Raw genomic sequence first — 54,218 nt, 5'->3', positions numbered from 1 at the left:
TTTTCCTGCAGGGTCAGCTTCTCTTTTACCGTCTTATTCTTCTTCCGCTCAAGGGCAAGGATCGCTTGTCGGTGGCGGATTCGGACACTCTGGAGCTGCTCAAGAATTTCGCGGAGGACGTGAAACTTGTCCGCCACCTGATACGCATTGGGAAAGGTCGTCCTCGCCAGCCAGTCGTAATTCGGAGCCATGTCCCGAGTCACACTCCGGACCTTCATCTTGGTCTTTACCGGAAACTTTGATAGGACCTGCCGAAGCTCTGAGGTTCTGAGCGTGTCGGCCATCAATGCGATCTTGCTCGTCTCCCGGTTGCTGATGATCGTGTCGCAGACGCCGTCGATCGTCTTCTCGTCGATCGCCATATAGGAGCCTACGTTTGACTCTTTGAGGATCGGCACCCTGATCTTTTTTTGACCTCCCTCTCGCCGGACCTCTATGTCGTCTTGGCAAAGCCTGCCATCCCGCTCTGCCTCACGAAAACCACTCAGGTAATCCTTGTACCACTGGTCAAGACGCTTCGCATCCGTCCCGAGGACATAGGTGATATTACCAATGCTGATCGGCTTCCCCTCGACCAATTTCTTTTAAAAAAGCACCGAACTTCGGTGTGCATTTGATCCCTTCGATCGTGTATTTATAGGTATTGAAAAAGGACTCTCGATCACCCTTCTCCTTCTACCGCCGCCGGCGTATGTAGATGAATGCCTCGCAACCGGCTATGGGAAAAGTCTGGATCTCGCAGGGATTCATGTAGCCACATCGGACCACCTCCTTGGCTTCCGTCAGCCCTGGGGGATAATGGTTCTTGTCGTCCTTCTCGTCCATATAGAGTCGGTACACCCCGCACTCCTTCTTTACCTCCTTCAGCTCGAAGTCCTGAAGGATCTCCTCCGGGACAAATGCCGAAATCAACTCCGTTATCTCTGCCGTTTCCATATGCTATAACTACTTCCTCATCTACTATCTATTGTCTCCTCAACAAAGGTAATCTCTTTTTACTCCCCGTCCCAGCACATCAAAATGCGAATTAGCCGCTCATACGGACCGCTAACAACCCCCTGCTCCTCAGGGGTCATTCTAATACCGGTAATAGTGTTGTCTAAACCCGGTATTAGTGCGCACTAATACCGGGTTTAGTTTTGAGCCCTATTTGATCGGGTACGATTCGACCCTTTTCCGGGACTTCCGGGGAGGTGCTTCACAAGATTTGGCTATCTTTGAGGTGGTATTAGGACTATACAGACAACATATATACTGATGAAACCAACACTATTTGTACTTGCCGCCGGCATGGGATCCCGCTATGGCGGCCTTAAGCAGATCGACGGTCTCGGCCCTCACGGCGAGACCATTATGGACTACTCCATCTACGATGCCATCCGGGCAGGATTTGGCAAGGTGGTCTTCGTGATCCGAAGGGACTTCGAGGAGGCCTTCAGAGAGAAGATCGTCTCCAAGTACGACCGACTGATCCCGGTGGAGCTGGTCTTCCAGAGCGTGGATAAGATCCCCTACTCCTACAAGGTCCCCGAGGAGCGGACGAAGCCCTGGGGTACCAATCACGCCGTCATGATGGGCGAGGAGGTGATCAGAGAGCCCTTTGCGGTGATCAATGCGGACGACTTCTACGGGCGCGAGAGCTTCGAGGCACTTGCCGACTTCCTCCGCAGCGTCGAGGGGAAGGAGGGCGAGTATGCCATGGTGGGCTACCGCTGTGGCAATACCCTCAGCGAGAGCGGTACCGTCTCCCGCGGTGTCTGCGTCACCGACGACCGCGGCTACCTCACCGAGGTAGTGGAGCGGACCAGCATCGGACGCGATGAGGAGGGGAAGATCTCCTTTACTGATGAGAATGGTGAGAAGGTGGTGCTGGAGGAGAATACGCCGGTGTCGATGAATATGTGGGGCTTCACGCCCGACTACTTCGCTCACAGTCGGGAGGCTTTCCGAAAGTTTCTGGATGAGAATCTGGAGAAACCGAAGGCAGAGTTTTACATCCCCACGGTGGTGAACGACCTGGTACACCGGGGCAAGGCGACCTGCAAGGTACTGGATACACCGGCGCGCTGGTTTGGCGTCACCTATGCTGAGGATCGTCCCGAGGTGGTGAGGAAATTTGCCCGCCTCCACGAGGAGGGGATCTATCCCGACAGCCTGCTCTCCTCGCTCCGCAAGTAAGCCCTCTGAGTGCCTCAGCTGCTGACGATCATCGGGCCGACCGCATCTGGGAAGACCCCCGTGGCGGCGCACCTTGCCCACCGGATGGGCGGGGTGGTGCTGAGCGGTGACTCGCGGCAGGTCTACCGGGGGATGGACCTCGGGACGGGGAAGGATCTGGAGGACTATGTAGTGGATGGGGATCCGGTTCCCTACTACCTGATAGACATTGCCGAGGCGGGTGACCACTACAGTCTCTTCCAGTACCTAGAGGACTTTGACCAAGTATGGCAGTCGCTGCCTGTGAAGACACCGAGGATCCTCTGCGGTGGCTCGGGGCTCTACGTCGAGGCGGCGGTCCGGGGGTACCACCTGCCGGATGTCCCTCGGGACGAGCAGCTGAGAGAGGAGCTGGGACAGCTTAGTCTCGATGCGCTTCGCGAGAGAGCGGAGCAGCTGGGTGCGCTGGAGGAGGTGAGGGATCCGGAGAATAGGCGACGGATGGAGCGGGCGATAGAGGTGGCACTCTACTTCCGCGACCATGGCGAGCGGTATCTGGATCGTCCCCCACTGGAGGGACCGATCTACTGCCTCGACATCTCCCGGGAGACCCGGCGCAGACGGATCAGCGAGCGACTTGACCGAAGACTCCTCGGAGGGATGGTGGAGGAGGTGGAGGGGCTGCTGCAGCACCTTCGCCCTGAGCAACTCACCTACTATGGGCTGGAGTACCGCTACGTGACGGACTACGTCACCGGCAAGCTCACCTATGAGGAGATGCGGGAGCGCCTGGAGGTGGCGATACATCAGTTTGCCAAGCGTCAGATGACCTGGATCCGCGGCATGGAGCGGCGAGGTCTAACCATTATCCCTATACCGCCCGCCGACACCCCCGCCGAGACCGCCGACCTAATCCTGAGAGAGTATAGTAAGAGATGAGTATGGAGCACCGGACGAGACGTCAGCCTACCGGGAGTGGTCCCGGAGGGCGAGGTGGTGGATCATCTGGTGTCGCACATTGACCTCCTTCGCTCCATGGCTTCGCTCCTCGGAGTCACCCTCTCTCCTGTCGCTGCACCCGACAGCCGGGATCAGCTCTCCACGTGGCTCAATCGCGGAGGCACCGGGCGGGAACTGATGGTGGAGCAGGGACTGGGGACGACGATCGCCATACGGTACGGCAAGTACAAGTTTATCCCCCCGGTCAAGCGCCCCACGAGGCGCGCCTGGCAGACCGGCATAGAGACCGGGCAGGACTCCATCCCCCAGCTCTACGACCTCTCCACCGACCCCGGCGAGACCCACAACCTCCTCGCCCGCTAACCCAGCTGTAACACAAGGGCTCTGTCGGGAAATATTGTACCTTTGACGGAGATGCCAAGGTGACATTTCCTCGCACATTGAGACCCGAGAGTGACCATACCTTTGAGACCTTCTATATCACCCATGCTCGAGAGATGTACTGGGTGGGGGTAGCGGTGTGCGGAGACTCGTTTCTCGCAGAGGAGGTGGTGCAGGAGGTCTTTATGCAGCTCTGGGAGCAGCGAGTAGACCCATCATCCATCCGCAATCCCCACTCTTACCTAGCTACACTGGTCAAAAATCGTATCTACGATGTGATCCGTCATCGCTCAGTAGTCAGAGCTCACGAGGAGAGAGTGCGGTACGAGATGGAGGTGGCAGACCTCGAGGACCTGACCGAAGAGGAGAGAGAGGCGATGATCAGTCAGGCGTGGCGTCTCGTACAGAGCTTACCTGAAGCGGCGCGTGAAATATTTCTCCTCGCCACCATGGAGGGGCTGAAGTACTCCGAGATCGCAGAGCGGAAGGGGATCTCAATCAATACTGTCAAGACCCAACTTCGCATAGCGAGGAAGAAACTTCGCAGCGACCCCCTCGCTATGATCGGGCTCTGGATCATCCTCACGCATCTTTCTTAGATCTTCCCCCTCTTCACCCTTTTTCACTTCTCGATCGTCTTACAATCAGAGAGGCACCTATCGGCGCACCTCTCGCAACACCTTTTGTCATCCATTATGAAGGATCAGTCTGAGTACATACACCATATAGAGTCTGTCCTATCCGGCAAGGAGAGGGCAGAGACAGAGGATCTGCCGATGATCCAGCGGCTCTCGGATCTATCAGCGACACCGGACTTCGATGTCCGTGTAGGATACGAACGACTACAAGCCGAAGTGGATCGTCGGGAGAGGCAGAGGAGACAACGAAGACGTCTCATCGCAGTCTCTCTTGGGGCAGCAGCTGCCTTTATCGGCGTGCTGATGATCCTACTCCTACCACAGAGAGGTAGTGAGCTATTGCCGGAGGAGAGTCAAGTCGCAATGGACCTGTTACGGCAGTCCTACATTCTTCCTGACTCCCTTGCAGGAGATAGGGATCTGGTACTCTTGCGAGCAGACGGATCAAGAATGCACCTCCGTCTAGGGGACCAGGACACACTTAAGATGGCGGAGATGGCCCCTCTCCTCAGTCCCGATGAGGCAGTGACTCTCGTTGTGCCGGAGACAAGGCGTGGAAACGTCCTCCTGGAGGATGGTACAATGGTATTGCTCAACTCCGTCTCTCAACTAAGGATGCCCACTTCGTTCTCGGGTGGACGTCGCATAGCTCTGGAGTCAGGTGAGGCGCTGATGGATGTGGCGCATGACGAGAAACACCCCTTCCGTGTCACACTGCCGGAAATGGACCTGGAGGTGCTCGGGACTACATTTAATATCTGTCTCTACCCGGAGCAGGAGCCTACGGCAACTCTAGTGGAGGGGAGACTGAGAGTCACCGATAAGGAGGGTCGATCTCTTATGCTCCATCCCGGAGAGGAGGCTGTCCGTAGCAGAGACGGCAGTCTGGAGAGCAGACCGGCAGATCTGAGGACAAAGACCGCATGGGTGGAGGGGACGTTTGTCTTCAGTCACCTATCTCTATCCTCTATCATGACTTATCTTGGACGGTGGTACGGATTTGACACCACCTTTACCTCCGACTCCCTCAAGGAGAATACATATACCGGTGCACTGAAGAGAGAGTACAGCAGAGACTTCGTCTTCAGCCTACTGGAGACAACCACCAAGCTTAGCATAACCAACCAACAACACGAGGAGCACCACGTGGTCGTAAGCCATCGGTGATGCCCCTCAACATAACATTATTTCAAACCCCTATTATGAGTGTGAAATCATCTCTCCGCCGCCACGCTAGCGGTTCGGTGCGGGTGGCACTGTCTATGATGGTCCTCCTCGCAGCACCGGCCTTCGGTGCCATGCCACAGCCGGCAGCAGCGCAGTCGGATGCCTCTATCACCGTAATGCAGCCGAGCGGCACCATTGGCTCGGTGATAAAAGCGGTGGAGCAGCAGACAGGACTGCACTTCTTCTACAACGACCGGGACGTGAACCTCTCGGAGCCTCTCCATCTGGAGCTAACTGATGCCTCCTTGGACAAGATCCTGGAAGCTTTCCGTGACAAAGGACTATCGTGCGAGGTTCGTGATGGTCTGATTGTACTAACACAAGCAAGCAAGAACAGCCAGTCCAAGACTATCACCGTCAAGGGTAAGGTGCTTGACAAAGAGGGACAGCCGATAATGTCAGCCACCATTGCCGTAGTAGGCGTACAGGGTAAGGGGGCATTTACAGACATTGACGGCAACTTTGAGCTCAAGGACGTACCGGCAGATGCCACCCTGCGTATCACCTTCGTAGGAATGACCCCACAGGAAGTGGCTCTCAATGGGCGCACTGACATCACCATCACCCTGCACGAAGACTCTGAGCTCCTAGAGGAGGTAGTCGTCGTCGGCTACGGCACCCAGAAGAAGGTGAATGTGGTCGGATCGATCGCTCAAGTTAAAGGAGATGACCTAACGAAAAAGTCCTCTGCAAACTTAGTAAACGCACTCACCGGTATGATGTCAGGAGTCACGGTGACTCAGCGATCAGGCGCCCCGGGAAAGGAAAGCAACAGTATACGTGTCAGAGGTATCGGATCTTTCGGAGGCTCTCCTAATCCACTCGTATTAGTGGATGGCATACCTGGATCCATATCAGATGTGAACTCTAGAGATGTGGAGAGTGTGTCAGTCCTCAAAGATGCATCAACGGCTGCCATCTATGGATCAAGAGCAGCTAATGGTGTAATCCTAATCACCACCAAAAAAGGGAAAGGAGACAAGATCAACCTATCATACAGTGGATACGTAGGCTGGAACTCCCCCACTGCCCTACCAGAGTTTGTACCAACCTGGGAGTACGCAAAGCTCCTCAACGAGGCCACAGGCACTCCTACATACTCCGAAGAAGAGATAGCAAGCTTCCGTAACGGAAGTAACAAAGACGTGTATGCCCAGGAGGACTACTTGCGCAGCCTATTTAAGAGCAATGCTCCTCAAACAAACCACCACGTAACAATTAATGGACGCACTGAAAGGATGTCCTACTACGCATCCTTAGGGGCTCTATATCAGGATGGGCTAGTAAGTAAGAACTACTTCACGAGGTACGACGGGAGAACAAACTTTACCATCAACCTGAGTGATAATCTTTCCATCTCTGTCAATCTGCATGCACTGGTTTCAGAGCGAAACGAGCCTATCACTCCTGGTGGAGAGGATGTTGAGTCAATGGAACACATCATCCTTAAAGCACTACGATTCCCAGGTATTAAGCCCACGAAACTGTCTACGGGTGAATATGGCCTGGGACCAGAAATGCATGGTACGCCTCTTGCCTGGATCGAAAGCAAGTCCTTCGCTAATAACAGAAGGTTTTCCGCCCGCACGAACGTCTCTCTATCTTACAAGCCGATCAAGGAATTGGAGATGAAAGTAATTGCCGGAATGAATCATAACAACAGCGAGTCCAAGCAATTCCGCTCCTCTATTACCTTACAAAACGGACTCACCCCAGGGGCCTCCTCACTGAACGATCAGATGGTAAGGAACTTTTACAAAACCCTTCAGTCGACTGTAAACTACACAGGTCAGGTGGGAGAGCATGGTCTATCTGCTCTACTCGGCTACTCCTACGAGGATTACTCCAGTAGGTATGTGGGGGCAGAGCGTGACAAGCTGGCCTCTAATGACCTCCCATACATCAATGTGGGATCTCCTGACAACCAAAAGGGAAATGGCGGAGGAACAGAGTGGGCTATGCAATCAGTATTTGGACGCTTAGACTACAACTACGCCTCGAAGTACCTATTGGAGATAACGGGGCGCTATGATGGCTCTTCAAGATTTTCATCGCATAAGCGGTATGCGTTTTTCCCATCAGCTGCCCTAGGATGGCGAGTAAGCGAAGAGGATTTCTTCAAGAATTGCAACTCACTCGAGTGGATCAGTAATCTTAAGCTCAAGGTATCACTTGGAGTACTTGGAAATCAAGAGATCGGAGTCTACCCCTACCAGACTGTATATGACCTGGGCCTCTTTTATCCATTCGGCAATACACTTCACCAGGGAGCTGCCGTGACTAAGTCCACGGACGAAAATCTCTCGTGGGAAAGCACCAGGACTTGGGATGCAGGTTTTGAGTCTTCTATCCTCAATGGCGCACTGACCCTCAATGTCAACTACTTTTCTCGTACCACCTATGATATACTCTTTGCGCCGGGAGGTAGTGTATCAAAGGTGTCCGGTCTTAAAGTATCTCCCATCAACACAGGTACACTAACCAACAAGGGTATCGAGGTAGAAATAGGACACCAATATGTAAAAGGAGACTTCAGCTACAACCTGACCGGAAACTTTACCTATATAGACAACCGAATCAAGTCTCTCGGTGTGGGAGATGTCAAGCAGCTTAATGGACTAGTCGGCAGTGGAAACCTCTTTATAGGCCATCCAATAGATATCTACTATGGCTACAAGACCGATGGTGTCTTTACCGACCAAGAGGACATCAAAGCTTGGGCAAATCAGAAAAAGATCAATCCCAAAAGCGTCCCCGGAGACATTAGGTATAAGGACCTATTAGGGCCTGATGGGAAACCTGACGGAGTCGTAGACCCCAACTATGATAGGACTGTACTGGGATCATCGATTCCGAAATACACCTTTAGTATATCCGGAGGAATGGGCTATAAGGGGATAGACTTTACAATACAGTTGCAAGGAGTTGCCGGCGTAAAGGGATATCTAAACAACTTTGCGGGATATGCTTTTTTCCAGGAGGGAAATATCCAGAGATGGCAGGCGGACAACCGGTTTAGGCCGGATCAGCCCGATCGCTACGCCAAGTACCCACGTCTTGAGGCAATCCCCGGCACAGGAACTGCAAACACAGAGGTCTCCGACTTCTGGCTCAGAGACGCATCCTACCTTAGGATCAAGAACGTACAGATAGGGTATACCCTTCACAAGCAATGGTTGCCTCAAATCTCATCTCTAAGGCTATACCTTTCTGGAGACAACCTTTATACATTTAACAAGTACCCAAAAGGATGGGATCCTGAGATCAATACCGGAGGAGCTTTCTATCCGATACTTAGGACAATAACCTTTGGGCTAAATTTCAGCTTATAAACTTATGAGAACTAAATATATAATCCTTGCAATATGCTTGTCCCTGCTCGGTCTTTCATCCTGTGACCTCAATCGAGATCCTCTTGACAGGCTATCAAGGAAGACAGTATGGCAAAGCGAAGACAACATAGATGTAGTCCTTACAGGTATTTACAGAGGGAATGCTTCATTCTCAGGTCCGGAGTACGTCCCATCTGACTGGTGGTCATATGGAGGGCTTATCTTCCTAGAGTTTGCCAGTGACAATATGTACGACCGAAGAAACACGAACTCTAATTTCTTCAAAATTTCTTCTGGTCAACTAGTCTCTACCAATGCCTTCATCTCAAAGTACTGGACTAACAGCTACTCTAAAATAGGGAGGTGCAATGAGTTACTTCAGAACATCACGAGTCTCCCAGAGACAAAGATGACAAAGAGATATATTGCTGAGGCAAGATTCATTAGGGCAACTCAATATTTCTATCTTAGTCAGTACTTCCGTGACGTACCGTTAATCACAACGGTAATTACTCCTGAAGAGGGTAATCATGCGGAGGTGACTAAGCATAAAGAACTGGTCAACTTCCTTGTGAAAGAATTTTCCGAGTCGTCGGCAGACCTACCTCAATATAAGGAGCTCAAAGCTGATGAGAAAGGAAGAGCTTGTAAGCAAGCTGCACTAGCATTTCTTGGCAGGGTTTTCCTTGCTGAGGAGCGATGGGAGGAGGCAGCTAAAGCATTTAAGCAGATTATCGACTTTGGCGATAACACGCTGTACAATAACTACACCGATTTATTCACGGAGAAGGGGGAAAGCAGCTCGGAAATCATCTTCTCCTTTCAGTACCTTCCTGGGCTTGCTGGAAATGCCATTCATCAGCATGCACTGCCGGCTAAGGATGGCGGATGGTGCTTGGCAAATGTGTTAGGATCTCTTTTTGAAGCCTACGAATTCACCGATGGATCTCAATTTTCATTTGATAGTCCGCTCTACAATCCAAGTGACTTAGGAGAAAATCGTGATCCCCGTCTTAGGTATACCATACTATATAATGGTGCAGACTTCAAGGGTGAGAAATATATTAGTGACCCTGACAGCAAGAGTCCGGACAAAGTCATGGGTGGTCAGACCACCCAGACAGGATTTCTGCTTAGGAAATTTCTTGATGAGGGGTACAGTGGCTCTCTGACACTCTATGGTGGAGATGTGCCTGTCATCAGATATGCGGAAGTTTTGCTAAGCTATCTTGAGGCCAGTATGGAGATGAATAACGGAGTCGTCACACAAGATCTCCTTAATCAGACCGTAAACCTGATCAGGAAGCGACCCTCTGTCAATATGCCACCCATTACACTCGAGAACACTCAAGACCTTCGTAAGCGAATTCGCAATGAGCGACGTGTAGAGCTTGCTTGCGAGGGAATCCGCTACTGGGATATAATCCGCTGGCACATCGGGGAAGAGGTCCTCAGTGGAGACATATATGGCTCACCTTTCCCTGGTGCTAAGCGTATGAATAAAAAAGGCGACATCAAGGACCCTTACGATCGCTGGTATGTCAATCAAAGAAGCTTCCGGTCGGACATTGACTACAGATGGCCCTATCCCCAGTCTGAGCAGGATATAAATCCAAACTTAAGAAAGCAGTCTTAATAGATCAGTTATGAATAAAAGCAAACTATCCGTTTCCATCGGACTGGCCTCTCTCGCAACCCTTCCTGTAACAGCTCAAGAGCAGAGAGACAAGGAGCTGCCGGAGAGACCCAATGTGATCGTCCTGCTGGCTGATGACATCGGATGGGGCGACCTGTCGCCCTATGGCACATCCGGGGTGGAGACGCCGGCTGTCGAGGAGCTGGCACAGAGGGGGACCCGATTCACTGACGCTCACTGCGTCGCCGCCACTTCTACCCCCTCACGTTACTCCCTCCTGACCGGTCACTACGCCTGGAAGCGGGAGGACACCGGCGTCGCCAGCGGAGACGCTCCGATGATCATACATCCGGAGCAGTACACGGTCGCCGATCTCTTCCGTGAGGCAGGATACACTACCGGGGCGATCGGCAAGTGGCACCTCGGTCTCGGGGATAATCCCTCAGGGCAGGACTGGAATCAGAAGCTCTCCCCAAATCCCCAGGATCTCGGCTTTGATTACTCTTATATCATGGCCGCCACCGCTGACAGAGTTCCCTGCGTCTGGATAGAGAATGGACAGGTGGTCGACTACGATCCCTCCAGTCCCATCCTTGTCAGCTATAAGCACAACTTCCCGGGCGAACCGACCGGACGAGATCATCCCGAGTTGCTCTATAACCTCAAGCCCTCCCACGGACACGACCAGAGCATCATCAATGGTATCTCCCGCATCGGCTATATGAAGGGAGGCGGTCGAGCTCTGTGGAAGGACGAGCTGATCGCCGACTCCATCGAGCACCATGCGGTGGACTTTATCCGGCAGAATAAGGATCGACCCTTCTTCCTCTACCTCTGCACCAACGACATCCACGTGCCGAGATTTCCTAAGGAGGAGTACAGGACCAGTAAACTCGGTCTGAGGGGCGATGCGCTGTTGCAATTTGACGGCACCGTCCGGACGATCCTGAACGAACTGGAGCGACTGGGGCTGCGAGAAAATACTCTGATCATCCTCACATCTGACAATGGTGGAGTCCTCGACGATGGCTACGACGACAAGGCGACGGAGCTGGCCGGGGGGCGCCACCGGGTCTGCGGCCCATTCAGGGGTGGCAAGTACTCGCTCTTCGAGGGCGGGACGAGGGTCCCATTCATCGTCAGCCTGCCGGGAGTGGTCCCGGAGGGCGAGGTGGTGGATCATCTGGTGTCGCACATTGACCTCCTTCGCTCCATGGCGTCGCTCCTTGGAGTCACCCTCTCTCCTGTCGCTGCACCCGACAGCCGGGATCAGCTCTCCACGTGGCTCAATCGCGGAGGCACCGGGCGGGAGCTGATGGTGGAGCAGGGACTGGGGACGACGATCGCCATACGGTACGGCAAGTACAAGTTTATCCCCCCGGTCAAGCGCCCCTCGAAGCGCGCCTGGCAGACCGGCATAGAGACAGGGCAGGACACCATCCCCCAGCTCTACGACCTCTCCACCGACCCCGGCGAGACCCACAACCTCCTCGCTAAGTAACCCTTCCCACAAAAAAAAGGAGGCTCTGATAGGTAACTACAGAGTCTCCTTTTTCTCTCTAAATCCTTAGATTTGCGCTTATCAGTAGCAGAAGTAATAAGATATGAAGAAGAATAGCGCCTATCGGGCGGCGGCAGGGTTCAGTGCCGTGGCTGGCATCGTACTACCTACCGCCTGCGCCCCCAAGGCTAAGGACGAGGCCCCGACTCGGTACAATATCCTGATCATCGAGAGCGATGACCATACCTCCCAGATGATCTCCGCCTATGGCGGCGAGATCGAGACCCCCAATATCGACCGGCTCGCCGAGGAGGACGGGGTGAGATTTGACAACGCCTTTGTCGTCAATTCCATCTCCGGACCCTCACGCGCCTGCCTCCTGACTGGAAAGCACTCGCATAAGAACGGCTTCACCAATAACGAGCACAGCGTATTCGACGGCGACCAGCAGACCTTCCCCAAGCTGCTCCAGTCGGCAGGATACCAGACCGCCATCATCGGCAAGTGGCACCTCCACTCTCTCCCGCAGGGCTTCGACCACTGGGAGATCCTGCCGGGTCAGGGCGACTACTACAACCCCGCCTTCATCACCGCTCCCAATGATACGGTAAAGGAGAAGGGGTACGCCCCCGACCTGATTACGGCCAAGAGCATCGACCTGCTCCGAGGTCGAGACAAGAGTCGTCCCTTTATGCTCATGGTGCAGCACAAGGCGCCGCACCGCAACTGGATGCCCCGCATCCAGGATCTGGATCTGTACGAGGATGTGACCTTTAAGCTTCCGGAAAACTTCTACGATGACTACGCCGGTCGTCCGGCGGCCGCTCGGGCAGAGATGAATATCGGGGAGCACATGGACCCCGCCTACGACTGCAAGCTTCTCCGTGAGGATCATCCGACCCACTACTCGCGGATGTACGAGTGGATCCTATCCGGCATGGACGAGGAGGACAGGGAGAAGTTCCTCGCCTACTACCGCCCCATGGCGGACTACTACTGGGATAGCAAGATGACTGACCGGGAGCGGATGGAGTACAAGTACCAGCGATACATGCGCGACTACGCCAAGGTGATCCACCCGATCGACGAGGGCGTCGGACGTATCATCGACTACCTCAAGGAGGAGGGACTCTGGGACACGACCATCGTCCTCTACCTCGGCGACCAGGGCTTCTACATGGGCGAGCACGGCTGGTTTGACAAGCGCTTTATGTACGAGGAGTCGATGCACTACCCGCTCCTAATGCACCTCCCCAAGGGGCTCGATGCCCGCGGGGCGATCAAGGAGCTGACGCAGAATATCGACCTTGCGCCCACCTTCCTCGAGCTGGCTGGTGTGGCAATCCCGGAGGACATCCAGGGCGAGTCCCTTGTCCCGCTGCTTAAGGGGGCAAAGGAGCTCCCCGGGCGGGACAAGATCTACTACCACTTCTACGAGTACCCTGCAGAGCACAGCGTGATGCGTCACTACGGAGTGCGCGATGAGCGGTACAAGCTGATCCACTTCTACCTCGACCAAGACTTCTGGGAGCTCTACGACCTACAGGAGGATCCGCACGAGATGAAGAATGTCTACGACGACCCCGCCTACAGCGAGATCGTCGACCGGATGCGTCGCGAGCTGATCGAGGCACAGACCCAGTACGAGGACACCCTCGCCCTCCGGCTCAACGGCTTCTGATCCGACCACTTAGCTGCCCGGAGTGAGTTAGGCAGCACTGATAACAAAAAGGGCTGACTTCAAGACATCTTGGAGTCAGCCCTTTTTGTTTTTGATAAAGGAAGGGATCGACTGCAACGATATTAGTGGAGGGAGGGGGATAGAGCGGTCGGCAATTATTTCGTACCTTTGCCGTAGTCCTGAGGGGGTGATGTAACACTGCCTGCGGGGCTATATGCAAGAGACTGACTGCCGGATCGAGGTGGCGACCTCGTACTGCAGACGGAGTGACGATTCCGGGCGGAGTATCGCCTGGGATTGTTTCCTTTTTGTCTGACAGGTACAGTCTTTCAGAGATTTTAGAAAACCATTTTCATAGCACTATATACACTATGGACTTTATCTATATGACCGAGGAGGGCTACAAGAAGCTCTCCGAGGAGATCAGTAAGCTGGAGAGCGTAGACCGCCCCGAGGTGATCCAGGAGATCGCCGAGGCGCGCGAGAAGGGCGACCTCTCCGAGAATGCCGAGTACTCCGCAGCGAAGGAGAAGCAGGCGGTGCTGGAGGACAAGATCGCCCAGCTCCGTATGCAGCTCGCTAACGCCCGCATCCTCGACACCGCCAATATCGACACCTCCAAGGTGGGCATCCTGAGCAAGGTGACGCTGACGAATATGAAGAATAAGCAGCAGCGCGTCTTCACCATCGTCTCCGATACGGAGTCGAATAATAAGGAGGGCAAGATCGGCATCTCCACCCCGATCGCCAAGGGTCTCCTCGGGAAGAAGCCGGGGGACATCTGCGAGATTGAGGTCCCGGCGGGCGTGCTCACCTTCCGCATCGATGAGATCAATATCTAAGTCTACCCTACGCCATGACCATCTTTAGCAAAATCATCCGGGGAGAGATCCCCAGCCACAAGATCGCCGAGGATGAGCGCAACTATGCTTTCCTCGACATCAACCCCCTTCGTCCCGGCCACACGCTCGTGGTGCCGAAGCGGGAGGTGGACTACTTCTTTGACCTAAGCGATGAGGAGCTGGCGAGCCTGATGAGCTTTGCGAAGAAGATCTCCGCAGCCATCCGAGAGATGAGTGGCTGTCGCAAGGTGGCTGCCGTCGTCCTCGGTCTGGAGGTCAATCATGCGCACCTGCACCTGATTCCGATCAATAGTGAGAGTGATGCCGACTTCCACGGCGAGCATGTCTCCATGACGGACGAGGAGCTGGAGGAGGTGGCACAGCAGATCCGCGAGAGACTCTGAGGGATGTTTGTCGCTAAGCAGAAGAGGCACGAGAACATTGCAGAGTACCTGCTCTACATGTGGCAGGTGGAGGATATCCTTCGGGCACTGCACTTTGACCCCGCAGAGATCCATCGCTACATAGAGCGCGGCTACGACTGCTCTGAGGAGCAGCGTCAGGAGGTGGAGGAGTGGTACCTCTCCCTCGCCCGGCAGATGCGGGAGGAGGGGATCCTGGAGCAGGGGCACCTGAGTTCGCTCACTGAGCTGACCGACCGACTCGAGGCGCTCTCCTCGGAGCTGCTGAGGGATAAGTCTGAGACCCTCTTCGCCACGCTCTACTACGCCGCACTACCCGCCATCGTCCAGCTCCGCGACAAGGGCGCCGGAGGGAGTCACGGCGAGGTGGAGACCGCCCTGATCGGACTCTACGGCTACGTGCACCTGCGTGAGCAAGGGCGCGAGGTATCGGAGGAGACCATCCGAGGGATGAGGCAGCTGAGCACCTTCCTCGCCCTGCTGGCAGACCGATTCCGCGAGAGAGAGGAGGAGCATGAGTGAGCCTATGGGGAGCGAGCGCCCGCTCTTATGGATCACAGGCGCCTCAGGGCAGCTGGGTACGGCGCTCAGTCACCTACTCCCCGAGTCGGCTCACTACGATCGGGTGCTGACGACGAGGGCGGAGCTGGACCTGACCTCATTTGGTCAGCTATCCCGCTTCCTCCGGGAGAGGGAGCCGGATGTGGTGATCAATTGCGCCGCATACACCGCTGTGGACGGGGCGGAGACACTCTCCGAGGACGAGCTCTTCGAGACCAATACCCTCTGCCTGATGCAGCTCCACGAGCTGCGACCACACCTCCCGATCGTGCAGATCAGCACGGACTACGTCTTTGGGGGCAACGCAGAGACCACCATGCCCTATATAGAGGAGGATGTGGCCGACCCGATCAATAGGTATGGGAAGTCGAAGGCTGACGCCGACCACTTCCTCATCGCCAACCACCCCGAGAGCTACATCCTCCGCACCGCCTGGCTCTATGGCCCGGCGTCGTGGGGGCGGAGCTTCTACCGTTCCATCAGGGGAAAAGTGGAGGCGGGGGAGCCGATCCGCTGCGTCACCGATGAGGTAGGATCCCCCACCTCGACGCTGACTCTCGCCCGCGTGATCGGACGACTGCTGGACGGGCTCACCGACCCCGAGGCTCCCGATCCCCTGCCTTACGGACTCTACCACGTGGCAGATCTGGGCGAGACCTCGCGGTATCACTTCGCAGCAACCATCGCCCGACTCCTCACCGGTCGGGAGGACTACCCGATCAGCCCCATCACCCAGGCCGACCTGGCCCTACCTGCCTCGAGACCGCACTACAGCGCGCTCTCCACCGAGAAGATCCAGAAGTATTACCCTGACCTGCTCCGCCCCTGGGAAGAGGCGCTCGAGGAGGTCATCGACCGCGATACACAGCGATAAATGAAAGACTTTACAGAAGAGATAGCCCGCCGACGCACCTTTGCCGTCATCGCTCACCCCGATGCCGGTAAGACCACCCTCACCGAGAAGCTCCTCCTCTTCGGAGGGGCGATCCATGTCGCCGGGGCGGTCAAGAGCAATAAGATCCGCCGCTCTGCCACCTCCGACTGGATGGAGATAGAGAAGCAGCGCGGCATCTCCGTTGCCACGTCCGTGATGGGCTTTGAGTACGAGGACTATAAGATCAATATCCTCGACACGCCGGGACACCAGGACTTCGCCGAGGACACCTTCCGCACTCTCACCGCCGTCGACTCGGTCATCATCGTGATCGACGGAGCGCGAGGCGTGGAGGCGCAGACGAAGAAGCTGATGCAGGTCTGCCGCCTGAGACAGACCCCGGTGATCGTCTTCGTCAATAAGATGGACCGCGAGGCGCAAAACCCCTTTGACCTCCTCGATGAGCTGGAGCAGGAGCTGCAGATCGCCGTCACGCCGCTCTCCTGGCCGATCGACTGCGGCGACCGCTTTCGTGGCGTCTACAACATTGCCAAGGATGACCTCGAGGTCTTCAATCCTCAGGACAAGAGCCACGTCTCCAGCCGTGTCGAGGTGGACATCCACTCCCCCGAGCTGCTTAAGTATGCCACCGAGGAGCAGGCGGAGCAGCTGCTGACCGACCTCGAGCTGATCGATGGTGTGTACCCACCGATGGATGAGGAGAAGTACCTCGCTGCGCAGCTGGCACCGGTATTCTTCGGCTCGGCGCTCAATAACTTCGGCATCAAGGAGATGCTCGACACCTTTGTCCGCATCGCCCCCTCGCCCCGACCCACCAAGGCGGAGGAGCGGATCGTGAGACCTGAGGAGACCGACTTCACCGGCTTTGTCTTCAAGATCCACGCCAATATGGATCCCAACCACCGCTCCAGCATCGCTTTTGTCAAGATCTGCTCCGGAGTCTTCCAGCGGAATACCAATTACCACCACGTCCGACTGGGCCGTGACTTCCGCTTCAGCAGCCCCACTGCCTTCATGGCGCAGCGGAAGGAGATCGTCGAGGACGCCTACGCCGGAGACATCATCGGACTGCCCGACACCGGCAACTTCCGCATCGGGGACTCCCTGACGTGCGGCGAGGAGCTCCACTTCCGCGGGCTCCCCAGCTTCTCCCCCGAGCTCTTCAAGTACATCGAGAATGCCGACCCGATGAAGACGAAGCAGCTCCACAAGGGCATCGACCAGCTGATGGGCGAGGGCGTGGCGCAGCTCTTCACCAGTACCTACAACGGTCGCACGATCATCGGCACGGTGGGGCAGCTACAGTTTGAGGTGATCGAGTACCGCCTCCTCCACGAGTATCAGGCGAAGTGTCGCTGGGAGCCGATCAGCCTCTACAAGGCGTGCTGGATCGAGTGCGATGATCCGACGGTGCTGGAGGACTTCAAGCGGCGCAAGGCACCCTATATGGCGACCGACACCCAGGGGCGGGATGTCTACCTCGCCGACTCCGCCTACATGCTCAGCATGTCGCAGCAGGAGTTCCCCAAGGTCACCTTCCACTTCTCCTCCGAGTACTAAGTAGGGCTGCAAAGATACCATCACAGCAAGGGGGCATTGTCTCGTTTAGCCTCATATGGTCTCCTCTTTGCACAAATCAATAGCTCTGAGCTTCGTCAGCGACTGATCACTCGGATTTCATCCGCAAAACGGTAGTAGTAAGACAACAAACGACCCTGTCGGATTATACCCGATAGGGTCGTTTTCTGCTGATTTCGGAGCAAATGGAGGTCTTTTATACCCGATAGGTGTTATTTCAGGAAGAAAGCGTATATTTACTGCGTAATCATCCTTATCGGGTATAATCTTAGCAGATATGACCATTGCAGAGTTTGTGAGGGAGAAACGCAAGGAGTACGGACTGACTCAGCTGGATCTCAGTATGAAGACCGGGGTAGGCATCCGCTTTGTCCGTGAATTGGAGGCGGGTAAGCCGACTATTCGCCTCGACAAAGCGAACCAAGTCCTTGCTCTCTTTGAGGCTGAGGTAGGTGTGCAGGCAAAGAATGGAAGTGAGCCATGAAGCAGGCAGAAGTATATCTATACGACCGATTAGCCGGCATCCTGACTGAGAGCGACGAGGGTTATCGATTTTGTTATGACACAGCCTATCTTGCTTCTGAAGATGCCGAAGCAATAAGCCTCACGCTACCATTGACGAGCGAATGCTTTACGGACAAGGTGCTCTTTCCATTCTTTGATGGCCTGATCCCGGAGGGGTGGCTACTGAATATTGCTGAGCGAAATTGGAAGATCGACAGCAGGGACAGGATGTCCTTATTACTCGCTTGCTGTAAGGACTGCATTGGAGCAGTAAGTATTGTGCCTAAGGAAGTATTATGAGTCGGTGCTTGATTTGCTATAACGAGCTCCCCGAGGGCGAGGTGGACTATCACCCCTCCTGCTCTCGGAGGCTATTTGGGACGACTACGCCACCAACGCTTGATTTTGACAGAAGGAGTATCTCAAGGCTGGCCACAGAGGTCATCAAGAGTCAGACCACACTGACCGGCATCCAGCCAAAGCTTTCCCTTGACGTAGATAAAGGAGAAAAGGGGGTGCCGGATCGGCTTACTGTGGTGGGTCTATGGGGGCGTTATATCCTCAAGCCGCAGACGGACAGATATAGACACCTCCCTGAGCTGGAGGATGTGACGATGCACCTCGCTGAGATGGCGAGGATAGATGTGGTCCCCCATGGACTGATCCGGATGAAAGATGGCGAGCTCAGCTACATCACTCGGAGAATTGACCGAACTGATAAAGGTGAGAAACTCCCGATGGAAGACTTCTGTCAGCTCAGCAACAAGCTCACGGAGCACAAGTACAGAGGCTCTTACGAGCAAGTAGCCAAGCTCCTGCGACAGTACTCCTCCAGACCCACCTTTGACCTACTCAGCTATTGGGAAGTCGTGCTCTTCTCCTGGCTGGTCGGCAACTCCGACATGCACCTGAAGAACTTTTCACTCTATCGACCCCAAGGGGCTGCCGGCTATCAACTGACGCCGGCGTACGACTTACTCTCCAGCAAGCTTGTGCTGCCGGAAGACACTGAGGAGCTGGCGCTCACGCTATGCGGGAAGAAGAGCAAGCTGAGGAAGGAGCACTTCACAAGGGCGATGAAGGACTCCGGTATCCCCGACAAGGTCATCGAGAACTCATTCTCAAAGTTTACTCAGGTCGCAGACCAGTGGTACCACTTTATCCAAGAGTCTACGCTTCCGGATGATATGAAAGAGTCATTTATCACACTTATAGCTAAGAATATCAGCGCGATATAGTAGTCTCCGACCTGCTATCCCAGTGATAAATGAGGCTATGCGGCACCACTTCCGCAGGCTCGTAAGCCACTCCTCCGGGTACTAAGTACGGCTGCAAAGATGCCATCACAGCGAGAGGGCAAAGTCTCGTATGGTCTCCTCTTTGCACAAACCAAGAGTACTGACCTTCTTCGGCGACTGATCACTCGGATTTCATCCCGTCAGATCGTAGCACAACGACAGCAAAGCGAGTCCTTATATCAGGGGTGACGCATTTGAAGGGTACTGAAGACATTCAACTCATTGTGAAGGGTTGGGAACGAAGCACCCCTTGCGGGTGCTCGCTCCATAGCCACAGGTCGAGGGGCGCAGCCCCGATGACCCGTGGATCAGGCATCACAAGCGATTGCGACCCCGCCAGGGTGTCGCACTGGTTGCCTGACTCCCTGATAAGTGCGACACCCTAGCGGGGTCGTATATCTTTTTTGGCATCCTCTCCCGCGGTCATCGGCACTTCGTGCCTCGACACGCGGGCTAAAAAACGATGATCCCTACGGGGCTCTGCCCCTGCGGGATCGGCAGTCGGGATTTCTCAGCGTCAGGGATTTTCGCGTCTTTGCAGCAGAGCTCAAATGCGTCACCCCCTGGTCCTTTTATACCCGATAGGTGTTATTTCAGGCAGAAAGCGTATATTTACCATGTAATCATCCTTATCGGGTATAATCTTAGCAGATATGACCATTGCAGAATTTGTGAGGGAGAAACGCAAGGAGTACGGGCTGACTCAGCTGGATCTCAGTATGAAGACCGGGGTAGGCATCCGCTTTGTCCGTGAATTGGAGGCAGGTAAGCCGACCATTCGCCTCGACAAAGCGAACCAAGTCCTTGCTCTCTTTGAGGCTGAGGTAGGTGTGCAGGCAAAGAATGGAAGTGAGCCATGAAGCAGGTACCCCCAGATTCTCTCCCGAATATTATAGAGAGCGCCCCGCAGTCAGTGAGACTGCGGGGCGCTCTTATGTATCTGATCAAAGGGAGCGAGACTTCCTATACGAGGAGTGCAAAGAGTCCGAGCAAGAGCATTAGGCTTGTCCAGACTATCTTATGCAGCCGATCAGCCTTCTCGTGGAGGAGGCAATAGCCGGCACAGAACACGAAAAATAGTGCGTCAAGAGGCTTGCTCATATACCAGTCTCTGAAGACAAACGTGGCAAGGATCCAATAGACCCCATAGACTAGAGCCAGCCCGAGGAAGAGAAACCTGAAGTAGCTAAGCAATCGATCACTCTGTATCATATCAATTCAAAGGATTACATAACATAACAAATCTCAGAGCTGTTCCAGGGCCTATGCCCATAAAGCTCCCTCACACCCACTACATCACTCCACACCATTGAGATGCCTCAGCATCGGGCCATAGAGGTTGATCACCTTGTCCTGTATGCTATGTGCTCTATCATCGTCTCCCAGGACAGCTCGGGCCTCAAACTCCAGGAGCAGCTGACGCTTCTCGAGCTCCTGCCTCTTGTTTTCGTCGGTTGTCTCATAGTATTCATTGATCGTACGCCCTCTAAGCTGACTAATGGCACTTGACATCACCTCTTTATCAGTGAAAGTACGAGCAAACTCTAATTCTTCCGGCGTCATAGGAGCAAATCTTTTTTATATCAAAAGTCAATGCCGAATGTAGCGTGTGTCAGAGGGAGGCGAGGAGCTCATTGGTGGGGATGACGGCGAAGTCGTCCCTCTCCACCAGTCCCCGCTCATAGACTGCGGCGGCGAGGGTCACGCCCAGCGTATCCTCTGGTGTAGCGATCTCGCCCTTGTCATCTCCGTGATAGACGATGACAAGCGGTTCATCAGGCATCCCCTCCTCCAGCTCCTCCTTAGTGGGGAGGAAGAGCGAGGTCAGAGCGTAGCGCGTCGGCTCCTCGTCACGTGTCTCGAAGAGGATCGCCCGATAAGGCTTGACACTCTTGGTCCTGGGGACGAGGATCGTCTCCATAAAGTCGCTCGTGGGCGCCAGGATGGCAAGGTAGCACTTGTCCTTCAGGATCTCACCGAAGTGGCTGCGCTTCACCTCGAGGCGAAGCACCTCATCCGGAGCGAGGTTGTGCTGACGAAGCATCTCCGCTGCCTCCTCCGGGAGGGGTGACGCTTTCCGATCGATCAGCTTCTCAAATTGCGGTCCCTCCTCGCGGATCTGCCTCCAGTGCTCCTCCTTCTGATCCCTCCTTGGATCCTCGTCCAGCAGCACCTCTCCGAGCAGAATGGCGAAGAATGGATCCTGATCCTCCAGCCCCTCATTGTACGCCTCCTGGGCAATCTCGTCGCCGACGAAGTCGGCCATCTCCGAGGTCTCCCCCTCATCTATGCCGTAGTAGTCGATGATCACCGGGCTCTCGCTCCTGTCATACCGCTGTCGCTCTTCGTCATTAAAGTGGATCTGAGGAAGGCGCACAAGGGTCGATCGTGTCCCCTCAGGCGACGTACTCTGGTAGAGTACCACCTTGTAGGGCTTGGAGAGCCTCGTCGAGGGGAGACTCTCATCGAAGCTCGGGAAGAGCAATTGCTCGTAATACTCGGTTAGCTCGCGGAAGTCCACCCGCTTGCGACCGGCCACGATCCTGTCGAGTACCTCGTCCGAGATCTCGAGACAGAGGAGATCAGTCTCCTCGAGCTGATGCCTGTGGAGGGCATCCTTGATTGCTTTACTTAGGTTCATCATAGTCCTGTCCTTGCCATTCCATTATCTGCTAACAAATCTACACAAAATCCCCCCAGACTAAAGAATTGTATAGTGGTCGAAGAAAGACACATCCCCCGGATGGATCGTCCGGGAGAGGGCGAGAAAGCAAGCAGCGGTGCGCCCTACGGGGTGCGCCGCGTCCCTTCCGGCTCACCCCCTGGTCTTTCGCCTTTTGCTCCGTCCGACTCGTCCGACTCGTCGGACAAGATAGCACGCCTCAGCCCTCCCTATCAGAGGGAAATCTATTACCGGTAATAGAAAACAGTAATACCGGTATTAGTTGCGACTAATACCGGTATTAGAAATGGCTACCTCCAAACCTGTGTCGGAGAGGGACTTAGGAACCTATCCGGGATACCGCTGTCAGTCGTCCCAGAAGCCGAGGTCGTCGAGCATCTCCTGCTCGTCGCGCTCCAGCTGCTCAAGGTCGTCCGTCTCGGCGTCCGCAGTATCCTCCCGCAGCTCGGGATCGTCGTCATCGAGCCAGTCGGGGATATACTGCGACGGGTCCATGAATTGCTCCAGATCGCGCCGCTCCTTCTTCGTCGGGCGACCTGTGCCGCGGGCACGCCCCTGACGGTACGCCGCCTGCATCGTCTCGAGGATCTCGTACTCGCTCCGCGGGGTGACGTTCTTGAGATACTCGGGTACCAGCTTGGCTCCCACGCGCGCCTTGGGGAGACCCACCACCTCGAAGGTGAAGGTCATCGGGGGCTTTTTCACCTCGATGCGATCCCCCACCCTCACCTTGGAGGCGGGCTTGAGGGAGACGCCGTCGCGGGTGACACGATTGATCTTACACGCCTTGGCGGCTATGGAGCGGGTCTTGAAGACTCGGACGCCCCAGAGCCAGCGGTCTATACGTAGGTCTTCCATGGGTCAGTTTTTCTCTCTCTTAGTGATGATGACTCTTCTTGTGCGCCTCGTCCTTGGTACGGGCGTTGTAGGTATTCATCGTCCGCTCGATGCCCTGTAGGGCAAAGCTGCGGATCACCTCAGCGGCGAGGATGGCAAGGTTGGGCCACTGAGCCTCCTCCTCTTCGTCAAAGGAGCCGAGGACATAGTCGATCTGCCCTCCCTTGGCGTAGTGGGAGCCTATGCCAAAGCGAAGGCGGGCGTACTTCGCACTCCCCAGCGTCGCCTCGATGTGCTTCAGGCCGTTGTGTCCGCCGGGGCTGCCCTGGGCGCGAATGCGAAATTCGCCAAAGGGGATATTCAGGTCATCGACGACGACGAAGAGGTTCTCCTGCGGGATATTCTCCTTCTTCATCCAGTACCGGACGGCGTCGCCGCTGAGATTGACGTAGGTGGAGGGCTTGAGGAGGATGAGGATCTTATTCTTCACCCTCATCTGGGCGACCATGCCGTAGCGCTTGTCCTCAAAGGCGACACCCCCCTCCTCCGCCAGTGCGCTCAGGACGCGGAAGCCTGCGTTGTGTCGGGTATCACGGTACTCGGGGCCGGGATTGCCGATCCCCACGATCAGGTATTTGCTTGACTCACTCATGACTTGATAGATAATGATCTGCCACCTCCTCCAGCTGGCTGTACCACTCAGCTCCGTAGACGCGCACGAGCGCTGACCGGACGAAGCGGTAGATCCGGACCCCCTCCCGTCGACCCCGCGCCACTGCCGCATCGCAGAGGGGAGACCAGACGTCATAGTAGAGGATCGTCCGCCCGGCATCAGTCCGCCGGGTGCGCACCGGGTATAGGTGGCAGGAGATCGGCTTGTAGAAGAGCGACTGCCGACCCTCTGTGAAGCACTTCTCGAAGGCACAGCGACAGCACTCGCCTTCCTCATTGCAGGTGAAGACGCACCGCCCCCCGTCGACGATCATAGTCGCCCAAGCTCCCGGAGCCGGGCTGTAGAGCACGCCGTGCGCCGTCATGTAGTCGACGTTGGCAGGCGGGATGGTGTCGATCACTTGGGGAAGCGTCTCCAGCAGGGGAGCTTTCTCCTCCTCTGCCACCGGAGCGCCCTCCACGCCCTCCACGCAGCAGGCGCCCCGACAGACCTCGAGGTCACACGCGAAGTACTCGGTGATGATCTCCGGGCTGACGAGGATCTCTCCCACCTCGAGGTATTTACTCTTCTTTGCCATAAAAAATAAAGGAGAGCCACCCCACCATACCGGCACGGGTGTCTCTCCTTGGATCATGCTACCCGTCGGCTCCTGCAAGTCAAGTGCGGGAGTGAGGGGGTAGGTAGCTTACTCTGCGGACTCCTCAGCAGCCTCCTCAGCCGGAGCCTCGGGAGCAGCGGGTGCTGCAGCCTCCTCCTCAGCCTCCATCTGGGCAGCCATAGCGGCCATCTCACGGGAGGACTTGATGGTGGCGACGACGGCGTTGCCGGCGTTGAGCAGCTCGAGGTTGTCGAAGCTCAGATTGCGTACCTGGATCGGCTGGTCGACACCCATATTGGTGATGTCGATGTGGAGACGATCGGGGATATTGGTATAGAGACCCTTGACCTTGAGGTAGCGCATACGAGTGATCAGCGTACCACCGGCACGGACACCCTTAGCGAATCCATCGAGGACGATGGGCATATTGACTACGATAGGCTTATCCTCAGAGATCTGGAGGAGGTCAATGTGCAGCACCTCGTCGGTGACGGGGTGGAACTGCAGGTCCTGCACGATGCACATCACCTTGTCGCCACCCTCTACAGAGAGCTCGACCGTGTGCACGTCGGGGGAGTAGATCAGGTTGCGCACCTCCTTCTTGGACACGAGGAGGCTCTGATTCTTCTCACCACCATAGATCTCTACGGGGATCAGACCCTGGCGACGCTGGTCGCGGGTCGCCTTCTTGCCCACCTCCTTGCGGACGGTGGCACTGAGACTGTACGTCTTCATACTTGCTTATTAGTTGTGTTACTCAAAATTAGCTCTTCCTAATTTCCCATCACACCTTGATAGGCCTTTTCCATAAGAAAAGCATGCAAAGATACTGATTTCCTCCCATATAGCGATACACTTGCCGAGTCTATTGCTCCTGCGGAGGCCGGGAGTGCGGTAGTCACTTGCACTTCGAGGGGCATTTTTGGTACCTTTACCTGCCGATATTATAGGCATAAGATCGTGACGGCTTTGTACAAGAAGATATTACCCATCCTACACCTGACGGCAGTGCTGGCGCTCTGCTCTCCCCTCGCGGCACAGACCCCGAGGGACGACAGTCCGGAGCTGCTCTACAGCGACTTCTACCGTCGGGCGCTCTGCCTGGAGCCCCTCGATGCGGAGAGCGAGCTCTCACCCTACCTCTCCCATCTCTGGCTCGCCAACCTGGCCGACTCGACTCAGGCGTCCGCGCTCTCAGACATCGGCTTCGTCCTCAGCCAGCTGGGTCAGCCGGAGCAGGCTCAGGCCTATCTCATGCGTGCCTATCGCGCTTCGCACGGAGATCATCTGATCGGCGAGCCTCTCGCCCGGATGGCGCTTGCCAATCAGGACTTTGCCACCGCCGAGGAGGTGATCACGGAGCTGCTGGCGAGGGTGCCGGATGACCACTTCCTCCTCATCCTCCTGCAGCAGGCCTACCGATCGGAGGAGAAGTGGGATAAGGCAATCGAGGTGGGGAAGAAGATCGTCGAACTGAGCCGCGATGACCCGCGGCAGGTATCGGGACTCGCGGGGCTCTATATGCAGGCGGGACAGCAGGATAAGGCGATGGAGCTACTGGAGGAGTACGGCAAGACCCACTCGGGCGAACCGACGACGCAGACGGTACTCTTCTACCTCTATCTCTCGGCAGGCGACTACGACCGTGCCGGTAAGGCTCTGGAGCAGCTGCGAAAGCAAGGCGACGACAGCGACGCACTGCGGGTGGCCGAGGTGACCTACCTCGCTCGGCGGGAGCGGTATCGCGAGGGGGCGAAGTACATCCTCCGTCAGTCTCGGAGTGAGGGGATCGACCCGGAGCAGGTGGAGTCGCTGATCCAGACCTTATATAAGGAGTCACCGAGTGCCACTGAGGCGCGGCGAGAGGTGGTGAAGGTGCGGGCTGAGATCGCCAAGCTCTTCCCCCAGACCCCGCAGCTTCGGCTCGGACTCTCGCAGGACTATCTGCTGCTGGGCGATACGGTCGCAGCGGAGGGGATACTGGACAGGCTGGTGAATGATCGCGTGGAGCTGGTGTCGCCGTACGTCTACTTCACCGACCGCTATGCGGCTGCCGAGGACACGACCAATCTTCGCCACTATGCCGAGGCGGGTCACGAGGCACTGCCGGAGGAGGGAGTCTTCCGCCTTTACCTTGCCCTCCTGGCGGTGAATGCGGGTGACACGACCGGCTATCGCAGACAGCTGGACGATGCCCTCACGGTGGTCTCGATGGAGGATCGGTTTTACCCTCAGCTGGCACTCCTGCGGGCAGATGACCTGAGTGGCGGGGGAAACTTCGATGCAGCGAGACCCTACTACGAGGCAGCGGTGAGCCAGCCACTGCCCCCGGCGTACAATAACTACGCCTACTTCCTCACGGAGAAGTCCGGCACTCCGGCCGACCTCGACAAGGCGGAGAAGCTTGCCCGACAGGCAATAAAGCTGGAGCCGGACAACGGGACCTACCTCGATACCTACGCCTGGGTGCTCTACCGCAAGGGCTCGTCGATGCTCGCCCTGATCTATATAAAGAAGGCAATCGAGGCAACGGAGATACCCGACCCGACGCTCTACGAGCACCTCGCCGAGATCCTGACTGCAGAGGATCGGTATGACGAGGCGATCGAGGCGTGGCGTCACTGTCTGGAGAGCGGGGGCGACACGAAGAGGGTGGCACAAAAGGTGGAGGCCATCACAGAGATGAAGAAGAAAAAAGCTGAGCCTGCGACAGACTGACTCGGCGTAGATTAGTCACTTAGATCAAGGAAAAGCACCATGAGACAGACCATAAACCGAACTGCGCCCCTCACTCTACTTCCCCTGCTGGGACTGCTTCTACTCGTTGCCACCTCTTGCGGCTCGCGGAGAAGCACCGTCAGTCGCTCGGGGGCCATTGGGACTCTCTCCAAGAGCGAAGTGATCCGAGGCTATGCCGCACTTCCCTCCTACCCGCTCGCCGATGTGCGCGGTATGCTCTCCGTCTCAGCGGGAGACAAGGGCGATCTCTCCAGTGGCTATCGTATGTCGATCTACCCCGGGGAGGCGATGGTGATCGCTGCGAGACCAATGGGACTCTTCGAGGCAGGTCGGGTAACGCTGCTTCCGGATCGGGTAATCTTGCTGGACAAGATGGACCGCTACGGTGTGGACGAGGCGCTGGATATCACGCCACCACTACCGATCAGCATCCTTGACCTCTTCGGATCCGTCAGCACCTCGCGCTTAGAGGAGTTGCAGATGAGCCGGGAGCCGGGAGGATACCGCTTCACCGACCGGGATAGCGGGAGCGAACTCTTTATGGACCTGGATCTCAATCTCACCGGTATGTCGATCGACCTGCCACGGAGAGCGGGCGGCGTGACCGTCTCCTTCTCCCACTTTGCCACCATAAGCGGATACCGTCCTCTCCCTCAGCGGATGAAGGTGGAGCTGCGTATGCCCTCCATGGGCGACCCTGCCACGCTGGCGCTTACGGTAACTGACTACGACACCAAGCCGTCGATGAAGCCGGACAAGGCGCTCCCCGACGACTATACCCGACTCAGTCTCATCCGACTGCTCTCTGTAATCCTCGGCAAATGAAGCACCTCAAGTTCCCCCTCTCAATCCTGCTACTCCTCACGCTCTCCCTGGCCCCGCTTACGGAGAGCGCTGCACAGACGACGAAGAAGTCGGATGTGGTACGACAGCTGGAGAATCAGCGGAAGAAGATCCAGGAGGAGATCAAGCGGATCTCCGCACTCCTGACCGAGACCACCTCTTCGTCCAAGAACACCCTGCAGCGGATCTCTCTCCTCGACCAGCAGATCCGAGCACGTAAGGAGGCGATAGCGACGATGCAGAGCGAGGTGACTGCGCTCAATGGTCAGATCGACGAGCTGGAGGTGAAGCTGGACTCGCTACAGGTGCAATTTGACCGCAAGCAGGTGAGCTACATCAAGTCGATCCGCGCCCTCCAGACCCACCACTCGACGGAGGATATGCTGATGTTTGTCCTCAGCGCAAAGGACTTCGCCGAAGGGATGCGCCGGGCGGAGTACTTAGGGCAGTATGCCAAGTGGCAGCGCAATCAGGCGGAGAAGCTCAAGGCTCTCCGTGCAGAGATAGAGACTCAGCGAGCAGAACTGGAGCGTGCGCGCGACAAGCAGCAGCAACTCCTCAATGACAAGACCGCCGAGCAAGCGAAACTGCAGGCGGATCAGGACGCTGCCCGCCAGGAGGCGAGCCGACTGAAGGGGAAGGAGAAGGAGCTGCGGCAGCAGATCAAAAAGCAACAGAAGCAGGCTGCCGCCCTCGACCGGAAGATCCAGGAGCAGATCCGCAAGGAGGTGGAGGAAGCTCGACGAAAAGCTGAACTGGAGGCACAGAAAGCCAAGAAGGGCAGCAAGACCACTCGCCGTCGCGCTGCCACTAAGGGCGGCTATGCGATGACGGAGAAGGAGATCAAGCTGTCGAAAAACTTTGCCGACAACCGAGGGAAGCTCCCCAGCCCGATCTCCGGGCCGAGTCGAGTAGTCTCCCGCTTCGGTCGGCAGAAGATCGCAGGCATGCAGTATGTCGAGCTGAATAATAACGGTATCGACCTGCAGGGTGTGGCGGGAGCACGGGCACTCTCCGTCTTCGACGGCGTAGTGACCCGTATCTTCACCCTCGAGGGCTTCAATAACAGCATCATCATCCGCCACGGTAACTACCTCACCGTCTACAGCAACCTGACGGAGGTCTTCGTCAAGACGGGCGACAAGGTCACTACAGGTCAGGCGCTCGGCAAGGTATACTCCGATCCCGACGTGGGTGGCGCAACGAAGCTCCACTTCCAGCTCTGGAAGGAGACCACTAAGCTTGACCCCTCGCAATGGATCAGACGCTGACCCCTACCTTCCGGTCGCTCCGTGAGCTGAGCGATGTCCTGGAGGGAAGAACCTTCGTTGCCACGGTTGGATCCTTTGACGGGGTCCACCTGGGACACCGCGCGGTGATCAAGCGAACCGTCCGCGAGGCTGCAGAGGAGGGACTAGCCTCCGTGGTGATCACCTTCGACGGACATCCCTCCGAGGTACTCCGCAGGAGCGCTCCACCGCTGATCACCGGCACGACGGAGAAGATCCGCTACCTCGCTCCCCTCGGGGCGGATGCGATCCTGCTCCTGCCCTTTACCCAAGAGCTGGCGGCTCTATCCATGAGCGACTTCATCGGGGCACTTCGGGAGATCGGATTGAGACGGATGGTGCTGGGGTACGACAGCAGGTTTGGTAGTGACACGTCGGGGATCCCCTTTGACCTCTTTGACAAAAAGATGGCAGCGCTTGGCGTGCCGGTTGAGCGCGTAGCACCGGTAAGTCCGGGTGGCGTCGAGATAAGCAGCAGCCACATACGGGCACTCCTCACTGAGGGACGTATCCCCGAAGCGGAGGCACTACTCGGTCACCCTTACAGCCTCTGCGGCTACGTCGCCGAGGGACGGCAGATCGGGCGACAGATGGGATTTCCCACAGCGAATATCGTCCCCGAGGGGGCGGCACCGCTGATCCCGAGGGACGCAGTGCTGGCGGCTGAGGTGCTCCTGGACGGGGTCACCTACCCGGCGATGGCCTACTACGGCACTGCGCCGACGATCAGCGCCGACGACAGAGACTACAGGATCGAAGCCTTTCTCCTCGACTTTAGCGGGGATCTCTACGGGGATCGCGTGGAGATATCTTTCCTCCTCTACCTCAGGGGCGACAAGCGCTTCGACAGCCTTGAGGAGCTGAGGGCGCAGCTGCTCCAGGACGAGCAGGTGACCCGAGACTTCTTCCGCCGGAGAGGGCGGAGCGTATAGTGTCAAAGAATTACTACCTTTGTATCCACTATGAGACTAAGATTGTATCATACCATAGGGCTGACGATCATCACCCTCCTGATGACCGTCTCATCCCTCCGTGCGCAGGAGTCGGTGACCGACTCGCTCACGGTTCGCAATATCTTCGACGAGCTTGCGCTCATCAAGGAAGGCGAGGGGACGGTCTTCGTCACGCAGTCGCCCGATATTGCGGCGCTGGTGCACAATCGCCCCTCTCTGATCACCAAGGACGACCTCCAGGCAGGCTACACCTACCGGAGCGGCTACAGGATCCAGGTATTCAGCAGCAACGACACCAATGCCCGCAGAACCGCCTCCTACCGGGCGCGACAGCTCAAGGACGCCTACCCGGAGATCGAGACCGATGTGCTCTACAAAGCCCCCTTCTGGAGCGTCCGCACCGGAAGTTTCGTCACTCGCGAGGAGGCAAGAGACTTCATCGCTCGGCTCAAGGGGCGCTTCCCCGCCTTTGCCCGAGAGATGTATGTGGTGCCGTCCAAGATCAAAGTACCTCTCTAACGACTGACTCATCCCATCACTATGACCTCACGTCACGACAACCCCTACTTCACCGAGGAGATTGATCCGCAGGAATTGGAGGAGCGAACCGACCGACTGGCTGAGCTCTCCCATCAGATCCTCACCGAGCTGGGCGAGGACGCCGACCGCGATGGCCTCCAGGAGACGCCGGTACGCGTCGCCAAGGCGCTCCAGGCACTCACCCGAGGCTACCATCAGGATCCCAAGGCGGTGCTCCGTGCTGCCACCTTTGAGGACGACTACAGCCAGATGGTGATCGTGAAGGACATCGAGTTTTACTCCCTCTGCGAGCATCACATGCTCCCCTTCTTCGGCAAAGTACACATCGCCTACATACCCAATGGTCACATCACCGGACTCAGTAAGCTGGCCCGGATTGTGGACATCTTCTCTCGCCGGCTGCAGGTACAGGAGCGGCTCACGAGGCAGATCAAGGACTGCATCGAGGAGGCGCTCCATCCACTCGGCGTGATGGTGGTGATCGAGGCGCGGCACCTCTGTATGCAGATGCGGGGGGTGCAGAAGCAGAATGCGATCACGACGACGAGCGACTTCTGCGGCGCTTTTGAGCGGCAGAGCACCCGGTCAGAGTTCCTCGAGCTGATCCACCACGAGGGCAAGGGATACGTATAATCTATTTATAAGAATAAGGAAATCATCATGAGCAATATCAAGCACACGCTGATCCTCTGCATAGGAGTCCTCCTCGGCATGACCGCCTTCGGTAGCGCTGAGGCACAGTTCCACTGGGGAGTCCGCGCCGGGGCCGACTTCTCCAAGTTCCCCACCACAGCAGATCAGTTCAAGTCCGACTACTACACCGGCTTCCATGTCGGTCCGACGGTCGAGATGAAGCTGCCCCTCCGCTTCTCCCTCGATGCCTCACTGCTCTTCTCTCAGAAGAATGTCGGCATCACCTCGATGGAGAAGACTGAGGTAAAGGACATCCTGAAGACCAATTACTTCGTCGTACCGGTGAATGCGAAGTTTGACCTGGTCAGCCTGCCCGGTGCGGACGTGATGGTGATCGCAGGACCGCAATTCAATTTTATGCTCAACAACAACCTCGAGGACCTGACAAACCTAAATAACCTGCGGGAGACTGAGGCGAAGAAAGCGTCCGTCGGAGTCAATGTCGGTCTCGGCGTGCGGGTGCTGAAGATGCTGCAGATCTCTGCGCTCTACAACGCTACGCTGTCGGACGACTACAAGTTTACGAGCCTCAATCAGACGACGAAGGATGTCTTCAATGCGAAGACGAATAGCTTCGTCATCCAGGCCGCTGTCCTCTTCTGATAGAGTCAGCTGCTGTTATACAAAAGGAGAGACGCACCATCCGGCGAAGGTGGTGCGTCTCTCCTTTTTTTATTTGATCACCCCTCGACCGGCGTAGACGGCAGCGATACCGAGAGCGACGCTGAGGAGGATGTAGAGCGCCATCAGGCTATAAGCGCCGCACTCCTTGAGCATCAGGCACTCCTTAGAGAAGGTGGAGAAAGTGGTAAAGCCGCCACAGAGCCCCACGGTGAGCCCTCGGGCGATCGCCGCATCAAGCGAAGTGGTCTCCGCATAGGCGGTCAGTAGCCCTATGAGGAAGCAGCCGAGGAGGTTGATCACAAGCGTCCAGAGCGGGAAGCCTTGTAAGACTGTAGGCAGAGGGAGTAGCCCGATGCCGTAGCGGAGGATACCGCCCAGCATGCTGCCCAGTCCGACGAAGAGAATGGTTTTCATGACTGTACTAAGCTGTGAGTCCGGAGAGACGCTCGAGGATCGTCGTCGCCTGCCTGAGCGTCTCCACGCCCCGGACGGAGATACTGCGGTCGCCCTTCTCCTCCTTAAATCGCAGATCCTCGCCCCACTGAGCCGCTGCCTGGAGGATGTGGGAGAAGATCGGGCTCCTGTAGTAGGGGCTGTGGAGGTCGCGGACGAGGGTCAGCTTGAGCAGTCCGCGCTTCAGCAGCACCCTCTCCACACCGCACCGCTGGGCTAAGAGACGGAGCTCCACCACATGGAGCAGCTCCTCCCCCTCACGCGGCATCGGACCAAAGCGGTCCACCATACGGTCGTAGAAGTCGAGGAGATCCCTCTTCCGCTGGATGCCGTCCAGCTCGCGATAGAGCCGCATCCGCTCCTCGTCCCCGGGGACATAAGTCTGAGGGAAGTAGGCTGCCACGTCGGTGTCGATCGAGGTGTCGGTGACATAGGACCTGCGGTGACCCTTCTTGTCGGAGGGAGAAGGGCTCTCTGCCTGCTCCACAGGCTCCTCCTCTGTCGGAAAGAGATCGGCAAACTCCTCATCCTTAAGCTCCCTGACCGCCTCCTCCAGCACCTGCTTGTAGGTCTCGTACCCGAGGTCGGCGATGAAGCCGGACTGCTCCGAGCCGAGGAGGTTTCCCGCGCCCCGTATGTCGAGGTCCTGCATCGCGATCTGGATGCCGCTCCCCAGCTCGGCAAAGGAGACGATGCTCTCGAGCCGACGCTTCGCTGTATCGGTCAGCGCATCCGCCGGGGGCGTCAGGAGGATGCAGTACGCCTGCCGATCCCCGCGCCCCACCCGACCGCGGAGCTGGTGGAGGTCGCTGAGACCGAAGCGCTGCGCCTCATTGACGATGATGGTATTGGCATTGGGCACATCGATCCCATTCTCCACCACAGAGGTGGCGAGGAGTACGTCGTACTCCTGATTGACAAAGCCGGTCAGCACCTTCTCCAGCTCCTTAGGCGGCATCTGACCGTGGCCGACACCTATGCGGACGCCCGGCACCGCCTTGCGGATATCCTCCTCCACGCTCTCCATGGTTCGGATCCGGTTATTGATCACAAAGACCTGCCCATCACGCGCCAGCTCAGCATTGATCGCATCAGCGAGCACCTCCGGGCTGTAGGTGGTGTGGTCGGTCCGCACGGGGTGACGATTGGGCGGCGGAGTGAGGATATTGGAGAGGTCGCGGGCGCCCATGAGAGAGAATTGGAGCGTCCTCGGGATCGGCGTGGCGGTCATCGTTAGCGTGTCCACCTCGGCGCGCATCTTCCGGATCTTCTCCTTCACCGCGACGCCAAACTTCTGCTCCTCATCGATGATCAGCAGCCCGAGGTCCTTAAATTTCACCCCCTTCCCTGCCAGCGAGTGAGTGCCGATCAGTATGTCAATCTTCCCCTCCGCGAGATCCTTCAGCAGCTGCGTCCGCTCCTTTCCCTGCCGTGCTGCATTGAGGTAATCGACCCGCACGGGGAAGTCCTTGAGCCTTTTCTTAAAGGTGTGGTAGTGCTGGTAGGCTAGCACGGTCGTCGGCACCATCACCGCCACCTGCTTGCTATCTGCGCACGCCTTAAATGCCGCCCTCACGGCGATCTCCGTCTTGCCGAATCCGACATCCCCGCACACCAGCCGATCCATCGGCACGGGCGACTCCATATCCGCCTTCACCTCCTCCGTCGCCTTCTCCTGATCGGGCGTATCCTCGTACATGAAGGAGGCCTCCAGCTCCTGCTGCAGGTAGGTGTCGGGGCTAAAAGCGAAGCCCTTCATCTTCAGCCGCTGGGCGTAGAGCTTGATCAGGTCGCGGGCAATCTCCTTGACCTTCTTCTTCGTCTTATCCTTCAGCCGATCCCAGGCGCCGCTGCCCAGCTTATTGAGCTGCGGTGCCTCCTCCACGTCCTTGCTCTTGTACTTGGAGATGCGGCTGAGGGCGTTGATGCTGACGTAGAGGCTGTCGCCGCCCTTAAAGTTGAGCCGCACCGCCTCCCTTTCCTCCCCATTTTGCTCGATCTGACAGAGCCCGCCAAACTGTGCCACGCCGTAGTCGGAGTGGACGACGTAGTCCCCGTACTCAAATCCCCGGATGTCCTGCAGCGTCAGCGCCGAGCTCCGCTTACGGATGCGGTCACTCTTGAGCCTATAGCCGTGGTACCGCTCGAAGATCGAGTGGTCCGTCAGCAGGCAGAGCTTGATCTCGTGGTCGATGAAGCCCCCGTGCAGCGTCGGCCGCAGTGGGACGAAGTGGACCGGCTGCTCCCGCTCGGCGAGGAGTCTGTGGAGTCGCCCCAGCTGACTCTCCTGGTCGCTCATGATCATCGTCGCAAAGGACTGATGCTGGTAGTCGGAGAGCGTCTCGGCGAGGAGATCCATTTTCTTATGAAAGAGGGGCTCCGGCTGCTCGCGGAAGGCGATCTCCCGCCACTGCGACTGCTCCCTCAGGTCGACGCCCCCGGTGAGGAGCGAGAAGTGCTCCAGCTGCGCCATCACCGTCTCCGGCTCGATCAGCCGCGCCTGCATCTCCTCGAGGGTGTGGAAGATATTGTCCTCCGGGTGGACCGGGGGCATCTCGTAGACCGTGCGGAGGGTGGAGGGGAAGAAGGAGTGACTCGGCAGGTAGACCACCGCCTCCGCCGGCAGCAGCTCGAGGAGCGAGGTACCCTTGCTCTTACTCTTGCTATCTACCGGTGCCAGGATCCGCACCCGCTCCATCGTCTCACCGGAGAGCTGGCTCTCGGGATCAAAGAAGCTGATCGTCTCCACCTCGTCGCCGATGAAGTCGATCCGCACCGGCAGATCCTGCGCGTAGGAGTAGATGTCGATCAGACTGCCGCGGACGGCAAATTGTCCCGGCATGTAGACATAGTCCGTCTCCTCGAAGCCGAGCGACCAGAGTCGCTCGCGGAGAGACTTCCGCTCATACTCCTCCCCGAGCGCAATGTCGATATGCCCCGCCTCATACTCCGCCTGGTCGGCAAAGCCCTCCGGCAGCGCCGCCGCATAGGTGACGATGATCCGTGGTGGCACCCCGCCACCCCTCAGCCGATCGGCGATCTCGCTCCGCAGCACCTCATTGGCCGCATCGGGCTGTCCGTAGCGGATCCCGCGCCTATAGAGCGAGGGGAGGAAGAAGACCTGCTCCTCGCCCCCCATCAGGGCGACCAGGTCACTCTGCAGGTAGCCCGCACTCTCCTCATCGTCACAGACGAGGAGGAAGGTCGGCACCTGCGTCAGCCGATCCGCCAGCTCGGCAAAGAGGAGTGCCGGTGCAGAGCCGGCAAGACCGGAGAGGAAGAGTCGAGCGGGACTCTTCCGCTCCTGGGCGAGGGAGCGGACTATCGTCTGCAGAGCGGGATGCTTCCCGTAGAGGCCCCGCAGCATACTCAGGTCGACAGTCTTGGCTGTCGTTTCTTCAGGATCTTTGTTCTTCATTTACGGGGCAAAGGTACCGCTTTTCCCTCACCCCGAGTGGACTAAAAGCCGTAGCTCAGTCCCAGTGCCAGCCCCGGACTGATCCTGCTCTGGCATAGCAGTCCCTCCGCCATGACGAAGAGTCCCAGCCGATCGAAGAAGCGGTACTTCACACCACCGCCGAGCGAAGCGGCTGTCGGGCTTACCTTGAGATCCACAAAGGGGGTAAACCTCGAGGGCAGGACGTTCCATGTCGTCTGCAGAGCTGGTCGGATAGGATCGTTGTCCAGCTTCGTGAAGCCGAGACCGACGTATAGCCTGCGGTCAAGGAGCGACACCCCCGCTGTGAGCGAACCGGTCGCATAGCTACTCATGTCGATCTGCTCACCATCGGGACCGTAGACTCGATGGAACAAGCTATTACAGATGTCTGCCGAGGCGGCGAAGCGAACCTTCCCGAGCCTCGACCCGCCGTCGCTTGCCGCAGCGGCTCTGCCGGTGAGCGACAGTGCCATCACCAGCGTCAGGAGAAATAGTGAGAGCTTACTCATGATCAGATGTTATGTTGTTAGTTTTCGACTGCAATAGTAAGGAAATCGGCAGACACCCCAAGGGGGGGGGGAAAAAAAAGAGGTCTCAGTTCAGGGGTGACGCATTTGAGCTTATCAATAAGAGAAGTGATAACCTCTGTCGCTATACAATCTCGCTGACCGAACCCCGCCCTGTTGCTATCGCCTGCCGATCCCGCAGGGGCGAAGCCCCGGAGGGATCATCGCTTTTTAGACCGGGTGTCGAGGCACGAAGTGCCGAAGACCCCGGGAAAGACCACCTCGGGAATGATCTCCGACCCCGCTAGGGTGTCGCACTTACCAATCAGGCAATCAGTGCGACACCCTGGCGGGGTCGAGGGATTGCTTGCGATGCCCGGTCCACGGGTCATCGGGGCTACGCCCCTCGACCACGTGGCTAAAAAGCGGGCACCCCTGTCGGGGTGCATCGTCTTCCACTCTTCACTATGAGTTGAATAGCTTCTGCACGGCTCAAATGCGTCACCCCTAGAGGTCTCGGTTTTGTCACTGACAGCAGGCGGGAGAGCGACCAAGCGCCCCTTTTTATCCACCTCTTGTATACGCCTGAGGATCAGCGACGAGGAGCGCCATCTCTCTGGCGTATTTCTAATACCGATATTAGTGATCACTATTACCGGTATTAGAGATCACTATTACCGGTAATAGTTTTGAGGTGATCCTCAAAGCCATGATTGACCACCCCTCTTGTCATCCGAGGAGGGCGCTTCTTCTTGGTCTCTCTCAAGAGCATATTATTGGCATCCAGGAGCTTGTACAGCCAGTCTCGACCCACAGTGAAGATGTCACGGAAGTATTCATTGGACAGCTTGTGGAGTACGGCTACGCTCGCCCTCGGCAACTTCTCTCGCTGTCGACGGCAAAAGTAGAGTACTGCGCTCGCCTTGGTGGACTCCTCGTAGCCCTCCTCGGTGGCGAGACGAGCAGTCTTAGCCCTCACTCTATTGTAGTAGCCTTTTCTGCTGACTCAGGGTTTTTGCAGCACTGACTTACACCGATTGCACGACCTCCGATGCTCTTCTCTTTCATCTCGCCCACTAGTCTAAATCGATCTTTTTATTGGATCAATGTGATACTTGGAGGACAGTAGTCCAAGGACGCTTTTTTGATCTCGCACTCAATTTGTGCCTCTCGAAGTCTTACCTTAAGCTCCTCACACTCACGCTCTTTCTCGATAAGCTTACGCTCGATGTCGCTGATATTCTTACTCATAACCTGCTCTCTGATTTGTTTTGGGGTTCTGATCCCAAAGGCACTGATCCAGCGGGATATGGTTGTAATCGGCACGTCGTGACGCTTACTATGGTGACACGAACTTTATCTGGGAGAGAGAAAACTTTCGGATGGTATCCGTGCGGTTTTTCTACGCTATAGTGCAAAAAAAGATCCTGCACCTCCATGTCGGGGACGCAGGACCTTTTTATGCGAGAAGAGGGGGGCGCTTACTCCACTCTCATCCGCGTAGTACCGTGATGCTGTCGGCCAAAGCGATCAGTCGCTCTCACCTCGATGGTGTAGGTGCCCGGTGTGAGCTTGGAGTCGATCCTTCCGGACCAGATATGGGTCGAGGGGACTGCATTGGAGGGACGTCGTCCCGGGAGTAGCTCATCCGAGTAGTCCCACTCGTTGAGGAGGTTCAGATAGTGTGGATCAGGAGTGCCTGGAGCATAGCTCATCGGACGCCACTCGCCCTGTCCGATGCGGTACTCGACCTTGTCCCCCTCCTGGCACATAAAGATATTGGCGAGTACTCTGGCAGAGGTCCCCTTGCCGGCTGCGACCACATTGGGCGCAGTGACACGTATCTGATAGTCATCCGGCATACCGACCACCCTGTAGTCGAGCGCATACCGATTGCCGTCCACACGGAGGATCCCGAAGCCCTGCGGGGTGCCGTCGCGCATCGTTGCGTCGGGGAAGCCGTCAGCACCGATCTTGCCGGAGAACCAGTCTCCACAGGTAGTCCCAATATTGATCTCGAGGAGCGGATTTTTGCCCCTCCAGCCATCCTCAGGCCCGTACTCGATCAGCTGCTGGACATGGGTGTGGGCTGAGAAGACCAGGACGTGATCAAAGCGTGAGAGGATCCTGAAGAGCCGCTCCCGGTCCGACCTGCGGAAGTGATCATCCGTCCCTCCCGCATCATCCAGATGGATATGCTGCGAGAGGACGATGAGCTGATCCGGGCGGACATGCTTGAGATCACTCTCAAGGAAGTCGAGCTGATCCTTGCGATAGCCTCCCCAGTACTTCGTCCGACCTCCCGGGTCGGGGAAGAGGACGTCATCCATGATCACATAGTGCACGTCCCCGTAATTGAAGGCATAGGTGGCAGGGCCGTAGTAGTACTCAAAGGTCTCATCCGAGTCCTTATCATCGAGGATGAAGCGGTCGACATTCATATCGTGATTGCCGAGGACATTGTGCCAGGGGAGCTGGAGCTTGGCCACCTCGCGCATGTAGAGCGGCTCGAGATCGAGATAGTCCCATGCAAGGTCGCCGAGAGAGATGCCGAAGATCGCGTCCTCCGGGATACGCCTCTGTACATCAGCGATCACCTTACCGCCAAAGTAGGAGACGTCCGTCTCTGAGTGAGGCTGAGGGTCACCGAAGACCATCACAGAGTACTTGCGCGGTTCGTCAGTCTTGCGGAGGGGGAAATTGACCTCCTTCGGGAGTGGACCGGTAGGCTCAAAGGCCTTGTACTTCAGCCCCTCGGGTGAGCCAAGAGGCTTGTAGCTGTAGTAGAAGAGCGGGGTATAGTCCTTGCTCAGAGGGGACTGATAGCCGGAGGGCTTGATGACGAAGAGGGTCGAGCCGCTACACTCCACCGGCAGCAGATACCTGCCCTCCTGATCGGTCAGGACCACCTCGCGGCCATTGGAGACACCGACCCCGGAGAGGCCTGGCTCTCCCGCATCACGCTGTCCGTTACCATTCTGATCCTCGAAGACATAGCCCTGAGCCATCTCCTGTCGGACCTGAGCATCCAGCTGATAGCCGGACGCAAGCACAAGCAGTACCGCCGGGGCTACTGCCGAGATCACACGTCTATTCATTTCTGCCATATTAGTTTGGTGTACGGAGTATCCTCTCTCATACTAGAGAGAGCCTCCTGGTAGTTATCTTTATTTGTTCGCTGTAGGATTGCGGGGTACTTAAAGCGCTTGGGCATCGTATTGCCGGTAGGCACTCCCGGCCCAAAGGGTAGCTCCGGCAGTCCGGTCCTATTGTACTCAAACCACTGCTGATAATCACAGAAGAAGAGGGCGTAGAACTTCTGTAGCATAATCCTCTCGAGGGACCCGTCATAGGCGGTCGAGGGATTGTCGAAGTAGCCCTCCTGTAGACTCACTCCCCAGAAGCGTGCTGACGCCTCTACGCCTCTCTCATAGTGAACCTGTGCATCGCCGGAGACGACACCTCGCTGCATCAGCTCGGCGAGGATAAACTCCACCTCAGAGTAGGTTATGAGCATTAGATGGAGTGGAGCCTTGACGATATCCTGACTGGGCAGTGAGGCGGGTCCACTCGGCACGACCGAGTATCCACTCTGCATTCCTCGGTAGGTATCCTTGCCATCCACCTTGACCGTACGAGCAAAGACGGGCAGTCTGGGATCACTCCACTCCATCAGATTGTCGATGAAGAACTCGGATAGAGCCTTGTAGGAGGTGAAGTCCTGCGGGCGGACCATTGGAGCGACGTAGGGAGCGGCACCGGTGATGTAGAGCTTCGCCTCATCCTCATTGGACTCGAAGATCGGGTACTTCTCCGGATTGGCCAGCATCTCTCTGATCGTATCTGCTCCCCCAAGGGCGTCCACGCTGAGTGATCTCAGGAGGACGCGGAGGCGGAGCGAATTGGCAAACTTTCGCCACTTCACAATCCCGGGCGAGACACCTGAGACGAGCCGATCATCGGTGCCGTAAAGCAGCTCCCCCTTCTTATTGAAGACGAGACCCTGTGACTCATCGAAGAGACTATTTGCCTCCTCCAGATCTGCCAAGATCTGCCTGTAGACCTCGAGCTGAGTGTCAAACTTGGGTCTATAGATCTGCTCGTCGGCACTCGTCGCCTCACTCATGGGGATGTCCCCAAAGGAGTCCACCAGGAGGGAGTAGATCCAGCTCTTGAGGGTGAGAGCCACCGCACGGTAGTTGGGCGCCTCTCTCTCGATCGCCTCCTTCTCTATGGCGTCGATATTATTGAGCCAGCGGTAGTAGGTCGTCCAGGCTCCGTCCCCTTCGGTGTCAGAGATGTAGAGCCAGCCTTTGCCCATGTTGCTATTGGTGGTGACCACTTCCTGCATCAGGTGGAAGGTGAAGCCATTGAATCGGTGCCAATTGTAGCTTGTGACCTCGAAGAGGACCGGATCAATGAATGCGCCCGGATCTGCCGTCTGCATCCTCGTCCTGTCTGTATTGATCTCATTCATATCCTGGCATCCAACTAGCGTGCCGAGGGCGATGAGAGCGGTGAGTGTGAGCTTGAGGTATTTCATCATGTCAGTATTCTCCTTAGAATGCAATACTAAAATTGAGGCCATAAGACTTGGTAGAGGGGAGTGCACCATTCTCGATACCTACGACGATGGAGCTGGAGTTGAGAGCTGCCGTCTCAGGATCATAGAGCGGGTACTTAGTGAAGCAGAGGAGATTTCGCCCAAAGGCAGAGACCGTACAACCGGAGATAAAGGTACGGTCAAGCCATTTCTTAGGTAGAGAGTATCCGACAGAGATCTCTCTCAGCTTGATGAAGGAAGTGTCGAAGGTATTGGTCTCCACATTGGCTCTGCGATAGTAGTCCTTGTAGTAAGACTCCACAGTGACGAGCTGCTCATTGGGAGAGTAGGAGCCGTCACCATTGCGCACTACACCGGGGATCACCATGTAGATACCACCGAGATTGGTCAGGCTGGGATCAGCGAGGATACGAGGATCGCCCTTGGGGATATAGAAGTCCGTCCCTGGGAGTCGTCCATTGAGCGTATGGGCAAGCTTGCCCTGCTCTGTCATCTTGTGGTGAGACTGAGAGTAGGCGAGACCACCATACTGTCCATCAAGGAGTATGCTGACGGAGAGACCCTTGTAACTAAATTGATTGAGCCATCCAGCTCTCCACTTGGGACTGGCATTGCCCACTCTCTCGATCTCTGAGGGTCGCTCAGGGAGACCATTCTTGCCGATCACCACATGTCCATCTTCATTGCGCACGAGCTTGTAGCCCCAGATATCGGTCACTGACCCTCCCACAGTACCGATGAGGTGAAAGGTCCCTCCCACGGAGGCGATCACCTGATTTTCGTCAGAGCCCTCTGCGAGGGAGAGGATCTTATTCTGATTGGTCGACCAGGTGACCTTGGTCGTCCACTTGAAGTCAGGCGTCACCACTGGGATAGCTCCCAGCTCTAGCTCCAGACCCATATTCTGCACCGTACCCGAATTGATCGTCGCACGAGTATATCCCGTAGTGGGATCGATCGGTGCATCGAGGATCTGATTGCGGGTCCTATTGTAGTAGTACGTGAGGTCTACGCTGAGACGATCGTCAAACATCCTGTAGTCAAATCCGACCTCATAATTGGTCGAGATCTCAGGGAGAAACTCCTGATTGTACAGGGTGGTGGGGAGGATGAGCGACCCCGGGAGCTCGCTCGTGGTGTAGTACTGAGAGGTCTTGTAGGGACTGGTGTCATTACCTACCTGAGCCCAGGAGCCACGGAGCTTGAGGAGGCTTATGACGCTCGGCATCTCGACCAGCTCATTGACGACTGCGCTGAGATTGACCGAAGGGTAGAAGTAGGACCTATTGGCCTCAGGAAGGGTGGAGGACCAGTCATTGCGTCCGGTGATGTCAAGGAAGAGCGCATTCTTATAGCTCGTATTGAGCACGAAGTAGAGGCTATTGATCGCCTTATTACTGATCCGTGGCTTCACCTCGGGGGTGGAGAGGGCGTTGGCCAGATTATATACACGAGGGACCTTCAGCCCATGAGTGGCAGCCGACAGCTCGTCGTAGCGAGATTCCATCATGTTTCCTCCGAGAGAGGCAGTAACTCCGATCTCCTTCGTCAGATCTTTCTTCCAGGTCAGGAGCATATCGGTATTGATCTCATAGTCGAGGATATTTTGCTGCTTGAAGAAGCCATCCCTATACACCACGTCACTGATAGGGCGGTGCTGCTCTCGATGGTCAGCAGCAATACGGACTCCCGTACGAGCCATCAGGGAGAGCTCAGGGGTGATGTCATAGGTGACGGACAGCGTAGTCCTATTGCTCTGCGAGAGTGCAGGATTGATCGCCTCGTGGAGGATCACGAAGGGATTGCCGATGTAGGAGCTGTAGGGCTGCAGCTGATTGAATCCCTCCTGCCCGATCCGCCACATGGGACGGAGCCAGTCGAGATTGACGTTAGGGTTCTGGAAGATCAGGAAGTAGGAGATGGAGTTGCTATTGTACCCCAGTCCCGGAGTATTGTGCACATCCTTCCTAGTATAGGAGGTGCTATAGTTCATCCGGATCTTGTCAGAGATACTCTGGGTACCAGAGATACTGACCGTAAAGCGGTCATAGCCTGTATTGGGAAGGATCCAGCGATTATTAGAGTAGGTGATCGATCCACGTAGGGATCCACCCTTGTGATTGCTGGTGAGAGCGACGGTACAGGTCGAGGTGACACCGGTACGGAAGAGATCCTTGCGATTATTGGGATAGGCGACCCAGGGGGTAGCGACCTCCGATCTTGTCTGAGTGACCGGATCGTACTGGTAGAAGAGCCGAGAGGGATCAAATCGCGCACCAAAGGCACTGCTCGTCCCACTGGTGCCGGGATTTCCATCCGGGGAGGCTCCATAGGAGTAGTAGAGCTCGCCCTCATACTCAGTGCCCTTCTTCCCGATATTGGTCGGACGACCCTGACCAAACTCATACTGATAGTCCGGCCAGCGCATGATGTCCTCGAAGGTGACGGCCGATGAGATCGACACGCCGATCCCCTTACGGCTGCCGGAGCTACCGTTCTTCGTCGTGATGATGATCGCTCCATTGGCTGCACGAGAGCCGTAGAGCGCCGTGGCTCCCGCCCCCTTAAGCACCTGGATGTCTGCAATATCGCTGGGATTGATGTCGGCAAATCCATTTCCGTAGTCGACGGAGAGCTCAGAATTGCCTCCCGCTGCATAGGCCACCCCCGGATTAGAGATCTTGCTGCTCATAGGGACTCCATCCACGACGATCAGAGCGGCATTTCCGTCCACATTGAGAGAGATGTCTCCTCTTAGGGAGACCCTCGTAGAGCCGAGTGGACCACCCGGAGAGACGATATTCAGTCCCGATACCTTCCCAGAGAGTGCACTAGACCAGTTAGAGGGCATGGTGTGGGTGATCGACTCACCATCCAGATTCTCGGTCGAGTACCCAAGTGATCGAGCCTCACGCTTGATTCCAAGGGCAGTTACGACCACCTCATCCAAGGTCTCTGCGTTGACTCTCATGTGGACATCGAGCGGAGTAGTCCCACTCCACGTGATCCTCTGGGTCTGATAACCCACAAAGGAGAAGGTGAGCACCTGACCTTTGGAGGCCCTTACGCGGTACTTTCCCTCCATATTGGTGGCTGTGCCTGTACTCATCTCTCGATTGGCTACTGTCACACCCATCATGGGCTCGTCATTCTCGTCATAGACTGTCCCAGTGACATAGGTCTCTTGTGCAAAGACCAGGACTGGAAAGAGGAGAGCAAGGCAGAGCCCTACAGCACATAGAGCTACATGTCTGCATAATGATTTCTCGACCATCTCAATAAATGTTCATCGTTTGTAAATTTATTTGCAAACTTAGAAGTATAGTGTCACAATGGAATTACGCCGACATCTCATTATAGTGAAGGAATCGAGGCGGTGGGCGGGCTGGTGGCGGTGAGAGGGAAAATGGCTAACTTCGCATCAGAATCAACCACGATTACTTGATACAATCCCTACAATGACTGACCCTGCTGTCCCCTCCGCTGAGACAACGACTCACCGAGCCGGACCTCTGGCAAAGGACATCCTCCTGATCGTCATCGGCTCCTTCCTCGAGGCGCTGGCGTATGGTGGCTTCATCGCCCCCAACGACATCATCCCCGGTGGGGTCTATGGTATCACCATAGCCCTCCATGAGCTGACGAGGGGGGTATTTGCATTTGCTCCCGACGGTCTGCCGATCGGGACGACAGCTCTCTTCTTCAACGTCCCCCTTCTCCTCCTCGCGATGCATAAGCTGGGGCTGAAGTCGGGACCAAAGACGGTGCTCACCTTTATCCTCATCTCGCTCTTCACCGACGGGATCACCCTCTTCCTCGACCACAAGCCGATCATCGACGATATGATCCTCGCCTCCTGCTACGGTGGGGCGATCCTCGGCGTGGGGGTCTACTTCGTCTTCCGCGCCGAGAGCACGAGCGCCGGGACGGATGTGCTGGGGCGGATCATCTCGAAGGGACGCAATATCAAGCTCGGCACCTGCATCATCATCATCGACTCGATCGTGGTCATCTTCGGACTGCTGGTCTTCGGGGACATCAAGGTGCCGCTCTACTCGTGGCTCACCATATTTATATACGGTCGGGTGGTCGAGTTTCTCTCGCCTGAGAACCCCAAGAAGGCGGTCTTCATCGTCTCCTCTCAGGTGGAGCCTATCCGTCAGTGTCTATCTGCCCTCGGCGTACGGGGATCGATCCTCCACGGCCGGGGCATGTACGAGAGCGTGGAGCGCGAGGTGCTCTTCATCGTCGCTGAGCGGAAGACACTCCGCCGCATACGTAGCGAAGTCAGAGCCTTGGACCCGAAGGCCTTTATCTCCACCATGGATGCCGGCGAGGATCCACTGCCGATCCCTAAGGCTCCTCATCAGTAATCTCTTATGTCTAAGCTAAGTCCGGAAATGTGTACCGTCCCCGTGGACGGCGAGTATGATCCCTCGGTGATGCGCTTCCTCCACATACGCACCCACCTGCGTGAGGAGCTGTCCACCGGCAAGTATCCCTATCGGGTCGATATCACCTGGCCCTACGATGGGGACGAGAAGGGGCTCCCCGATCCTGAGACCGCCGATGCGATGAAGGGCTTCCGCGAGCGGGTGATCGACGAAGCTCTCGAGCGGGATAAGCTTGCCCTGCTCGCCTACGAGGTGGTGGGCGAGGATCGCTGCCTCTGGTGCATCTACACGCGGAATATCCCAGCCTTCCAGGAGATGCTCAACGAAGCCTCCTCAGAGCTGCCGGACTACCCGCTGGAGATCTATGCCGAGGAGGATCGAGAGGGACTCGCTTTCGGCGAGGTGGAACCGCTGATCGCGGCCGAGTAGCCTACCCGTAAACGCAAAGCGGGGACGCACTTCAGATAGAAGTGCGTCCCCGCTCTATATCGGACTTCGTGGAGGGAAGATGAAAGAAAACTCAATTTTCCCTCAAGAATAGCTACTATAAATTTGTAAGGTACCGAGATTATACATATCTTTGCTTCGTCAACCAATCAAAGTAAGTAACGCAATGGAGACAGACAGCAGAGAGCGCACCCCGGTAGTCGACGTCCGGGAGCTGCACAAGACATATCCGGGAGCTCAGCCGCTCCACGTCCTCAAGGGCGTCTCCCTCCGGGTCGAGGAGGGAGAGATGGTGTCTCTGATGGGAGCGAGTGGCTCCGGCAAGAGTACCCTACTCAATGTCCTCGGCATCCTCGACACCTACGACGCCGGCTCATACTACCTGGATGGGCAGCTGATCACCCGTCCGGGGGAGAACGAAGCAGCGGAGCTTCGGGGACATAAGATCGGATTTGTCTTCCAGTCCTTCAACCTCATCTCCTTCAAGACCGCGCTGGAGAATGTCGCCCTGCCGCTCTACTACCAGGGCGTCAGTACCCGCAAGCGGATGAAGCTCGCCGAGGAGTATCTCGACCGCGTGGGACTGCTCCCCTGGAGGGATCACCTGCCTAATGAGATGTCCGGCGGACAGAAGCAGCGCGTCTCCATCGCCCGAGCCCTCATCACCCGCCCCCGCCTTCTCCTCGCCGATGAGCCGACCGGCGCACTCGACAGCACCACGGCCGATGACGTGATGCGGCTCCTCAGGGAGATCAATGAGGAGGACCACATGACCGAGCTCATCGTCACCCACGCCAAGGAGGTGGCAGAGCTGACCGACAGGATCATTCACATCAAGGACGGCCTCATCACCGACGAGCCATGAAAGAGCTATTTGCCGAGATCCTCGCCTCTATGCGGACGAGCAAGCTCCGCACCTTCCTCACCTCCTTCACCATCGCATGGGGGATCATCATCCTTGTCGTGCTGCTGGGCATCGGGACCGGCATCCGCAATGGTGCCACCCGCATGTCTGAGGATATGGGGATGAGCCACTTCGGGACGAAGGTCACCCTCCAGGAGACCGACCTGCCCTATGCGGGGTACCAGAAGGGACGGAAGCCCCGGCTGACCGCCGAGCAGATCGATCGCCTGAGGAGCACCTTTGCCGATGATCTCTACGGCATCGATCCGGCCCCGAGCTTCTCCTTCCTCACCTTCACCACCGACTTCGGCTCCGCCAGCACCCAACTGGATACAGCCACGCCACTGAGTGAGCGATTCCGCACCCTCCGCGTGATACAGGGTCGCACATTCTCCCCCCGCGAACTGGCTACGGGGGAGCGGGTGGCGCTGCTCTGCAAGAGTACTATCTCCAAGCTCTTCGAGGCCGGCACCGACCCGATCGGGCAGGTGATCATCGCCGGCGGAGTCAGCTACCGCATCATCGGCGTGACGGAGGATGTCAATCCCTTCTTCGCCGTGACTGAGATACCGCTCACCACCTACCAGGGTCTCTACCCCAATCAGATGATCGAGGTGAGCAACCTCAAGCTTTACCCAAAAGGGTCCAAGGCAGAAGAGATGAAGAGCTTCGAGGAGCGACTTAAGGGCGAGCTGTCGAGTATGCTGAAGTTTGACCCCAACGATGCCTACGTCTTCCGACTCCACAGCTCCACGGATGTGAAAAACTCAATGGACAAGGCCTTCAATGGTCTCGACATGCTCCTCTGGATCATGGGGCTCGGCAGCCTCGCCGTCGGCTCCATCGGCGTCTCCACCATCATGACCGTCACCGTGCGGGAGCGGATGCGGGAGATCGGCATCCGCAAGGCCCTCGGCGCCCGACCGAGAGACATACTCAAGATGATCCTCGGCGAGAGCGTCGCCCTCTCCGTCGTCTCCGGTCTCGTCGGGCTGCTCCTCGGCGCCGGCATCGTCCGGCTCATCGGCTACTCTGCCGAGCACGATAGCTGGGCGATCCAGGAGATAAATAATGAAAATGGTGCCGAGGCGGCCTACTACCACATCGTCAGCGACCCGAGTGTCAACCTCAGCATCGCCATCGGAGCGCTGATCGTACTGGTGCTCGTCGGCATCATCGCCGGCATCCGTCCGGCACGCCACGCCATCCATGTCCCTGCCGTCATCGCCATGAGAGATAAGTAAGTGTATGAGTAAGCTATTCTCCACAGAGCTCTGGAGCGAGGTCTTCTACTCGCTGAGACGCAACCGCCGCCGCACCCTCGTCACGTCACTGGGGGTCTTCTTCGGGATGTTTTTCTTCGTCCTCCTTGACGGGCTGGGCACCGGCATCGGTAACAGCATCAACGAGGGTTTCTCCACCCTCTCCAAGCGTATGGTCGCAGTCTTTGGGAGTCGAACTACCAAGCCCTACCGGGGTTATAAGGCCAACCGCTACATCGAGCTCACCTACCGGGACTACCTCTGGATGAGCGACCATGCCAAGAGCCTCGATAAGGCAGGTTGCTTCCTCGGCTTCAATAAGGAAAACATGTGGTCGGACTCCCAGATCACTGCCAACGGCAAGTCGGCAAAGGACTTCGTCGTCGGCGTCACTCACGAGTACCCCTACGACATCCGCCCGGTGATCGTCTCTTATGGGCGCTATATGACTCGCGAGGAGATCAAGCGGGGTGACCCGGTCTGTGTCATGGGACTGAGGACGACAAAGAACTTCTTTGACAAGCCGGAGGACGCAGTGGGGAAGTACCTCTCCGTCGGAGGGATTGCCTTCCGCATCGTAGGGGTGATCGAGACTATGAACGACAACTTCAATCTTGGATATAATGCCAAGTGGTGTGTCGAGGTGCCGATAGACTTCGCCGTCGGCGGCAATCTAGACCGGGAGGTGATGATCTCCGGACTGCTTAAGGAGGGCAGCACAGCCGACGACCTCCGGAGCGAGCTCAGTGGCTACATCGCTCGCGCCCACCACGTGGACCCGACCGACACCGGAGCGCTCGGTATGGTGGACGTCGAGTCACAGCTCCGGATCTTTGACCTGATGGCCAACCTCCTGAATGCCCTCGTCTGGATCATCGGTCTCGGCACCCTCCTCACCGGCGTCATCTCGGTCAGCAACATCCTCCTCGTGACCGTCAAGGAGCGGCAGCGGGAGATCGGTGTCCGCCGCGCCCTCGGAGCCAAGCCGATCGACATTGTGATCCAATTTATGCTCGAGTCGATGGCGATGATCCTCGTCGCCGGGCTCCTCGGGCTGCTCGTCGGACTGCTCCTTCTCCTCGGCATCGGCGCCCTGTCGGAGAGTACCGGCAAGCTGGCTGAGATCTTCGTACGCCCCTACCCGACGCCCGGGATCCTCCTCTTCTCTCTCATCATCATGATCCTTTCGGGTGCCTTTGCCGGGCTGTTGCCGGTACAGAAGGCTCTCGGCATCAAGGCGATCGACGCCATACGCGACGAGTAATCCCCTTTTCCTCATAGACAAAAACAATAACTACCAATCATATCTCCATTATGATCCAAGATCCATCACAGTCCGGCACCGTCCCGGTGCAGAAGAAGCGTGCGAAGAAGTGGCCCAAGATCCTCCTCTGGGTCGTCCTCGGTCTCGCCATCATCGGCGTCATCGCCACCGCGATCGTCAAGTCGCAGGGGAAGACGAAGGAGCTCTACGAGGAGGTCACCCCGACCGCCAATGACTCGATCGTCAAGTCGACCGTCCTTACCGGCTCCATCGAGCCGCGCGACGAGATCCTCGTGAAGCCCAATATGAACGGCATCATCGCCGAGCTCAATCACCTCCCCGGCGACTTCGTCCAGGAGGGAGAGCTGATCGCCAAGATTCAGATGGTCCCCGACGTCGCCATGGTCCAGAGTGCCGCCTCTCGCGTCGATGCCGCCCGCGTCGACCTGAAGCGCACCGAGGAGGTCTACAACCGCGACAAGTCCCTCTACGACCAGCAGATCCTTGCCAAGGAGGCCTACGAGACCTCGCTCGCCAACTACCGCCGCGCCAAGATCGAGTACAGCTCCGCCGTCGAGCAGCTTGACCTCACCCGCACCGGCTCCTCCGCCTCTACCTCCAAGCGGAATAACACCCTCGTCTTTGCCACCGTCACCGGTACTATCCTCGAGCAGCCGGTCAAGGTCGGCTCACGCGTCACGATGGCGAATAACTTCAACGAAGGTACCACCGTCGTCAGCATCGCCGACCTCACCGACCTCCTCTTCATCGGTAATGTCAATGAGAGCGACGTCAATAACGTCACCGTAGGCTCCCCCGTCACGATCCACGTCGGGGCGCTCAAGGACAAGACCTACCACGCCGTCGTGGAGTACGTCTCCCCCAAGGGGAAGGACACCAGCGGGACGATCCTCTTCGAGGTGAAGGCGGCGATCTCGGGCGACGACCTCTCGGCGCTCAAGGCTGGCTTCTCCAGCAATGCCGAGGTAGAGATGGCGCACAAGACCGGCGTCCTCACCATCCCCGAGGCGACCGTCACCTACGAGGGCGACAAGAGCTTCGTCTTCGTCAAGGGCGGCAAGGGAGAGTATGAGAAGAAGGAGGTGACTCTTGGCCTCTCCGACGGCATCAAGGTGGAGGTACTCTCCGGGCTCACCGGCGACGAGACCCTCCGCGGTAATCTCATGAAGAAGAAGAACTAATCCACCATGATCGCTCACAGACTTTTCATCCCCACCCTACTCCTCCCGCTCCTCGCCCTCACGGCTGAGGCGCAGGTGCCGGAGGCGGAGCCTACCCTCAGTGGCGAGATGACCCTCTCGCAGTGCATCACCTACGCACAGAGGCACAGTCCCGACCTGATCCCCGCGCGGGTGCAGATGGAGCAGCTCGAGGTGCAGGAGCAGTCCGCAAGGATGAACTTCCTCCCCGACCTCAATGCAGGCGTGGGGCAAAACTTCTCCTTTGGCTACACCCAGGGACACGATAAGGTGCTGAGGAAGAACAACGGCTCCTCCACCGGACTCAGTGTCTCCACTTCGCTCTCCCTCTTTGAGGGCGGAGCCCGCTGGTGGGCGCTTAAGAGCAGCCAAGAGGCGCTCGAGAGCAAGGACTACATCCTCGACGAGGTGGAGGACCGGATCGCCCTCACCGTCGCCTCCAGCTACGTCGGCGTGCTCCTCGCTCAGCAGATCGTCGAGGTGGCGGAGGAGAATCTCTCCCTCTCCCTTATGCAGCAGAAGCGGGTCGATGCTCAGGTGGCAGCTGGCAAGCTCGCCCCCTCGGAGCAGCTCAAGATGCGCACCCAGGTGGGTCAGGATCGCCTGGCGCTCAATGAGGCAAAGTCCGACCTCGACCGTGCCATGCGCGTCCTCCGACTCGATATGGGCATCACGGAGGAGGGCGAGACCTTCACCGTCCCGAGAGAGGATCCCGAGAGCGTTATCGCCCGGCTGGAGCGGGAGTCACCCTATCGTGCGGCACCGGAGTGGACCAACCCCTCCCTCCGACTGGCTCAGCTGCGATACGACCTCTCCTCCTACGACGTCAAGCGCGCCAAGGCTGGCTATATGCCCCGCCTAAGTCTCTCCGGCGGCTACTCCAATGGCTACTTCCACTACTTCGGTGACGAGGTCATCAATCAGTCCTTCGGCGACCAGCTCAAGTCAAATGGTCAGTACACCATCGGTCTCTCGCTCTCCATCCCGATCTTCAATCGCGGTCAGGTCCGCGCCTCCGTCCGTCAGGCAGAGCTGCAGCGGGAGAGCGCCCTCGGACAGCTCATCCAGCAGCAGTTTAGCGAGCGGCGAAACATCACCCTCGCCACCGCTGACCTCCGCAAGGCGGAGGAGTCCTACCGCCTCTCCAAGGATAATGTAGAAGTGGCGCAGGAGTCCCTCGACATGACCGAGAAGGAGTACAACGCCGGTCGCATCACCGCCTACGAGTGGGAGCAGTCCAAGAATAAGCTCATCGGAGCCAAGTCGCAGTACCTCCAGAGCGTCTACACCCGCCTCCTCCGCTCGATCAACCTCACCTACTACCTCACCGGCACTCTACCCCGATAACTCTTTTATTTCATACCAAACACTATGCGCACCCTAAGATACCTACTTGCCTCCCTCGCCCTACTCGCCGGCTTTGTCGCCGCAGAGGCTCAGGAGCCCGGCCAGGTGCCGGATAAGACCATCACCCTCGACTACTGCCCCACCGACATAACCGCCTCTACAGGCTTCGAGGTGGTGCTCCGTCCCGGCACGGAGAATAAAGTGGACCTCTACGTCGACAACCTCGACAAGGTCAAGTGCTCTACCGATGCCTCGAAGAAGTCGCTCCGGATCTCGATGAAGCCCTCCTTTGGGACCATCAAAGACGACGACCACACCTATCTCGCCGTCGTCACCCTCACCGATCTCAATAGCCTCACCGCCCTGAAGGCGGAGACCGGCGCTGAGCTGCATATAGACAAGAACTACCGCCCCACCAAGATCGCCCGGCTGGAGCTGAAGTGCTTCACCGGCGGCGAACTGCTCTTCACCGGTGATGCACGAGAAGTGATCGCCACTGCCGCCACCGGGGGCGAGATCTACCTCTCCGGTAAGCATAGGACACTGAAGCTCAAGTCCAAGACCGGGAGCGGGATCGAGTACACCGGCTCCTTTCACCTCGCAGACATGCATGCCGGTACCGGGGGCGAGATCACCCTAACCGGCACCGGCGACACCGTCAGTATCTCCGCCTCCTCAGGTGGCGAGGTGGATGGGAGTGATCTCACAGTGAAGGGCGGCACCCTCGATGCCGATCTCTCCTCCGAGATCACCATCCGCTGCACTGACCGCCGCAACATCACCTGCGACGGCAAGGGCGACATCGAGATCATCATCGCCAAGTAATAGCCCCGACCTCTGACAGAGTCCTAATGGCGGGCGGGTGTGCCAAGAGTCCTCTCTCGGCACACCCGCCCGCCATAAGCTATGTCCTGGGGAGTTCACTCTTATGGATAAGCGTCCGCTCATCCTTTACCGGAAAAAGAATTTACTCTCAAGACGGATGGTGATGGGCGAGCCGACTGACGCTCTTTTGCGGAGCTTCGGATCCGTTCACTTGACCTCGTATGCAGCCCCTCACCATTACCGCTGCTGCATAAAGCGATCCTCACTCAGCTGCTCCAGCCGCTTGCGGGCATAGAGGACCCTCGGGGAGGGCTTTCGCCCCGGGTCACTGCGGAGCTCGAGGTAAGTCTCCAGAGCCTTCATCTCGGCAGCGGTATCTCCCAGCTCCCTGTACGTCAGAGACTGCCTGTAGGGGATGTCCGGCAGGTCGGGGGCAAGGCGACCGAGATCTCTGAGGTGGCGGAGCGAGGAGCGGTAAGCCCCACGGAGGAAGTCCGTCTCTGCCATCAGGTCGTGGTAGCTCTTGAGTACCTGGATCCGCAGCGGGGTCCGCTCCATAAGGGAGTCCACCTTGGCGAGGTAGAGTGCTGCATCAGCGGGTTTCTTCTGCTCTATATAGACGCCTGCGAGGTCAATCATCGGGAAAGGATTGGCCTCCTCGGAGATCTTTATTGCCTCCTTCAGCACCGGGATCGCCTGCTCGAGGGAGTCCTGCTGCATGAGCGACTGACCATGGTAGTAGACCGTATTCATACTCCTATCCCCGGCATGGTAGAGGATGTCGAAGTCAGCATAGGCATCCCGGTAATAGCCTGCGGCGTAATTCACTGCCGCACGACGCTGCCTCACGGGGCGATTGTCGGGATACTCGTAGAGGAAGCTATTCATCATCGTCAGACCGAGGAAGCCCACCCCCTTCTCCTCATAGAGGTCGGAGAGGCGGAGGACATTGACGATATTATACGGGGAGAGCTGCTTGATCTCCTCACGGACAGTGATGGCGGAGTCGGGCAGCTGCATGCTCTCGTAGATCCCCGCCAGCAGTTGCTTGTCGATCACGGAGCCCTCATCCTTCGCCAGCGGCAGGATCAGTGCCTTCGCCTCCTCGTATCGGGCAAAGGAGGTGAGGACACGGGTCTCCTGCCGGAGCATCACGGGGTTCTTGAGGCTGTCGGGGCAGCTCTCCAGCAGCTCCAGAGCACGGTAGTACAGCCCCTCATCGATCAATCGCTGCACCTCCGACTCGGTTACGTCATCCTGGGCGACCGCCATCATCGGCATCACACACAAGAGCAACCAAAGCAGCGCTTTGCGGTGGATGCACCGGATCACCGATTTCTCCATACGATATCCCTTTCATTATAAATCATTCCTCGGCACAAGATACAAAAAAACCACTACCAAGTCTCTCGACTCGATAGCGGTACGATGGTGGACCCTGTAGGATTCGAACCTACGACCCTCTGTTTGTAAGACAGACGCTCTAAACCAACTGAGCTAAGGATCCG

At 57.1% G+C, this 54,218-nt stretch carries 50 protein-coding genes and 1 tRNA gene; 33 read left to right on the top strand and 18 right to left on the bottom strand.

What is annotated here, in order from left to right:
* Positions 1-578, bottom strand: a 578-nt coding sequence (locus B088_RS03675; RefSeq protein ID WP_018107059.1) for a transposase, incomplete at its 3' end; no start/stop codon positions are given.
* A gap of 97 nt (positions 579-675) precedes the next feature.
* Positions 676-936 (bottom strand): hypothetical protein, encoded by a 261-nt coding sequence (locus B088_RS03670; RefSeq protein WP_018107058.1) that lies wholly within the window; start codon positions 934-936, stop codon positions 676-678.
* Between the two features lie 321 nt (positions 937-1,257).
* Between B088_RS03670 and B088_RS03665 the strand changes: the two genes are divergently transcribed.
* The 18 genes from B088_RS03665 to B088_RS03580 all read left to right on the top strand — a co-directional run bounded on the left by B088_RS03665 (position 1,258) and on the right by B088_RS03580 (position 20,473).
* Positions 1,258-2,178 (top strand): glycosyltransferase family protein, encoded by a 921-nt coding sequence (locus B088_RS03665; protein WP_026170477.1) that lies wholly within the window; start codon positions 1,258-1,260, stop codon positions 2,176-2,178.
* A gap of 9 nt (positions 2,179-2,187) precedes the next feature.
* Positions 2,188-3,096 carry a tRNA (adenosine(37)-N6)-dimethylallyltransferase gene (locus B088_RS03660; protein WP_018107056.1) on the top strand — a complete coding sequence of 303 codons (909 nt, stop codon included), beginning with the start codon at positions 2,188-2,190 and terminating at the stop codon, positions 3,094-3,096.
* A gap of 36 nt (positions 3,097-3,132) precedes the next feature.
* Entirely contained in the window at positions 3,133-3,480 is a 348-nt protein-coding gene (locus tag B088_RS03655) for a hypothetical protein (protein ID WP_018107055.1), read from the top strand.
* Between the two features lie 77 nt (positions 3,481-3,557).
* Positions 3,558-4,097 carry an RNA polymerase sigma-70 factor gene (locus tag B088_RS03650; protein ID WP_018107054.1) on the top strand — a complete coding sequence of 180 codons (540 nt, stop codon included), beginning with the start codon at positions 3,558-3,560 and terminating at the stop codon, positions 4,095-4,097.
* 96 nt (positions 4,098-4,193) lie between these two features.
* Positions 4,194-5,303 carry a FecR family protein gene (locus B088_RS03645; RefSeq protein ID WP_018107053.1) on the top strand — a complete coding sequence of 370 codons (1,110 nt, stop codon included), beginning with the start codon at positions 4,194-4,196 and terminating at the stop codon, positions 5,301-5,303.
* A 95-nt stretch (positions 5,304-5,398) separates the two neighbouring features.
* On the top strand, positions 5,399-8,695 hold the full coding sequence (locus B088_RS03640; protein WP_162137993.1) for a SusC/RagA family TonB-linked outer membrane protein: 3,297 nt from the start codon (positions 5,399-5,401) through the stop codon (positions 8,693-8,695).
* A gap of 4 nt (positions 8,696-8,699) precedes the next feature.
* Positions 8,700-10,331, top strand: coding sequence for a RagB/SusD family nutrient uptake outer membrane protein (locus tag B088_RS03635; protein ID WP_018107051.1), 1,632 nt, complete (start codon positions 8,700-8,702; stop codon positions 10,329-10,331).
* A 10-nt stretch (positions 10,332-10,341) separates the two neighbouring features.
* Positions 10,342-11,832, top strand: a complete 1,491-nt coding sequence (locus B088_RS03630) for a sulfatase-like hydrolase/transferase (protein WP_018107050.1) — start codon at positions 10,342-10,344, stop codon at positions 11,830-11,832.
* 103 nt (positions 11,833-11,935) lie between these two features.
* Complete coding sequence (locus tag B088_RS03625; protein ID WP_018107049.1) at positions 11,936-13,513, top strand: sulfatase family protein; 1,578 nt, start codon at positions 11,936-11,938, stop codon at positions 13,511-13,513.
* 371 nt (positions 13,514-13,884) lie between these two features.
* Entirely contained in the window at positions 13,885-14,355 is a 471-nt protein-coding gene (gene greA / locus B088_RS03620; protein WP_018107048.1) for a transcription elongation factor GreA, read from the top strand.
* A gap of 14 nt (positions 14,356-14,369) precedes the next feature.
* Positions 14,370-14,759, top strand: coding sequence for an HIT family protein (locus B088_RS03615; protein ID WP_018107047.1), 390 nt, complete (start codon positions 14,370-14,372; stop codon positions 14,757-14,759).
* Positions 14,760-14,762: 3 nt separating this feature from the next.
* Positions 14,763-15,299 (top strand): DUF4924 family protein, encoded by a 537-nt coding sequence (locus B088_RS03610; RefSeq protein ID WP_018107046.1) that lies wholly within the window; start codon positions 14,763-14,765, stop codon positions 15,297-15,299.
* Positions 15,292-16,212, top strand: coding sequence for a dTDP-4-dehydrorhamnose reductase (gene rfbD / locus B088_RS03605; RefSeq protein WP_018107045.1), 921 nt, complete (start codon positions 15,292-15,294; stop codon positions 16,210-16,212). Before B088_RS03610 ends, rfbD begins: the two co-directional genes overlap by 8 nt.
* Complete coding sequence (locus tag B088_RS03600; protein ID WP_018107044.1) at positions 16,213-17,793, top strand: peptide chain release factor 3; 1,581 nt, start codon at positions 16,213-16,215, stop codon at positions 17,791-17,793.
* Positions 17,794-18,088: 295 nt separating this feature from the next.
* Positions 18,089-18,295 (top strand): helix-turn-helix transcriptional regulator, encoded by a 207-nt coding sequence (locus B088_RS03595; RefSeq protein WP_018107041.1) that lies wholly within the window; start codon positions 18,089-18,091, stop codon positions 18,293-18,295.
* Entirely contained in the window at positions 18,292-18,615 is a 324-nt protein-coding gene (locus B088_RS03590; RefSeq protein WP_018107043.1) for a HipA N-terminal domain-containing protein, read from the top strand. The genes B088_RS03595 and B088_RS03590 overlap by 4 nt, the downstream gene beginning before the upstream one ends.
* Complete coding sequence (locus B088_RS03585) at positions 18,612-19,553, top strand: HipA domain-containing protein (protein WP_018107042.1); 942 nt, start codon at positions 18,612-18,614, stop codon at positions 19,551-19,553. Before B088_RS03590 ends, B088_RS03585 begins: the two co-directional genes overlap by 4 nt.
* A gap of 713 nt (positions 19,554-20,266) precedes the next feature.
* Positions 20,267-20,473 carry a helix-turn-helix transcriptional regulator gene (locus B088_RS03580; protein WP_018107041.1) on the top strand — a complete coding sequence of 69 codons (207 nt, stop codon included), beginning with the start codon at positions 20,267-20,269 and terminating at the stop codon, positions 20,471-20,473.
* Between the two features lie 103 nt (positions 20,474-20,576).
* Here B088_RS03580 and B088_RS03575 read toward each other — a convergent pair whose 3' ends face one another.
* The 7 genes from B088_RS03575 to B088_RS03545 all read right to left on the bottom strand — a co-directional run bounded on the left by B088_RS03575 (position 20,577) and on the right by B088_RS03545 (position 25,139).
* On the bottom strand, positions 20,577-20,825 hold the full coding sequence (locus tag B088_RS03575; protein ID WP_018107040.1) for a hypothetical protein: 249 nt from the start codon (positions 20,823-20,825) through the stop codon (positions 20,577-20,579).
* An 84-nt stretch (positions 20,826-20,909) separates the two neighbouring features.
* Positions 20,910-21,176, bottom strand: a complete 267-nt coding sequence (locus tag B088_RS03570) for a hypothetical protein (protein ID WP_025081915.1) — start codon at positions 21,174-21,176, stop codon at positions 20,910-20,912.
* Positions 21,177-21,225: 49 nt separating this feature from the next.
* Positions 21,226-22,254: a hypothetical protein gene (locus tag B088_RS03565; protein ID WP_155802286.1), complete on the bottom strand. Its 1,029-nt coding sequence runs from the start codon at positions 22,252-22,254 to the stop codon at positions 21,226-21,228.
* A gap of 387 nt (positions 22,255-22,641) precedes the next feature.
* Entirely contained in the window at positions 22,642-23,154 is a 513-nt protein-coding gene (locus B088_RS03560) for an RNA-binding S4 domain-containing protein (RefSeq protein WP_018107037.1), read from the bottom strand.
* Positions 23,155-23,173: 19 nt separating this feature from the next.
* A complete protein-coding gene (pth, locus tag B088_RS03555; RefSeq protein WP_018107036.1) occupies positions 23,174-23,785 on the bottom strand; it encodes an aminoacyl-tRNA hydrolase in 612 nt (203 codons plus the stop codon).
* Positions 23,778-24,383 carry a DUF3109 family protein gene (locus B088_RS03550; RefSeq protein ID WP_026170476.1) on the bottom strand — a complete coding sequence of 202 codons (606 nt, stop codon included), beginning with the start codon at positions 24,381-24,383 and terminating at the stop codon, positions 23,778-23,780. The genes pth and B088_RS03550 overlap by 8 nt, the downstream gene beginning before the upstream one ends.
* A gap of 108 nt (positions 24,384-24,491) precedes the next feature.
* A complete protein-coding gene (locus B088_RS03545; RefSeq protein ID WP_018107034.1) occupies positions 24,492-25,139 on the bottom strand; it encodes a 50S ribosomal protein L25 in 648 nt (215 codons plus the stop codon).
* Positions 25,140-25,373: 234 nt separating this feature from the next.
* On the opposite strand from B088_RS03545, the gene B088_RS03540 reads away from it, so the two are divergent.
* From B088_RS03540 to B088_RS03510, 7 genes are read left to right on the top strand one after another with little or no spacing between them, the layout of a single operon-like run.
* A complete protein-coding gene (locus B088_RS03540; protein WP_018107033.1) occupies positions 25,374-27,122 on the top strand; it encodes a tetratricopeptide repeat protein in 1,749 nt (582 codons plus the stop codon).
* 39 nt (positions 27,123-27,161) lie between these two features.
* Positions 27,162-27,968, top strand: coding sequence for a hypothetical protein (locus B088_RS03535; protein ID WP_018107032.1), 807 nt, complete (start codon positions 27,162-27,164; stop codon positions 27,966-27,968).
* On the top strand, positions 27,965-29,257 hold the full coding sequence (locus B088_RS03530) for a murein hydrolase activator EnvC family protein (protein WP_018107031.1): 1,293 nt from the start codon (positions 27,965-27,967) through the stop codon (positions 29,255-29,257). The genes B088_RS03535 and B088_RS03530 overlap by 4 nt, the downstream gene beginning before the upstream one ends.
* Complete coding sequence (ribF, locus tag B088_RS03525) at positions 29,242-30,207, top strand: riboflavin biosynthesis protein RibF (RefSeq protein WP_018107030.1); 966 nt, start codon at positions 29,242-29,244, stop codon at positions 30,205-30,207. Before B088_RS03530 ends, ribF begins: the two co-directional genes overlap by 16 nt.
* 30 nt (positions 30,208-30,237) lie before the next feature.
* On the top strand, positions 30,238-30,747 hold the full coding sequence (locus B088_RS03520; RefSeq protein WP_081605454.1) for an SPOR domain-containing protein: 510 nt from the start codon (positions 30,238-30,240) through the stop codon (positions 30,745-30,747).
* A gap of 21 nt (positions 30,748-30,768) precedes the next feature.
* Complete coding sequence (gene folE / locus B088_RS03515; RefSeq protein ID WP_018107028.1) at positions 30,769-31,401, top strand: GTP cyclohydrolase I FolE; 633 nt, start codon at positions 30,769-30,771, stop codon at positions 31,399-31,401.
* A gap of 27 nt (positions 31,402-31,428) precedes the next feature.
* Positions 31,429-32,064 carry an outer membrane beta-barrel protein gene (locus tag B088_RS03510; RefSeq protein ID WP_018107027.1) on the top strand — a complete coding sequence of 212 codons (636 nt, stop codon included), beginning with the start codon at positions 31,429-31,431 and terminating at the stop codon, positions 32,062-32,064.
* A 69-nt stretch (positions 32,065-32,133) separates the two neighbouring features.
* On the opposite strand, the gene B088_RS03505 is transcribed toward B088_RS03510, so the two are convergent.
* The 7 genes from B088_RS03505 to B088_RS03475 form a co-directional block, all read right to left on the bottom strand.
* Positions 32,134-32,499, bottom strand: coding sequence for a fluoride efflux transporter FluC (locus B088_RS03505; protein ID WP_018107026.1), 366 nt, complete (start codon positions 32,497-32,499; stop codon positions 32,134-32,136).
* Positions 32,500-32,506: 7 nt separating this feature from the next.
* Positions 32,507-35,956: a transcription-repair coupling factor gene (mfd, locus tag B088_RS03500; protein WP_018107025.1), complete on the bottom strand. Its 3,450-nt coding sequence runs from the start codon at positions 35,954-35,956 to the stop codon at positions 32,507-32,509.
* 41 nt (positions 35,957-35,997) lie between these two features.
* Complete coding sequence (locus B088_RS03495) at positions 35,998-36,486, bottom strand: hypothetical protein (RefSeq protein WP_018107024.1); 489 nt, start codon at positions 36,484-36,486, stop codon at positions 35,998-36,000.
* 658 nt (positions 36,487-37,144) lie between these two features.
* Complete coding sequence (locus tag B088_RS03490; protein ID WP_018107022.1) at positions 37,145-37,462, bottom strand: hypothetical protein; 318 nt, start codon at positions 37,460-37,462, stop codon at positions 37,145-37,147.
* Between the two features lie 502 nt (positions 37,463-37,964).
* The gene (locus B088_RS03485; RefSeq protein WP_245546720.1) at positions 37,965-39,590 is read right to left on the bottom strand and encodes a calcineurin-like phosphoesterase C-terminal domain-containing protein; all 1,626 of its coding nucleotides are present in this window, start codon (positions 39,588-39,590) and stop codon (positions 37,965-37,967) included.
* On the bottom strand, positions 39,578-41,029 hold the full coding sequence (locus B088_RS03480) for a SusD/RagB family nutrient-binding outer membrane lipoprotein (protein WP_018107019.1): 1,452 nt from the start codon (positions 41,027-41,029) through the stop codon (positions 39,578-39,580). Before B088_RS03480 ends, B088_RS03485 begins: the two co-directional genes overlap by 13 nt.
* A 13-nt stretch (positions 41,030-41,042) precedes the next feature.
* Positions 41,043-44,321, bottom strand: a complete 3,279-nt coding sequence (locus tag B088_RS03475) for a SusC/RagA family TonB-linked outer membrane protein (protein ID WP_018107018.1) — start codon at positions 44,319-44,321, stop codon at positions 41,043-41,045.
* Positions 44,322-44,505: 184 nt separating this feature from the next.
* On the opposite strand from B088_RS03475, the gene B088_RS03470 reads away from it, so the two are divergent.
* The 8 genes from B088_RS03470 (at position 44,506) to B088_RS03435 (ending at position 52,710) form a co-directional block, all read left to right on the top strand.
* On the top strand, positions 44,506-45,420 hold the full coding sequence (locus tag B088_RS03470; protein ID WP_018107017.1) for a YitT family protein: 915 nt from the start codon (positions 44,506-44,508) through the stop codon (positions 45,418-45,420).
* A 6-nt stretch (positions 45,421-45,426) separates the two neighbouring features.
* Positions 45,427-45,870 carry a DUF695 domain-containing protein gene (locus tag B088_RS03465; protein WP_038973886.1) on the top strand — a complete coding sequence of 148 codons (444 nt, stop codon included), beginning with the start codon at positions 45,427-45,429 and terminating at the stop codon, positions 45,868-45,870.
* Positions 45,871-46,054: 184 nt separating this feature from the next.
* Entirely contained in the window at positions 46,055-46,753 is a 699-nt protein-coding gene (locus tag B088_RS03460; protein ID WP_018107015.1) for an ABC transporter ATP-binding protein, read from the top strand.
* Positions 46,750-48,036: an ABC transporter permease gene (locus B088_RS03455; RefSeq protein WP_018107014.1), complete on the top strand. Its 1,287-nt coding sequence runs from the start codon at positions 46,750-46,752 to the stop codon at positions 48,034-48,036. Before B088_RS03460 ends, B088_RS03455 begins: the two co-directional genes overlap by 4 nt.
* Before the next feature lie 4 nt (positions 48,037-48,040).
* On the top strand, positions 48,041-49,318 hold the full coding sequence (locus B088_RS03450) for an ABC transporter permease (RefSeq protein ID WP_018107013.1): 1,278 nt from the start codon (positions 48,041-48,043) through the stop codon (positions 49,316-49,318).
* Positions 49,319-49,368: 50 nt separating this feature from the next.
* The gene (locus tag B088_RS03445; RefSeq protein ID WP_018107012.1) at positions 49,369-50,520 is read left to right on the top strand and encodes an efflux RND transporter periplasmic adaptor subunit; all 1,152 of its coding nucleotides are present in this window, start codon (positions 49,369-49,371) and stop codon (positions 50,518-50,520) included.
* Positions 50,521-50,526: 6 nt separating this feature from the next.
* Positions 50,527-51,885 carry a TolC family protein gene (locus B088_RS03440; RefSeq protein ID WP_018107011.1) on the top strand — a complete coding sequence of 453 codons (1,359 nt, stop codon included), beginning with the start codon at positions 50,527-50,529 and terminating at the stop codon, positions 51,883-51,885.
* A gap of 24 nt (positions 51,886-51,909) precedes the next feature.
* A complete protein-coding gene (locus tag B088_RS03435) occupies positions 51,910-52,710 on the top strand; it encodes a GIN domain-containing protein (protein ID WP_018107010.1) in 801 nt (266 codons plus the stop codon).
* A gap of 237 nt (positions 52,711-52,947) precedes the next feature.
* Here B088_RS03435 and B088_RS03430 read toward each other — a convergent pair whose 3' ends face one another.
* Positions 52,948-54,054, bottom strand: a complete 1,107-nt coding sequence (locus tag B088_RS03430) for a tetratricopeptide repeat protein (RefSeq protein ID WP_026170468.1) — start codon at positions 54,052-54,054, stop codon at positions 52,948-52,950.
* Between the two features lie 85 nt (positions 54,055-54,139).
* A tRNA-Val gene (locus B088_RS03425) sits at positions 54,140-54,217 on the bottom strand.
* Position 54,218: the final 1 nt, after the last annotated feature.

Source organism: Porphyromonas bennonis DSM 23058 = JCM 16335, from assembly GCF_000375645.1.
GTDB lineage: Bacteria > Bacteroidota > Bacteroidia > Bacteroidales > Porphyromonadaceae > Porphyromonas_A > Porphyromonas_A bennonis.
This window is presented reverse-complemented; position numbering and strand designations above follow the sequence as displayed.

Excerpts from the sequence above, each read along its gene's own strand:
- pth (WP_018107036.1), bottom strand. The coding sequence starts at position 23,785 with ATGAGTGAGTCAAGCAAATACCTGATCGTGGGGATCGGCAATCCCGGC.
- B088_RS03530 (WP_018107031.1), top strand. The coding sequence starts at position 27,965 with ATGAAGCACCTCAAGTTCCCCCTCTCAATCCTGCTACTCCTCACGCTC.
- mfd (WP_018107025.1), bottom strand. The coding sequence starts at position 35,956 with ATGAAGAACAAAGATCCTGAAGAAACGACAGCCAAGACTGTCGACCTG.
- B088_RS03630 (WP_018107050.1), top strand. The coding sequence starts at position 10,342 with ATGAATAAAAGCAAACTATCCGTTTCCATCGGACTGGCCTCTCTCGCA.
- B088_RS03635 (WP_018107051.1), top strand. The coding sequence starts at position 8,700 with ATGAGAACTAAATATATAATCCTTGCAATATGCTTGTCCCTGCTCGGT.
- B088_RS03505 (WP_018107026.1), bottom strand. The coding sequence starts at position 32,499 with ATGAAAACCATTCTCTTCGTCGGACTGGGCAGCATGCTGGGCGGTATC.
- B088_RS03665 (WP_026170477.1), top strand. The coding sequence starts at position 1,258 with ATGAAACCAACACTATTTGTACTTGCCGCCGGCATGGGATCCCGCTAT.
- B088_RS03600 (WP_018107044.1), top strand. The coding sequence starts at position 16,213 with ATGAAAGACTTTACAGAAGAGATAGCCCGCCGACGCACCTTTGCCGTC.
- B088_RS03535 (WP_018107032.1), top strand. The coding sequence starts at position 27,162 with ATGAGACAGACCATAAACCGAACTGCGCCCCTCACTCTACTTCCCCTG.
- B088_RS03465 (WP_038973886.1), top strand. The coding sequence starts at position 45,427 with ATGTCTAAGCTAAGTCCGGAAATGTGTACCGTCCCCGTGGACGGCGAG.
- B088_RS03610 (WP_018107046.1), top strand. The coding sequence starts at position 14,763 with ATGTTTGTCGCTAAGCAGAAGAGGCACGAGAACATTGCAGAGTACCTG.
- B088_RS03495 (WP_018107024.1), bottom strand. The coding sequence starts at position 36,486 with ATGAGTAAGCTCTCACTATTTCTCCTGACGCTGGTGATGGCACTGTCG.
- folE (WP_018107028.1), top strand. The coding sequence starts at position 30,769 with ATGACCTCACGTCACGACAACCCCTACTTCACCGAGGAGATTGATCCG.
- greA (WP_018107048.1), top strand. The coding sequence starts at position 13,885 with ATGGACTTTATCTATATGACCGAGGAGGGCTACAAGAAGCTCTCCGAG.
- B088_RS03455 (WP_018107014.1), top strand. The coding sequence starts at position 46,750 with ATGAAAGAGCTATTTGCCGAGATCCTCGCCTCTATGCGGACGAGCAAG.
- B088_RS03460 (WP_018107015.1), top strand. The coding sequence starts at position 46,055 with ATGGAGACAGACAGCAGAGAGCGCACCCCGGTAGTCGACGTCCGGGAG.
- B088_RS03560 (WP_018107037.1), bottom strand. The coding sequence starts at position 23,154 with ATGGAAGACCTACGTATAGACCGCTGGCTCTGGGGCGTCCGAGTCTTC.
- B088_RS03480 (WP_018107019.1), bottom strand. The coding sequence starts at position 41,029 with ATGATGAAATACCTCAAGCTCACACTCACCGCTCTCATCGCCCTCGGC.
- B088_RS03435 (WP_018107010.1), top strand. The coding sequence starts at position 51,910 with ATGCGCACCCTAAGATACCTACTTGCCTCCCTCGCCCTACTCGCCGGC.
- B088_RS03545 (WP_018107034.1), bottom strand. The coding sequence starts at position 25,139 with ATGAAGACGTACAGTCTCAGTGCCACCGTCCGCAAGGAGGTGGGCAAG.
- B088_RS03585 (WP_018107042.1), top strand. The coding sequence starts at position 18,612 with ATGAGTCGGTGCTTGATTTGCTATAACGAGCTCCCCGAGGGCGAGGTG.
- B088_RS03645 (WP_018107053.1), top strand. The coding sequence starts at position 4,194 with ATGAAGGATCAGTCTGAGTACATACACCATATAGAGTCTGTCCTATCC.
- B088_RS03445 (WP_018107012.1), top strand. The coding sequence starts at position 49,369 with ATGATCCAAGATCCATCACAGTCCGGCACCGTCCCGGTGCAGAAGAAG.
- ribF (WP_018107030.1), top strand. The coding sequence starts at position 29,242 with ATGGATCAGACGCTGACCCCTACCTTCCGGTCGCTCCGTGAGCTGAGC.
- B088_RS03570 (WP_025081915.1), bottom strand. The coding sequence starts at position 21,176 with ATGACGCCGGAAGAATTAGAGTTTGCTCGTACTTTCACTGATAAAGAG.
- B088_RS03475 (WP_018107018.1), bottom strand. The coding sequence starts at position 44,321 with ATGGTCGAGAAATCATTATGCAGACATGTAGCTCTATGTGCTGTAGGG.
- B088_RS03625 (WP_018107049.1), top strand. The coding sequence starts at position 11,936 with ATGAAGAAGAATAGCGCCTATCGGGCGGCGGCAGGGTTCAGTGCCGTG.
- B088_RS03565 (WP_155802286.1), bottom strand. The coding sequence starts at position 22,254 with ATGAACCTAAGTAAAGCAATCAAGGATGCCCTCCACAGGCATCAGCTC.
- B088_RS03550 (WP_026170476.1), bottom strand. The coding sequence starts at position 24,383 with ATGGCAAAGAAGAGTAAATACCTCGAGGTGGGAGAGATCCTCGTCAGC.
- B088_RS03450 (WP_018107013.1), top strand. The coding sequence starts at position 48,041 with ATGAGTAAGCTATTCTCCACAGAGCTCTGGAGCGAGGTCTTCTACTCG.
- B088_RS03590 (WP_018107043.1), top strand. The coding sequence starts at position 18,292 with ATGAAGCAGGCAGAAGTATATCTATACGACCGATTAGCCGGCATCCTG.
- B088_RS03470 (WP_018107017.1), top strand. The coding sequence starts at position 44,506 with ATGACTGACCCTGCTGTCCCCTCCGCTGAGACAACGACTCACCGAGCC.
- B088_RS03615 (WP_018107047.1), top strand. The coding sequence starts at position 14,370 with ATGACCATCTTTAGCAAAATCATCCGGGGAGAGATCCCCAGCCACAAG.
- B088_RS03430 (WP_026170468.1), bottom strand. The coding sequence starts at position 54,054 with ATGGAGAAATCGGTGATCCGGTGCATCCACCGCAAAGCGCTGCTTTGG.
- B088_RS03580 (WP_018107041.1), top strand. The coding sequence starts at position 20,267 with ATGACCATTGCAGAATTTGTGAGGGAGAAACGCAAGGAGTACGGGCTG.
- B088_RS03595 (WP_018107041.1), top strand. The coding sequence starts at position 18,089 with ATGACCATTGCAGAGTTTGTGAGGGAGAAACGCAAGGAGTACGGACTG.
- B088_RS03440 (WP_018107011.1), top strand. The coding sequence starts at position 50,527 with ATGATCGCTCACAGACTTTTCATCCCCACCCTACTCCTCCCGCTCCTC.
- B088_RS03510 (WP_018107027.1), top strand. The coding sequence starts at position 31,429 with ATGAGCAATATCAAGCACACGCTGATCCTCTGCATAGGAGTCCTCCTC.
- B088_RS03640 (WP_162137993.1), top strand. The coding sequence starts at position 5,399 with ATGATGGTCCTCCTCGCAGCACCGGCCTTCGGTGCCATGCCACAGCCG.
- rfbD (WP_018107045.1), top strand. The coding sequence starts at position 15,292 with ATGAGTGAGCCTATGGGGAGCGAGCGCCCGCTCTTATGGATCACAGGC.
- B088_RS03670 (WP_018107058.1), bottom strand. The coding sequence starts at position 936 with ATGGAAACGGCAGAGATAACGGAGTTGATTTCGGCATTTGTCCCGGAG.
- B088_RS03575 (WP_018107040.1), bottom strand. The coding sequence starts at position 20,825 with ATGATACAGAGTGATCGATTGCTTAGCTACTTCAGGTTTCTCTTCCTC.
- B088_RS03485 (WP_245546720.1), bottom strand. The coding sequence starts at position 39,590 with ATGGCAGAAATGAATAGACGTGTGATCTCGGCAGTAGCCCCGGCGGTA.
- B088_RS03520 (WP_081605454.1), top strand. The coding sequence starts at position 30,238 with ATGAGACTAAGATTGTATCATACCATAGGGCTGACGATCATCACCCTC.